This is a genomic window from Acinetobacter sp. SwsAc2 (assembly GCF_013391465.1).
Classification (GTDB): domain Bacteria; phylum Pseudomonadota; class Gammaproteobacteria; order Pseudomonadales; family Moraxellaceae; genus Acinetobacter; species Acinetobacter johnsonii.
Map to the genome: position 1 here is coordinate 1 of NZ_JACBEZ010000023.1, position 57545 is coordinate 57545.

At 41.7% G+C, this 57545-nt stretch carries 49 protein-coding genes, 2 tRNA genes and 3 pseudogenes; 21 read left to right on the forward strand and 33 right to left on the reverse strand.

Annotated elements, in window-relative coordinates; genetic code table 11:
* Positions 1-90: pseudogene (locus HYI04_RS10980) on the forward strand (IS5/IS1182 family transposase); the annotation flags it as partial.
* Positions 91-499: 409 nt separating this feature from the next.
* On the opposite strand, the gene HYI04_RS10985 reads toward HYI04_RS10980, so the two are convergent.
* The 7 genes and pseudogenes from HYI04_RS10985 to HYI04_RS11015 form a co-directional block, all read right to left on the reverse strand.
* Complete coding sequence (locus tag HYI04_RS10985; RefSeq protein WP_178896161.1) at positions 500-2221, reverse strand: biotin carboxylase N-terminal domain-containing protein; 1722 nt, start codon at positions 2219-2221, stop codon at positions 500-502.
* The gene (locus HYI04_RS10990) at positions 2221-3804 is read right to left on the reverse strand and encodes an urea amidolyase family protein (RefSeq protein ID WP_178896158.1); all 1584 of its coding nucleotides are present in this window, start codon (positions 3802-3804) and stop codon (positions 2221-2223) included. Before HYI04_RS10990 ends, HYI04_RS10985 begins: the two co-directional genes overlap by 1 nt.
* A 33-nt stretch (positions 3805-3837) precedes the next feature.
* The gene (locus HYI04_RS10995; RefSeq protein WP_058869250.1) at positions 3838-4644 is read right to left on the reverse strand and encodes a putative hydro-lyase; all 807 of its coding nucleotides are present in this window, start codon (positions 4642-4644) and stop codon (positions 3838-3840) included.
* The gene (locus tag HYI04_RS11000; RefSeq protein ID WP_178896159.1) at positions 4637-5419 is read right to left on the reverse strand and encodes a LamB/YcsF family protein; all 783 of its coding nucleotides are present in this window, start codon (positions 5417-5419) and stop codon (positions 4637-4639) included. The genes HYI04_RS10995 and HYI04_RS11000 overlap by 8 nt, the downstream gene beginning before the upstream one ends.
* A 35-nt stretch (positions 5420-5454) precedes the next feature.
* Positions 5455-6709, reverse strand: a pseudogene (locus HYI04_RS11005) (NRAMP family divalent metal transporter).
* Positions 6710-7054: 345 nt separating this feature from the next.
* Positions 7055-7966: a LysR family transcriptional regulator MumR gene (gene mumR, locus HYI04_RS11010; RefSeq protein ID WP_004694273.1), complete on the reverse strand. Its 912-nt coding sequence runs from the start codon at positions 7964-7966 to the stop codon at positions 7055-7057.
* A gap of 340 nt (positions 7967-8306) precedes the next feature.
* Positions 8307-11270 carry a heavy metal translocating P-type ATPase gene (locus HYI04_RS11015; RefSeq protein ID WP_058952085.1) on the reverse strand — a complete coding sequence of 988 codons (2964 nt, stop codon included), beginning with the start codon at positions 11268-11270 and terminating at the stop codon, positions 8307-8309.
* Positions 11271-11352: 82 nt separating this feature from the next.
* Here HYI04_RS11015 and HYI04_RS11020 point away from each other — a divergent pair, with 82 nt between their 5' ends.
* From HYI04_RS11020 to HYI04_RS11035, 4 genes are all read left to right on the forward strand, one after another.
* On the forward strand, positions 11353-11748 hold the full coding sequence (locus HYI04_RS11020) for a MerR family transcriptional regulator (protein ID WP_010326305.1): 396 nt from the start codon (positions 11353-11355) through the stop codon (positions 11746-11748).
* Positions 11749-11819: 71 nt separating this feature from the next.
* Complete coding sequence (locus HYI04_RS11025; protein ID WP_010326304.1) at positions 11820-12410, forward strand: 5-formyltetrahydrofolate cyclo-ligase; 591 nt, start codon at positions 11820-11822, stop codon at positions 12408-12410.
* A gap of 148 nt (positions 12411-12558) precedes the next feature.
* A complete protein-coding gene (lon, locus tag HYI04_RS11030; RefSeq protein ID WP_010326303.1) occupies positions 12559-14988 on the forward strand; it encodes an endopeptidase La in 2430 nt (809 codons plus the stop codon).
* Between the two features lie 128 nt (positions 14989-15116).
* Positions 15117-15497, forward strand: coding sequence for a VOC family protein (locus HYI04_RS11035; RefSeq protein WP_004980894.1), 381 nt, complete (start codon positions 15117-15119; stop codon positions 15495-15497).
* A gap of 241 nt (positions 15498-15738) precedes the next feature.
* Here HYI04_RS11035 and HYI04_RS11040 read toward each other — a convergent pair whose 3' ends face one another.
* Positions 15739-16680: a M20/M25/M40 family metallo-hydrolase gene (locus tag HYI04_RS11040; protein WP_058952086.1), complete on the reverse strand. Its 942-nt coding sequence runs from the start codon at positions 16678-16680 to the stop codon at positions 15739-15741.
* Between the two features lie 146 nt (positions 16681-16826).
* Between HYI04_RS11040 and rlmH the strand changes: the two genes are divergently transcribed.
* The 3 genes from rlmH (at position 16827) to HYI04_RS11055 (ending at position 19118) form a co-directional block, all read left to right on the forward strand.
* On the forward strand, positions 16827-17309 hold the full coding sequence (rlmH, locus tag HYI04_RS11045) for a 23S rRNA (pseudouridine(1915)-N(3))-methyltransferase RlmH (RefSeq protein ID WP_004980899.1): 483 nt from the start codon (positions 16827-16829) through the stop codon (positions 17307-17309).
* A 108-nt stretch (positions 17310-17417) separates the two neighbouring features.
* Positions 17418-18194 carry a dioxygenase gene (locus tag HYI04_RS11050; protein WP_010326300.1) on the forward strand — a complete coding sequence of 259 codons (777 nt, stop codon included), beginning with the start codon at positions 17418-17420 and terminating at the stop codon, positions 18192-18194.
* A 141-nt stretch (positions 18195-18335) separates the two neighbouring features.
* On the forward strand, positions 18336-19118 hold the full coding sequence (locus tag HYI04_RS11055) for a DUF4377 domain-containing protein (RefSeq protein ID WP_010326299.1): 783 nt from the start codon (positions 18336-18338) through the stop codon (positions 19116-19118).
* A gap of 73 nt (positions 19119-19191) precedes the next feature.
* Here HYI04_RS11055 and gdhA read toward each other — a convergent pair whose 3' ends face one another.
* Positions 19192-20535 carry an NADP-specific glutamate dehydrogenase gene (gene gdhA / locus HYI04_RS11060; protein WP_004980905.1) on the reverse strand — a complete coding sequence of 448 codons (1344 nt, stop codon included), beginning with the start codon at positions 20533-20535 and terminating at the stop codon, positions 19192-19194.
* Positions 20536-20882: 347 nt separating this feature from the next.
* On the opposite strand from gdhA, the gene HYI04_RS11065 reads away from it, so the two are divergent.
* Both HYI04_RS11065 and nth read left to right on the forward strand, forming a co-directional pair.
* Positions 20883-21677 carry an RnfABCDGE type electron transport complex subunit B gene (locus HYI04_RS11065; RefSeq protein ID WP_159151848.1) on the forward strand — a complete coding sequence of 265 codons (795 nt, stop codon included), beginning with the start codon at positions 20883-20885 and terminating at the stop codon, positions 21675-21677.
* A gap of 3 nt (positions 21678-21680) precedes the next feature.
* Entirely contained in the window at positions 21681-22391 is a 711-nt protein-coding gene (nth, locus tag HYI04_RS11070) for an endonuclease III (protein ID WP_010326297.1), read from the forward strand.
* A gap of 12 nt (positions 22392-22403) precedes the next feature.
* Here the strand turns inward: nth and HYI04_RS11075 are convergent, their stop codons facing one another.
* The 4 genes from HYI04_RS11075 to HYI04_RS11090 form a co-directional block, all read right to left on the reverse strand.
* Entirely contained in the window at positions 22404-22589 is a 186-nt protein-coding gene (locus HYI04_RS11075; RefSeq protein ID WP_371746420.1) for a hypothetical protein, read from the reverse strand.
* A gap of 94 nt (positions 22590-22683) precedes the next feature.
* Positions 22684-23343 carry an adenylate kinase gene (adk, locus tag HYI04_RS11080; RefSeq protein ID WP_004980915.1) on the reverse strand — a complete coding sequence of 220 codons (660 nt, stop codon included), beginning with the start codon at positions 23341-23343 and terminating at the stop codon, positions 22684-22686.
* Positions 23344-23420: 77 nt separating this feature from the next.
* Positions 23421-24737 carry a hypothetical protein gene (locus HYI04_RS11085; RefSeq protein WP_004694304.1) on the reverse strand — a complete coding sequence of 439 codons (1317 nt, stop codon included), beginning with the start codon at positions 24735-24737 and terminating at the stop codon, positions 23421-23423.
* 63 nt (positions 24738-24800) lie between these two features.
* Entirely contained in the window at positions 24801-25319 is a 519-nt protein-coding gene (locus tag HYI04_RS11090) for a hypothetical protein (protein WP_004980918.1), read from the reverse strand.
* Positions 25320-25560: 241 nt separating this feature from the next.
* Between HYI04_RS11090 and mrdA the strand changes: the two genes are divergently transcribed.
* The 4 genes from mrdA (at position 25561) to HYI04_RS11110 (ending at position 29617) form a co-directional block, all read left to right on the forward strand.
* Entirely contained in the window at positions 25561-27606 is a 2046-nt protein-coding gene (mrdA, locus tag HYI04_RS11095; RefSeq protein WP_010326295.1) for a penicillin-binding protein 2, read from the forward strand.
* A 2-nt stretch (positions 27607-27608) separates the two neighbouring features.
* Entirely contained in the window at positions 27609-28175 is a 567-nt protein-coding gene (rsmD, locus tag HYI04_RS11100; protein WP_010326294.1) for a 16S rRNA (guanine(966)-N(2))-methyltransferase RsmD, read from the forward strand.
* 206 nt (positions 28176-28381) lie between these two features.
* Positions 28382-29116, forward strand: a complete 735-nt coding sequence (locus tag HYI04_RS11105; RefSeq protein WP_010326293.1) for a sulfite exporter TauE/SafE family protein — start codon at positions 28382-28384, stop codon at positions 29114-29116.
* 165 nt (positions 29117-29281) lie between these two features.
* Entirely contained in the window at positions 29282-29617 is a 336-nt protein-coding gene (locus HYI04_RS11110; RefSeq protein ID WP_010326292.1) for a hypothetical protein, read from the forward strand.
* A gap of 63 nt (positions 29618-29680) precedes the next feature.
* Here HYI04_RS11110 and HYI04_RS11115 read toward each other — a convergent pair whose 3' ends face one another.
* Positions 29681-30277, reverse strand: coding sequence for a 1-acyl-sn-glycerol-3-phosphate acyltransferase (locus HYI04_RS11115; RefSeq protein WP_010326291.1), 597 nt, complete (start codon positions 30275-30277; stop codon positions 29681-29683).
* Positions 30278-30554: 277 nt separating this feature from the next.
* Here HYI04_RS11115 and HYI04_RS11120 point away from each other — a divergent pair, with 277 nt between their 5' ends.
* The gene (locus tag HYI04_RS11120; RefSeq protein ID WP_010326290.1) at positions 30555-31031 is read left to right on the forward strand and encodes a copper resistance protein NlpE; all 477 of its coding nucleotides are present in this window, start codon (positions 30555-30557) and stop codon (positions 31029-31031) included.
* A gap of 110 nt (positions 31032-31141) precedes the next feature.
* On the opposite strand, the gene HYI04_RS11125 is transcribed toward HYI04_RS11120, so the two are convergent.
* The 7 genes and pseudogenes from HYI04_RS11125 to HYI04_RS11155 all read right to left on the reverse strand — a co-directional run bounded on the left by HYI04_RS11125 (position 31142) and on the right by HYI04_RS11155 (position 39722).
* Entirely contained in the window at positions 31142-32692 is a 1551-nt protein-coding gene (locus HYI04_RS11125) for an arylsulfatase (protein ID WP_171253706.1), read from the reverse strand.
* Between the two features lie 121 nt (positions 32693-32813).
* Positions 32814-34079, reverse strand: a complete 1266-nt coding sequence (locus HYI04_RS11130; RefSeq protein ID WP_010326288.1) for an anaerobic sulfatase maturase — start codon at positions 34077-34079, stop codon at positions 32814-32816.
* A 698-nt stretch (positions 34080-34777) separates the two neighbouring features.
* Positions 34778-35627: pseudogene (locus HYI04_RS11135) on the reverse strand (IS5 family transposase); the annotation flags it as partial.
* 211 nt (positions 35628-35838) lie between these two features.
* The gene (gene groL, locus HYI04_RS11140) at positions 35839-37473 is read right to left on the reverse strand and encodes a chaperonin GroEL (protein ID WP_004694331.1); all 1635 of its coding nucleotides are present in this window, start codon (positions 37471-37473) and stop codon (positions 35839-35841) included.
* Positions 37474-37540: 67 nt separating this feature from the next.
* Positions 37541-37831, reverse strand: a complete 291-nt coding sequence (gene groES / locus HYI04_RS11145) for a co-chaperone GroES (protein ID WP_010326285.1) — start codon at positions 37829-37831, stop codon at positions 37541-37543.
* Positions 37832-38043: 212 nt separating this feature from the next.
* Positions 38044-38802 carry a metallophosphoesterase gene (locus HYI04_RS11150; RefSeq protein WP_010326284.1) on the reverse strand — a complete coding sequence of 253 codons (759 nt, stop codon included), beginning with the start codon at positions 38800-38802 and terminating at the stop codon, positions 38044-38046.
* Entirely contained in the window at positions 38799-39722 is a 924-nt protein-coding gene (locus HYI04_RS11155) for a diacylglycerol kinase family protein (protein WP_010326283.1), read from the reverse strand. The genes HYI04_RS11150 and HYI04_RS11155 overlap by 4 nt, the downstream gene beginning before the upstream one ends.
* Positions 39723-40137: 415 nt before the next feature.
* Between HYI04_RS11155 and HYI04_RS11160 the strand changes: the two genes are divergently transcribed.
* On the forward strand, positions 40138-41970 hold the full coding sequence (locus tag HYI04_RS11160; protein WP_010326282.1) for a phosphoenolpyruvate carboxykinase (GTP): 1833 nt from the start codon (positions 40138-40140) through the stop codon (positions 41968-41970).
* Positions 41971-42438: 468 nt separating this feature from the next.
* On the opposite strand, the gene glpD is transcribed toward HYI04_RS11160, so the two are convergent.
* Positions 42439-43956: a glycerol-3-phosphate dehydrogenase gene (gene glpD / locus HYI04_RS11165; RefSeq protein WP_010326281.1), complete on the reverse strand. Its 1518-nt coding sequence runs from the start codon at positions 43954-43956 to the stop codon at positions 42439-42441.
* 537 nt (positions 43957-44493) lie between these two features.
* Here glpD and HYI04_RS11170 point away from each other — a divergent pair.
* Entirely contained in the window at positions 44494-45813 is a 1320-nt protein-coding gene (locus tag HYI04_RS11170) for an MFS transporter (protein ID WP_058952087.1), read from the forward strand.
* Between the two features lie 172 nt (positions 45814-45985).
* A complete protein-coding gene (locus tag HYI04_RS11175) occupies positions 45986-46414 on the forward strand; it encodes a hypothetical protein (RefSeq protein ID WP_058869220.1) in 429 nt (142 codons plus the stop codon).
* 25 nt (positions 46415-46439) lie between these two features.
* On the opposite strand, the gene HYI04_RS11180 is transcribed toward HYI04_RS11175, so the two are convergent.
* Positions 46440-47126: a methyltransferase gene (locus tag HYI04_RS11180; RefSeq protein WP_058952088.1), complete on the reverse strand. Its 687-nt coding sequence runs from the start codon at positions 47124-47126 to the stop codon at positions 46440-46442.
* Positions 47127-47398: 272 nt separating this feature from the next.
* On the reverse strand, positions 47399-48247 hold the full coding sequence (folD, locus tag HYI04_RS11185) for a bifunctional methylenetetrahydrofolate dehydrogenase/methenyltetrahydrofolate cyclohydrolase FolD (RefSeq protein WP_058952089.1): 849 nt from the start codon (positions 48245-48247) through the stop codon (positions 47399-47401).
* Between the two features lie 152 nt (positions 48248-48399).
* On the opposite strand from folD, the gene HYI04_RS11190 reads away from it, so the two are divergent.
* Both HYI04_RS11190 and HYI04_RS11195 read left to right on the forward strand, forming a co-directional pair.
* A tRNA-Cys gene (locus HYI04_RS11190) sits at positions 48400-48473 on the forward strand.
* Between the two features lie 10 nt (positions 48474-48483).
* Positions 48484-48569, forward strand: a tRNA-Leu gene (locus HYI04_RS11195).
* A gap of 138 nt (positions 48570-48707) precedes the next feature.
* Here the strand turns inward: HYI04_RS11195 and HYI04_RS11200 are convergent.
* The 6 genes from HYI04_RS11200 to HYI04_RS11225 all read right to left on the reverse strand — a co-directional run bounded on the left by HYI04_RS11200 (position 48708) and on the right by HYI04_RS11225 (position 52528).
* Positions 48708-49613 (reverse strand): YafY family protein, encoded by a 906-nt coding sequence (locus tag HYI04_RS11200; protein WP_058952090.1) that lies wholly within the window; start codon positions 49611-49613, stop codon positions 48708-48710.
* A 146-nt stretch (positions 49614-49759) separates the two neighbouring features.
* A complete protein-coding gene (locus tag HYI04_RS11205; protein WP_371746419.1) occupies positions 49760-49990 on the reverse strand; it encodes a hypothetical protein in 231 nt (76 codons plus the stop codon).
* A 202-nt stretch (positions 49991-50192) separates the two neighbouring features.
* Positions 50193-51185, reverse strand: coding sequence for an NAD(P)H-quinone oxidoreductase (locus HYI04_RS11210; protein ID WP_058952091.1), 993 nt, complete (start codon positions 51183-51185; stop codon positions 50193-50195).
* A 220-nt stretch (positions 51186-51405) separates the two neighbouring features.
* Positions 51406-51666 (reverse strand): DUF2798 domain-containing protein, encoded by a 261-nt coding sequence (locus HYI04_RS11215; RefSeq protein ID WP_004694355.1) that lies wholly within the window; start codon positions 51664-51666, stop codon positions 51406-51408.
* 22 nt (positions 51667-51688) lie between these two features.
* Positions 51689-51997, reverse strand: coding sequence for a DUF3861 domain-containing protein (locus HYI04_RS11220; protein WP_010326274.1), 309 nt, complete (start codon positions 51995-51997; stop codon positions 51689-51691).
* A 9-nt stretch (positions 51998-52006) separates the two neighbouring features.
* Positions 52007-52528 (reverse strand): PadR family transcriptional regulator, encoded by a 522-nt coding sequence (locus HYI04_RS11225; RefSeq protein ID WP_010326273.1) that lies wholly within the window; start codon positions 52526-52528, stop codon positions 52007-52009.
* A gap of 239 nt (positions 52529-52767) precedes the next feature.
* Here HYI04_RS11225 and HYI04_RS11230 point away from each other — a divergent pair, with 239 nt between their 5' ends.
* Complete coding sequence (locus tag HYI04_RS11230; RefSeq protein WP_010326272.1) at positions 52768-53931, forward strand: sterol desaturase family protein; 1164 nt, start codon at positions 52768-52770, stop codon at positions 53929-53931.
* Between the two features lie 119 nt (positions 53932-54050).
* Here the strand turns inward: HYI04_RS11230 and HYI04_RS11235 are convergent, their stop codons facing one another.
* The 3 genes from HYI04_RS11235 to cysD form a co-directional block, all read right to left on the reverse strand.
* Entirely contained in the window at positions 54051-54323 is a 273-nt protein-coding gene (locus tag HYI04_RS11235; RefSeq protein WP_010326271.1) for a hypothetical protein, read from the reverse strand.
* A 142-nt stretch (positions 54324-54465) separates the two neighbouring features.
* Positions 54466-56082, reverse strand: coding sequence for a sulfate adenylyltransferase subunit CysN (gene cysN, locus HYI04_RS11240; protein WP_058952092.1), 1617 nt, complete (start codon positions 56080-56082; stop codon positions 54466-54468).
* 140 nt (positions 56083-56222) lie between these two features.
* Positions 56223-57137 carry a sulfate adenylyltransferase subunit CysD gene (gene cysD, locus HYI04_RS11245; protein ID WP_004694369.1) on the reverse strand — a complete coding sequence of 305 codons (915 nt, stop codon included), beginning with the start codon at positions 57135-57137 and terminating at the stop codon, positions 56223-56225.
* Positions 57138-57545: the final 408 nt, after the last annotated feature.

The window sequence follows — 57545 nt, forward strand, 5'->3', positions numbered from 1 at the left end:
AGAGGAATAGCTACTCGATATGACAAGCTCAAAAGAAATTATCAAAGTTCTGTTGCTTTAGCCTGTATATTTTTATGGCTACCTTTATAGGGTTAATTATGAACAGTAAATGTCAACAGACCCTAAATTTTACAAATAAATTTAGTAGGCAAATGGTAGGCTGAAAACATTAAAAAGTAGGCATATGGTAGGCACATTATTTATACTTCTGAACAATATGGTATTTTTTCATAGAGTTTTGTATTTAATTGTTTAAATACAAATATTTATTTCACCTTATTATATATTTAAACTCTGTTTAATATTGTCTCATCTCGCCAAAAACAAGATTTCCCTTTAAATAACGCTTTTATTGGACTATTAAATCTTTATCGAACCATTTTTCCACTACATTTGTCCATAAAACAAAGCCAATCAGCCCTCAATTATTAAGAATTTCTAAATGAAAAGCCTGACTTAGCTAAATGCTGCATCAGGCTCATTCACATGATTTAATTTTTTAGCAAATCGATCCAATAATATGCTCTGCGTGACAGGTCGCTCCCTGCTGAGCTGTCAACTGAATTACCCCACTTTGATGTGCAAGTACAGGAACTTCCATTTTCATGGCCTCCATAATCGCAACCACTTGCCCCTCTACTACCTGCTCCCCGTTTTCTACTTTCCAAGCGCTAATTACGCCATTGATTGGTGCAAGTAAGTGTTCAGCACTCACTGCTGTTTCTGTAGCTGGTTGGTCTTGAGACGTCATTGTAGGGTTTTGTGCAAACATGCCTGCAGGTAAGCCTAAACGGTGTAATTTCCCATCAATTTCAATATAGCTGAGTAACATCGGTTGTTGATGATTCGGAATACTGCGTTTCGTTGGCTTTAAGTCCTGTTTAAAATCATTTTCAATCCAACGAGTATGGACATTAAATGTGTCGATAAAATCAGCTTCATTTAATACAGCACGGTGAAAGTCTAAAACCGAAGCAACCCCTTCAATTTTAAATTGCTTCAGCGCACGTTTAGCGCGAACGATCGCAATTTCACGGGTTGGGCCTGTGATAATCAGTTTTGCCATGAGCGAATCAAAATGACTCGACACCAAAGAACCAGTACGAACACCTGTGTCTACGCGTACGCCCTGGCCAAATGGTGCTTCAAATAAACTCAATACACCAAATGCAGGAATGAAGCCACGAGCAGGGTCTTCAGCATTGATACGAAACTCAATGGCATGCCCCTGCGCTATCGGGGTTTCTTTGATTGAAAGTTCATGGCCTTGAGCCACACGAATTTGCTCAACCACCAAATCGACTTTGGCCGTTTCTTCAGTAACAGGATGTTCCACCTGCAAGCGGGTATTAACCTCTAAAAATGAAAGCTTTCCATCACGGCTTAGCAAATATTCAACTGTACCCGCACCGACATAGTTGGCTGCCTGACAAATATTTTTAGCCGAAGTTAAAATTTCTTCATAAATTGCATCGCTGATAAAAGGCGCTGGGGCTTCTTCAACCAACTTCTGATTACGACGCTGTAGCGAACAATCGCGTGTACCTAAAACCACTACATTGCCATGTTGATCGGCAATCACTTGCGCTTCGACATGGCGAGGCTGATCTAAGTATTGCTCAACAAAACACTCACCGCGGCCAAAAGCGGCTTGTGCTTCACGTACAGCCGAATCATACAGCTCTTTTACATCTTCCAGTTTCCAAACAACTTTTAAACCGCGACCACCACCGCCAAAAGCGGCCTTAATCGCAATAGGTAAACCAAACTGCTTTGCAAATTCGAGAGCTTCATCAGCATTATTTAAGGGGTCTTGTGTGCCTTGAACTAAAGGTGCACCCACTGAAGCCGCTATCTTACGTGCTTCAATTTTATCACCCAACTTTTCAATAGCATTCGGTGGCGGCCCGACCCACTTGAAGCCTGCATCAATTACGGCCTGAGCAAATTCTGCACGTTCAGATAAAAAACCATAACCTGGATGCACCATGGTCGCTTTGGATTTTTTAGCAACCTCAAGAATGGCTGGAATATTCAAATAAGTTTCACGTGCAGTTGCACCCGCCAAACCCCATGCTTCATCCGCCAGTTCGACATGCATACTGTCCATATCGTCATCAGCATATAAAGCAACCGATGAAATACCCATATCACGGCAAGCATGAATAATACGAACGGCAATTTCACCACGGTTTGCAATTAATAATTTTTCAGTAGTCATCATTCATTCTCAAAATCTGTAAATTCGGTCATTTTTTTAAATTTGATTTGGCAATCTGCTGGAATCTGTGCCACCAAGTCCCAATGGTGCTTCGCCACAGCCGCAATCACGGGGTAGCCACCAGTTAAAGGATGGTCATTCATAAACAGTACAGGTTGACCGTTTGGCGGAATCTGCAAGGCACCAATACAAGTTCCTTCACTTTCCAACTCATGAGTAATTTTGCGTTGCAACGGCTGTTCACCTGAAAGTCTCAGTCCAACCCGATTACTTTCATTAGTCACAAACCAAGCTTGCTGACATAAGCGCTCAATGCTCTCTGTTTCGAACCAATCCGTTCGCGGTCCCATCACAATGTCGAGCTCTACCACATCGCCGACTTTGGGCAAGTTTAACTTCGCAATTTCAGTATTACTGATATTTGAAACTTCAACCTGTCCTTGATAAACCGTATCCCCCATTTTTAGAGGTTCTGGCCCCAATATGGCCAAACTATCAAATGAGGCACTATTCAGCACAGACTGCACATCGATACCACCACGAATCGCCAGATAATTTCTCAGCCCTGCCGTCGGTGCTTGAATCTGAAATTCATCACCTTCATCAAGAGCAATCGCTTGATAACTGCCAAAGTCAGTCTTTTGTCCATCACTAAATTTCACGTGGATATTTGAAATCGCTCCCGTAACCGCAATGACTGCGGACTGATGCATTTTGGCTTTCAAACCACCATTTAAAACTTCAATCACAGGCGTCGGAGTTGGGTTACCGACAATTCGATTTGCACTGTGCATCGCCGATACATCCATCGCCCCTGCAACACCAACCCCAATCTTGGTCTGGTTAAAACGCCCTTCATCTTGGATCAGCATCTGTAAACTCGGTGCTGTTACCGTAAACAAAGGCATGGATTGTTTAGGTTCAACTGTACCAGTGACTTGCTGTGCTACGCTAACCGTGGTCGGTTGATGTGTAACGTCTTCAAAATGTACTGTCATCCCTGGTAAAAGTAGCGCTGGATTTTTACGCTCTAGATCCCACATTTTTTTAGCAGTCGTACCGATCAACTGCCAGCCCCCCGGACTGTCTTTCGGGTAAATCCCTGAATATTGTCCTGCCAGTCCCAAAGAACCCGACGGTATTTTTTTACGTGGCACAGTTAAACGCGGAATATCTGTAAAAGGTCGATCGGGACTGCTCATATAAGCAAAGCCCGGTGCAAAACCGATAAAAGCCACATTCCAAACACTTTGACGATGCTTCAAAATCACATCAGCAATTGAAAGCCCTTGTAACTCTGCAACCTGAGCAAGATCTTCGCCCGTATAGCAGATAGGAATAATCAGCTCTTGGACATTACGCTCAACGCCTGAACCAATTTTTATAGTCTGAATCGAAGCAACCAGTGTTTTAAAGGTGGTTTCGATTTCATTAAAAAACACTAAAATTGTTTTTGCAGCAGGGACTAAGTCTTTAATTCCATTCAATTGCATCGTGTGCAATTTATTGTACAACGCCAATGTTTCCTCTAGGCTGGCAAGCTCTATGAGAAAACAATCCGCGTTTACCGATAAAAAACGCATATGCCTATCCTTTTAATTGTTCTTTAGTGCCGCTCAACCCATCCATGCACGATCAGGAATGTCAGTAATGAACATATGACCGGGAGCATGGCTTATGGCAAAAGGAATTTTTGAGTTCATCACCGCTGCTTGTGGGGTTACACCACAAGCCCAAAATACTGGAATTTCCCCAGCCTCAATACGTGAAGCATCACCAAAGTCTGGCTGATTCACATCACGAATGCCTAAACCTTCAGGATGTCCAATATGTACAGGCGCACCATGCACACTTGGCATCCGTGCTGTAATTTTGACGGCATCCGCGATTTGATGGGATGGAATTGGGCGCATAGAAACCACCATGTTGCCCGAAATACGCCCCGCAGGCTGACACTGAATATTACTCAAATACATCGGTACATTAGTCTGATCATGGATATGACGAACTTCAATACCTGCTTCTTGCAATGCAGTTTCAAAAGAAAAACTACAGCCAATTAGAAACGTCACCAAGTCAGGATGTGCATGATAAATGTCACTCGCATCCGTTACTTCATCAACCATTTCACCCTCTTTCCAGATGCGATAGCGTGGAAAGTCGGTGCGTATATCTGAGTTCTCTGCCAGCCTTGTGGCATAAACACCTTCCTCTAGCACGTCTAAAACAGGACAGCTTTGCGGATTGCGATGTGCATAGAGTAGAAAATCATAAGCCCAATCTTTAGGTACCGAAATCATATTGACCTGCGTCATGCCCGCAGCCATACCCGCCGTTGGTTTATCAAAGCCTGCGCGAATTTTTAAACGTGCAGCTAAAGCGGCTTCAAGCTGCGCTGAATCGACTCGGATATCCTTATACATTGCGTACTTCCTCATGCTTTAAGACAAAGGGACGAATTTCAATATGATGATTTAGCAGTTCAGCTTTAATCGCAGCCGACATCTCTAAAGCACCCGCGGTGTCACCATGTAAGCAAATCGTGTCCGCTTGAATCGGGGTAAATACACCATCAATCGAATCAACGCCGCCATTTTTCAACATAGACACCACACGGCGTGCCACAAAGGCTGAGTCATGTAAAACAGCCCCGTCCAAACGTCGTGAAACCAATGAGCCATCACTGTTATAAGCACGGTCTGCAAATGCTTCAGATACAACTTTTAAGCCTGCTGCACGTGCTTGCTCAACCAAGTTGGAACCAGCCAGTGCCACCAAAACCAGTTCTGGGTTATACATTTTAATGGCATCAATCACCGCAGCGGCCTGAGCGTGATCATGTGCAATGGTGTTATACAGTGCACCATGTGGTTTCACATATTGCACTTGAGAACCAGCCACTTTGGCTAAACCATCCAATGCAGAAATTTGATAAAGCACATCGGCAATCAGCTCATCACGTGACACATCCATATTGCGGCGACCAAAACCAACGAGGTCTGGATAAGATACATGCGCGCCAATCGCGACGTTTAATTCAACAGCTTTACGCAGTGTCTTTAAAATCCCCAGCGGATCTCCTGCATGAAAACCACATGCAATGTTGGCACTTGTCACCACGGGTAGAATTTGGTCATCATTTCCCATTTTCCATGAACCAAAACTTTCACCTAAGTCACTATTTAAATCTACAAACATGGCTTAATTCCTTTATCACTTCACCGTCGTCTGGCTTAAAGTTTGGTTAAATAATTAAAGACTGTGGTAAAGGACATATAGCCCATCCACCATGTCAACATACATGTGAGTACACCCAAAATAAGTAACCATTTTGGATAGTTATAATTGCCCATCATATCTTTACGGCAAGCAGCTACATAAACAAAAATCGTTAAACCGATTGGCAATACCAAACCATTAAAACCACCAACAAAAATCAACAGTCCAGCAGGGGTTGCGCCCAGTACGACATACAGTAATAAAGCCAAAGCGATAAATGTAATGGTGGTGTAATTGGTTTGTTTTGGACTGAGGTTTTTCTTAAATGTAGTAAAGAATGAAACCGAAGTATAAGCCGCGCCAATGGTACTACTGATCCCTGCTGCCCAGAAAATCAGACCAAATAATTTATAACCGAAAGTCCCTGCGGCATATTGAAAAGCTTGTGCTGCTGGATTGGCATCATGGCTGGCTAAATCAATGCTTGCACCACTCACCACTACGCCCAAGAAAGCTAAAAACAGCACATAACGCATGATGCCCACAACCACAATACCTTTGGTTGCAGCTCTTGCGACTTCATCAATATTTTCAGGGCCAACCGCGCCTTTATCCAGTAAACGATGGGCGCCTGCATAACAGATATAGCCGCCGACCGTTCCACCAACAATCGTGGTGATGATGGCAAAATCAATCTGGTCGGGTGCAAACGTTTGATGAACAGCTTGGCCCACAGGTGGCATCACAATGACAGCAACAATGATAATCAAGATGATTTTGAGCAACCCCAAAACGATCATGCTTTTATCCATCGCCAGCGTGGCTTTTCTTGAAGCAAAAATTAAAATGGCTAAAGCACCACTTAAAATGCCGCCCCATTTAGTGTCTAACCCAAATAAGGCATTGAGACCTAAAGCCGCACCTGCAATATTACCAATACTGAAGAAAAAGCCACCCAAAATGACCAGAAAAGCCAGTAAATAACCACTGCCCGGCAAGGCTTTATTGGCAATATCCGAGGCACGCATTTGCGTCAGCGTTACGACACGCCAAATGTTTTGTTGAACCACATAATCAATCAAAATAGACACGAGAATGGCAAAGCCAAACGCCGCACCCAATTTCACAGTAAAGACCGCGGTTTGAGTGAGAAAACCAGGTCCCATGGCGGAGGTTGCCATCATGAAGATTGAAGCAACAATGGCCCATTGGCGATCTGATAAAAAAGAAGATTTTAATAAAGACATATTTAATGCGTTCCTCGTCCATTTGAGCTTAATAACGCTATTTTCAAGTTGAACCAAGAACATCATTTTGTTTGCAAATTCTGTTCTTAAATCCCTTTAACTGACAAAGATTCCCTGTTGCCCAACCAAAGCCATGGCGGATCAAATCTTCTATTTGAAATAAGAACATAGGCAAGCGCGATGAACAATACGACTTTTTACATCCATTATTAAAACTAAATGGCTGTATTTTATTATTTTTTATTTATTAAAAGTCTAATGATAAATTTTACTTATCACGCACGATAAGCTGCTTTTATAGTTTTTCAAACAAATTACGTTTTGAGATAAAGAAACATCACTTGTCAAAAAACTGCGTACGCCTCAATTATTTTTTAATTTTCTCAAGCAATCTTTTCATTGCGCTTTCAGAAACAGTGACTGCGACATCGGTTAATTTCTCTTTCAAGGCAGCATCATTTCCTTGCATATAAATCGAGGTGAAATGAAAGGTCTTGAGCTGGATCGGGGTATTTAAAATTTCCAAGCGACCATCGGTAATTTCCTTTAGCGCCGTTAAGGTCGGCACAACGGCGATTCCCAAACCTTGCTCCGCAAGACGCAATAAGGTCGCAAGCGAATAACTGGTAATTGAAAGCGGCTCATCCAGTGCCTGCTCTTTCATTTTGGCCTTGAGCTCTTTATAGGGATAGGTAATTTTTGGGTAAGTTAAAATGGTATGAGACATCAATGCCTTAAATGACATTTGCCCCACACCACCTTTAAAAGAAGGCGCTGCCAAGAAACTCAGTTCAAAGTCGCACAGCGCCTGCTCTACACACTCGAAAGCCAAAGTCGGACCCAGCAAAAAGGCCATGTCCAAATCTCCCGTACGCACACCTTCTTGCAAATTTGGGGTTAAATCCACCACAATTTCCACAGAAACTTTGGGAAACTCTTTTTGCACTTTTTCGATATATTCAACCAACCACGTATAAACGATGGTCTCGGAAACGCCTAAACGAATTGTTCCTGTGAGGTGCTGGTTTTCAGTCAGCTCAGCCACCAAATCGGTTTCTAAACGCATAAACTTTTCAGCATATTTAAACAGGGTCATGCCTTTATGGGTGGGTTTAAGCTGTCGAAAGCTGCGATCTAGAACTTTAAAACCTAAATCATTTTCAAGAGAGGTGATTTTTTGTGAAACGGCAGGCTGAGTCGTTTGTAATTTTGTGGCAGCCTTATTGAAACTATTTAAAGTCACAACCCAATAAAATGCTTCTAGATTTTTTAAATTCACCCTGAATCCTGCCTTTACTCCATCCCGCTTATAGTACGGCAGTTCCCACTATTTTTTAAGTTACTGTTTTATATAATTTCAAAATGTCTCACGAGATGATGATCATTCAAGCGCTATGCCTTGCCCAAATACATCTATTTTGCGTCTTATACAACCTTACTCGCTCGAACCGGATCAAGGCTCTTTAAATCAAGTTTAGTCAAAAAAGACGCTTGTAAAAATCAATGTTTATTCGCGCTGCACTTCATCCCATCACGAATCATCATAAAAAAAGCACCTTTGTTAAAAAGATGCTTTTTTTAAACTCAACTGAAAAGGGAGTGTAAAAATCTAAAAGCGCTTATTTACTCTTCTGTAAACGTAAAGCATTTAAGACTACGGACAATGAGCTCAATGACATAGCCACCGCAGCGAACATTGGGGTGAGTAATAACCCTGTTAATGGATAGAAAATTCCTGCTGCCACAGGTACACCTAAACCGTTATACACAAAGGAAAAAGCAAGGTTTTGTTTCATATTCCGCACACCCAGTTTCGCCATATGTAGCGCATCGGCTGCGCCACGAATATCACCTTTAACCAAAGTCACTTGTGCGGTTTGTTTAGCAATATCGGTTCCGTTCCCCATTGCAATTCCGACATTGGCTTGTGCCAAGGCTGGTGCATCGTTAATGCCATCTCCCGCCATCGCCACAATTTTACCTTGGGCCTGATATTTCTTCACGATGTCCAGTTTTTCAGTTGGAGTGCAGTTGCCATATACATGCTGAATCCCCAGTTCTTTTGCGACTAACTGTGCATTCTGCTCATGGTCACCTGTTGCCATCACCACTTCAATGCCATCAGCCATCAATTGCTTAATGACCTCTTGCGCATTTGATTTAATCGCATCGTGAATAGAAATATAAGCCAGCACTTCTTGGCTATTGCTTAAGAAACTGATCACATTGCCTGTCGCACGCTGCTGGTTCAACTGGCTTTGCAAAGTATCATCTAAAGTGATGCCGAGCTGTTCAAGCAGCTTTTGGCTACCAATATAGAGGGTTTGCTCGCCAATCTGACCTTTGACACCAAAGCCAGTCACATCCTCAAAGTCTGCCACTTTCAGCAACTGCTGTGAAGGCACAATTTGCGTCAAAGTCTGTGCAATCGGGTGACTTGAATATTGCTCAATCGAAGCAATCCACTGTTCCGCTTGCGCTTGGTTCACATTTGGGCTGAGCAACTGAATTTCTTTAAGGCTTGGTTTACCTTCCGTCAGAGTCCCTGTTTTATCGACAATCAGGGTATTCACTTTACTTAAAGCTTCAATCGCCTCTGCATCTTTAAATAATACCCCTTTTTGTGCCGCGCACCCTGTAGTGGCCATCACGGACATTGGCGTCGCCAAACCCAGCGCACATGGGCAGGCAATAATCAATACCGCCACCGCACACATCAGAGCCAAGTCAAATTGCGCACCACCAAACACCATCCATGCAACGAAAGTCAAAACACTAATCAGTAACACCACAATCACAAAATACTTGGCAAACACATCGGCCAAACGTTGTAACGGTGCTTTAGAACGCTGTGCTTCTGCCACCGTCTGAATCATTTTCGCCAAAGTGGTATTCGCCCCGACCGCCGTGGTTTGAATACGAATACTGCCTTGTTGATTGACCGTACCACCAATGACTGTGTCATGCATTTGCTTTTTCACAGGTACAGGCTCCCCTGTCATCATGGCTTCATCGACATAGGTTTTGCCTTCCACCACCACACCATCTAGTGGAATCTGTTCACCTGAAGAAATCTGTAGAATATCCCCCTGCTTCACCATGCTAATTTCAACTTCAACCACCTGATCGGCTTGTACCAATTTGGCAGTATTCACTTGTAACTTTAACAAGGCTTTCAGCGAATCTGCGGTTTTGGCACGCGCTTTCAGCTCCATGATTTGCCCCAGCAAGCTTAAGGACACAATCATACAGGCTGCTTCAAAATACACCGCCACGCCATGCCCTGTTTTGGCTGCCATCGGAATCAAACTTGGGAAAATAGTCGCCACCACACTATAAATATAGGCCGCTAACACCCCGACACCAATGAGGCTCCACATATTTAAGTTGCGGGTTTTATACGAGGTCCAGCAACGCTCAATAAACGGTTTACCCGCCCATAGCACTACAGGAGTCGCTAGGACCAACTCAATCCACGGCTGAATATGCGGTGAAATGAAACTATGAATATGTGAACCCATCGCCAGTACAAATACAATCAACGTAAGCGGCAAAGTCATCCAAAAGCGATGGCTAAAATCCACCAATTCAGGGTTCGGTGCATCATCTAAAGTCGGTTGCATCGGCTCGAGTGCCATACCACAAATCGGACACGTCCCCGGTCCCTTTTGTACAATTTCAGGGTCCATCGGACAGGTATAGTCCATATCCGCCGCCCCTTCAGGCACAGGACGCTGATCGGGTGGAATCAGATAAAATTCAGGGTCAGCCTTAAACTTATCTAAGCACGAAGGATTACAAAAATAATAAGTCTGTTGCTGATAATCCGTTTTTAACTCTGTATTCGGATCGACTGACATGCCACAGACAGGGTCCATAAACTCAGCTGATCCAGATGGAGCATGATGTTCATGTTGATGTTTCCCACCACCACAGCAACTACTTTGGGCAACTTCTACCTTCGGCTTGGGTGCACAGCAACTTGCTTTGCTGTCTGGTTCTATTTTCGGCTTAGGCTCACAACAAGATGTTTTTTTCTCTGTCTCTTTCGGAGTTGATCCACAACAGCCAGCAGTAGAAGTAGACACCGATGCTGCATCTTCAGTTTTTACATAAGCCTCTGGGGTTGCAATAAACTTTTGCAAACATTTTTCACTACAAAAATAGTAGTCCTGTCCCTGCCACACGGTATGCGGTTTAGTTAAATCTGTTACGGTCATACCACACACAGGGTCAATAAATGTGGTCTTCTCTGCATCTGACACAGGTTTTGATCCGCAACCACAACCTTTGGAAGTAACTACAGCACTTTCCTCTTTCCCCTGAGATGAAGCATCGCTTATATCTGTTTTGGATTGACTACAACAAACACTGGGCGCCCTTTCTGATGTTAAGTAAGCCTCTGGATTGGCCGAAAATTTCTTTAAACAGCCTGAGCAACAAAACAAATAACGAACTGATTGATACTCATACACATGAGGAGAGTCCTCTGCGACCGTCATCCCACAGACAGGATCGATATTCACCACCATCGGCGCTAATTTCTGTTTGGAACAGCAAGACGTTTTGTGTTGCTCACTCATTCTGACTCACCTTTTATTTTTTGATTGTGTTAGCATAAAGTCTGTACCTAGGTACTGAGTCAAGCCTTTTGGAGATTATTTTATGCTCACTATCGGCAAGCTGGCAAAACACTGTCAAGTGAATGTGGAAACCATTCGTTATTATCAACGGATCGGTCTGATGCGTATTCCTGAAACCACACAAAACTATCGCTACTATAGTCAGCAAGATATTGAAACCTTAAGCTTTATACAAAAAGGTAAAGATGCGGGCTTACAGCTCAGTGAAATTCAAGATCTACTACATTTGCAACTGGATGACCGTGAAAAAGTCCGTGATGTGATTCAGCAACGACTGGAAAAAATTGATCAACGGATTCAAGAGCTGAATGCTTTGAAACAACGCCTTTCAAGCTGGGTGGATGAATGTAAAACCACCACCGACAGTTGCTGCCCAATTTTGCAAGAGCTAAAAAAAGGTTCAACGATTGCACCATAAACAGATACCATCTTTGAAATTTGACGATCATTTTCACACACACCTTTTCGATTCTCAGGACTGCGTTCACCATGTCGATTGAACTTGCCCAACTCAGAAAACAGCTTCGCAAACAACGCAGACAAGTTTCCGCCTATCAACAGCAGCAGTCCGAACTTCAAATTTTACAACGTTTAAGACGTGTGCCCGAATTTAAACATGCCACCCGTGTCGGGATCTATCTACATGCTTTTGGGGAAATTCAAACCCATAAAATCATTGAATATTGTTTTCATCAAAAAAAAGCAGTGTATTTACCGATGATTTGCAATATGAATCAGCGCTTAGTGTGGGTCAAAGTTTCACGTCATCAATTTCAAAATAAACGCTTTTCTCACCATCCGTTGGGTATGCAAGAGCCTATGGCAACACGTGGTCAGCACGTTTCACATTTAGACCTATTACTCATGCCCTTATTGGCGTGTGATCCTTATGGCACACGCATTGGCATGGGTGGTGGTTTTTATGACAAAACCTTGGCTTCTGCGCCCTATCACCGTCCGTTTCGTTTGGGTTTGGCCCATCACTTCCAGTTGGTGCCACAGCGCTTAATTCGAGAAACATGGGATCAACCTTTGGATGGGCTGCTGACCCCTCAACAGCATTTACGCTTCAAGCGCTAAAATTGACATTTTTGACTGTTGAGAATACTTAAAAATCACATGTTTAGTCATTTTTTATACAATTTATTTTGACCTGCCCTTGTATTTTTTAAAATACCCATCACTATAAAAAACATGGCAACACCGTTGTCACTCATTAGGAGTGCCCATGTCTGAAATTATTATGAATCAAGAAACCTTAGAGCCTCAGGTTCCAAGTGTATTACCACTTTTAGCGTTACGTGATGTGGTGGTGTATCCGCACATGCAAATTGCGCTATTTGTAGGTCGTGAAAAATCGATCAATGCAGTTGATGTGGCTCGTAACAGTGACAATCTAGTATTTGTAGTTGCTCAGAAAGATTCTCTTTCAGAAGAAATTGATCACGACAACTTATATCAATACGGTACTGTCGCGAAGATTGTGCAAGTTGTGAATCATGAAAATGATGAAAACTGTATAAAAGTATTAATTGAAGGCTTGCATCGTTCAAAGCTAGAAAAAATCATTGATGAAAATGATTATCTAACCGCAGAACATGCGCTTAGCCCAATGTCAGTCCACATTGACGAAACCACGCAAGAAACACGTGTCCAAGAATTACGTGCCCTATTTGCTCAATATGCTGAAGCAAAGCTGCGTAATGCACGTGAACTGATTGCTGCTGCGAACAAAATTGACGATTTACTGCAGTTGTTATTCTTCGTAGCGACCCGTGTTCCACTGAATATTGATGTGAAGCAAAAATTCCTCGAACACGATGAGTTTGAAGCCCATCTACAAGAACTGATGACGTATTTATTGCAGCAATCTGAAGAACAACAGATTGAGCAAACTTTACATGACTCAGTGAAGCGTCAAATGGAGAAAAATCAACGCGAATACTTCCTCAATGAAAAGATGAAGGTGATTCAGCGTGAGCTTTCTGACATGAATGGCGGCGCGGAAGATGACGTTGCTGAAATTGAAAAACGTCTTGCCGAAGCTGATTTGCCTGAACACGTGCGCAAAAAAGCTGAAAGCGAATTCCGTAAGCTTAAAGCGATGCAACCTGCGTCTAGTGAAGCGGCTGTGGTGCGCAATTATATCGAGGCCATTTTAGATACGCCTTGGAATAAAGCCAGCAAAGTCAGCATTAACTTAAGCAAAGCGCAAGAAATTTTAGATACCGATCATTACGGCTTAGATGACGTAAAAGATCGTATTGTGGAATATTTAGCGGTTCAATCTCGCGTGAAAAAACTCAAAGGCCCAATCCTTTGTTTGGTTGGCCCTCCAGGTGTAGGTAAAACTTCACTGGGTGAATCTGTTGCGAAAGCGACAGGTCGTGAGTTTGTGCGTATGGCACTCGGTGGCGTACGTGACGAAGCGGAAATCCGTGGGCACCGTCGTACTTATATCGGTGCGATGCCGGGTAAAATTGTGCAGTCTTTAACGAAGGTCGGCGTGAAGAACCCATTGTTCTTGCTCGACGAAATCGACAAGATGGCACAAGACTACCGTGGCGACCCTGCTTCTGCGTTGCTTGAAGTACTCGATCCATCACAGAACAGCAAGTTTAACGATCACTATTTAGATCTTGATCTGGACTTGTCTGAAGTGATGTTCATTTGTACTGCGAACAGCATGAATATTCCAGAAGCCTTGCTTGACCGTATGGAAGTGATTCGTCTACCGGGGTATACCGAAGATGAAAAAGTGAATATTGCTGAGCGTTACCTTGTTCCGAAAGCAATGAAGAACAATGGCCTACGTGCGAAAGAATTGACTGTTCATGAAGAAGCGATTCGTGACATCGTACAACGTTATACACGTGAAGCCGGTGTGCGTAGTTTAGAGCGTGAAGTCTCTAAAATTGCCCGTAAAGTGGTAAAAGAAGCGGTCAGCAAGAAGGCGAAAAACCTACAAGTCGACGTGACTTCGGCTAACCTTCCAGACTACTTAGGTCCACATAAGTTTGACTTTGGTATGGCGGAAGACGAAGCCCAAGTGGGTCGTGTCAATGGTTTAGCATGGACTTCGGTCGGTGGTGAGTTGTTGACCATTGAAGTTGCAGCGGTCAAAGGTAAAGGTAAATTCATTACCACGGGTTCACTCGGCGATGTAATGAAAGAGTCCATTACCGCAGCTATGACTGTCGTGCGTACCCGTGCAGATGAATTGGGTATCGAATCGACCCGCTTTGAAGAAACCGATGTTCACGTGCACTTACCAGAAGGTGCAACACCGAAAGATGGTCCATCTGCAGGTTTAGCGTTAACAACTGCATTGGTTTCTGCTTTCACAGGCATCCCAATTCGTCCAGATATTGCCATGACAGGTGAAACCAGTCTTGGTGGTCGTGCAATGCGCATTGGTGGCTTGAAAGAGAAACTACTGGCTGCACACCGTGGTGGAATTAAGCTGGTCTTCATTCCTCAAGACAACGTCCGTGATTTATCTGAAATCCCTGACAATGTCAAAGAAGGTTTAGAGATTAAAGCGGTGAAATCGATTGATGAGATTTTACCACTGGCGTTGACCTCTATGCCTGAGCCTTTGGTCAAAGCACCAATAGTGAAAGCGGTCGATGAAGGCAAAAAAGCTGCACGCCACTAATTCGGCATCGTAAAAAAGAGAGCTTCGGCTCTCTTTTTTATTACAATTTACTGTAGATAACACCACACATCTATATGCTTTTATTTCCTACAATAATTTGATCAAGGGATACATGTAGGACAACTAAAATGAAAAACCCGATTGGCTGGTTTGAAATTTATGTGGATGACTTATCTCGTGCCAAACAATTTTATGAATCTGTTTTTAATATTCAATTAACTGAATTAACCCCACCAGCAGATGATAATTCACTGCAAATGTGGGCTTTCCCCTCAGACATGCAAGCCTATGGTGCTTCAGGTGCACTGGTGAAAATGCCAGGCCTATCCGCAGGAGGAAACAGTACCTTAATCTATTTTTCATGTGACGATTGTGCGAATGAAGCGAGCCGACTTGTTGAGTCTGGTGGAAAAATTCATGAAGCAAAAACGGCCATTGGTGAATATGGTTTTATTGTGCTGGCCTTTGATAGCGAAGGAAATATGATTGGCCTACATTCCATGACGTGAAATGAATCTACCCATTTTCGCTTAGTTGGTTTGAATTTTTGTATAAAACCTTTTCCTCTATCATCCATCAGACTTGAAAAATCGATAAAAAGCCCGATATAAATAATAAGAACAGATACGCGCTGTATGTTTCTTTTTATTGATAATTTGAAATTGCATGGTCATCTGATTCTCCAGACGGATGACCTTTTATCGCAGTTCTCGCTACTTGGGAACTGCGTTTTTTATTGCTCAAAATACATTAAGGTTTCAATAAATGCTGTACCAACCCATCGATCACATTCGCCATTTTGGTCAAATTCAACGTTGCTAAGCGGTCTGCTTTGGTATGGTAGTGACCATTTCGATAAAATGCGGTATCGGTAATCATGACTGCGGGAATATCAAACTCCCAATAATTCAAATGATCTGAAAAATCAAAAGCATTGGCAAAGCTCGGAGCAACCAAACGCTGACATTCTAACTGATCAAGTTGCTGCATCGCTGCACAATAGCCTGCGCCTAAATCACGTGAACTGACATTACTCACTGTCGCAATAAAATTACCATGGCTTGGATAAATCCACTTTAAGCCCACAGGATAGCTTTGGATGGGTTGTTCGCTAAAGAAGCCGATCATTTCTAAAATATACACACCTTTAATCTTATCTTTTTGTGCCTGAACCGATTTCGCATGCACATAACTGCCCATTTGTTCAGTTTTAGAAAACGGTGGTTCTTCTAAACTATAGAACACAAAGTCCACATTGTTAGGCAGTTTAAACTTCTGCTCTGCCAAAATACGCGCCGTTTCAATAACGCCTGCAACACCAGAGGCATTGTCATCTGCACCATCTTGATCGCCAAAGACGTCATAATGCGCCCCAACAATCACGCGGTCTGCCCGTCCGACGTTTAAACTACACACTACATTTCGGTAAATTTGCTGATTGGCCGTAAAGTTTTGATAGTGACACGGAACGCCCAATAAGCGCATTTGTTCTTTGATCCATGCAGAGACACGGTTCAGTTCATCAAGGTTTTTATAGTTACGTGCTTTGCCCTGACCAATCACTTGCTCCAAATAGACTTGTAGGTTTTGTTCATCAGCCATTTTGGCGTTGCTTGCAAATACCTGCCCTGTGAAAGTACCCAGTACAACAATCAACAAAAAAGCCTGTTTTTTTAAAGTTTTGAGCCACATTGTTATTATTCCAAGTATTTCTTATTCCTTTCATCTGTTGAATTAAGCAACATTAGTTCAGTGAATTCAATTGCATTTTGTTTCGTCTCACTGCAAAGCATTGCTTTCACCGTTATAATGAATCGTCTCCTTATACATGCCCCATTATGAAAATCCGTATTCTGACCATTGGTCAAAAAATGCCTGCATGGGTACTGACTGGTTTTGAAGATTATTTCAAACGTATTCAACCTTTTGTGCAAACGCAGATTATTGAACTGCCAATGGCAAAGCGCGGTAAAAATGATTCAGAAGCAGATATTTTAAAATACCGTCAAATTGAAGGTGATAGCATTTTAAATGCAATGAAAGGTAACGAAGTACTGATTGCTTTGGAAGTCGGTGGTCGTGAGTTTAGCACCGAAAAACTGGCAGAAACCATGAAAGGGTGGATGCTTGAGGGCAATGATATTGTACTGGCAATTGGTGGGCCTGACGGTCACTCTGAAGCAGTACGTAAAGCAGCTGCTTGGCATTGGTCTTTATCCAAACTGACTTTACCACACCCGATGGTTCGCGTGATGCTGATTGAACAGCTTTATCGTGCTATGAGTATTAACCATAATCACCCTTATCATCGTGCAGGTTAAGCTCAAGTATTGTTCTTTTTTTGGAACAATACGTTGATATTTCCCCCATTACACAGATGATAAGAATCTGACAAAATCCTTTTCATCTTCCCTTATTAGGCTTTCACAATGAACTTACAAACGCTACCCGGCTTATTCATTTCTCATGGCTCTCCCATGCTTGCGTTGAATCCAGAGCAAGTTGGGCCTGCGTTACATCGTTTGGGTCTAAACTTACCGACACCACAAGCAATTGTGATTATGTCCGCTCACTGGGAAAGTAACTCACTTGAAGTAAGTACTGGAGCCCGTCCTGAGACATGGCATGACTTTCGAGGCTTTCCTGCTGAGCTTTATGACATTCGCTACCCAGCACCCGGTCAACCTGTTCTAGCCGAAGAAATTCTACATTTATTGGCAGAAGCGGGTTTTTCAGCTCATGCAAACAGTACTCGTCCGCGTGATCATGGCGTTTGGATGCCTTTACTCCATATGTATCCAGATGCAGACATCCCTGTGGTGGAAATTTCACTCCCGATGAATCTGTCGGCAGAAGAGATTTATAAAATTGGTCAAACCCTTGCGCCACTACGCGAGCAGCAGGTCTTGCTCATTGGCTCAGGGAGTATTACCCATAACTTAGCCGAGTTGTCTTGGCATGGTCAGTCACAAGCGGTACCTGAGTGGGCATCGACATTTCGTAATCATGTGGTCGCGAAACTTAGCCATCAGGACTTTGACGCCATTTTAGACTGGGAATCGATTCCTTTTGTCCGTCGTAACCACCCAACGTTAGAACACTTTGCCCCAATATTTTTTGCGATGGGTACAGGACATCGTTTTAATATTGTGCATAGTAGCTTTACCATGGGTGCACTGGGCATGGACATTTACCGTTTTGATTAATGTATAAATTTTACTTATATATTAACAAAAAAATATTTATGGATATATTTTGAAACCCAAAAGAACTGAATGTATCCATTCTTTTAAAAACAACATCGGATATCATGTATCTTGTTATTTTAAATCAAGAACTTGTAACCCATGAAATTAAAATATTTAGCGATTGCCCTTTTCCCACTCGCACTGGCTGCTTGCCAATCATCTGATATTCAAAAAGTAGGAGATTTGGCTGTGTCTGTACTACAACAACAAAATGCAGATCAAACACTCGCAAACTACCATTGGAGCGCGAACACCGCAGGTACGCCTAAACCTTTGGTTTTAAACTTTGACAAACAAGCTGGTCGCTTAGGCATTGCAACCAGTTGTAACGGTATGGGGACTAGCTGGAAAGTTGAGAGTAATCAAATCGTGACGGGTAACCTGATGGCGACTCAAATGGCATGTGAACCAAAAGCCATGGCTCAGGAAGGCATGGCAGCAGATTTATTTGACAACCGTAAAGCACCGTTTGTTTTAAACCTAAATGATCCTGATGCGCCAACACTGACCGTGGTATCGGCAAAAGGTGAAAAAATTGTATTCACAGGTAAGCAAACTGCTGAATCGAAATATCAAAGCCAAGGTGAAACTGTTTTCTTAGAAATTTCACCAGAAACCAAAACATGTTCTGCAGGTGTTGCCCGTATGGAATGCCTACAAGTTCGTGAAATTAAATATGCTGAAAATGGCCTAAAAACGCAGGTCGATAAAGACTGGACGTTATTCTATAACCATATCGATGGTTTCACCCACAATCCGAAAGAGCGTCAAATCGTACGTGTTAAACGTTTTGAAATTGCCAACCCTGCGGCTGACCAATCAAAATATGCTTATGTTCAAGACATGATTATTGAACGTGAAGCGGTCAAAGGTTCATTGTAATCGTTCAATGACCTAGAAAAAAACCGAGGCTATCGCCTCGGTTTTTTATTGGGATTTTCTAAGTGTACAAAACTTAGAATACGCCTTGAGCTAGCATTGCATCTGCAACTTTTACAAAGCCTGCAATGTTCGCACCATTGACATAGTTCACAGTACCATCTGCTTGTGTACCGTATTTCACACAGTTACGGTGAATTTCTTTCATGATCGCATGTAAGCGCTCATCGACTTCTTCAAAAGTCCAACCCAAACGCAAAGCATTTTGTGACATTTCTAAGCCAGAAGTCGCAACACCACCCGCGTTCGATGCTTTACCTGGTGCGTATAAAATTTTCGCTTCAACGAATTTTTCGACTGCATCTAAGGTAGAAGGCATGTTTGCCCCTTCAGCGACACAAATCACACCATTTGCAAGAAGTACTTCAGCATCTGCCTGATCTAACTCATTTTGAGTTGCACATGGCAGTGCAATATCACATGGAATAGACCATGGACGCTGACCTTCTAAGTATTCAAAGCCATGCTTAGATGCAAACTCAGAAATACGACCGCGCTTCACATTTTTCAATTCCATCACTTCAGCAAGTAAAGCATCGGTAAAACCTGCTTTTACATATACCGTACCCGCAGAGTCAGACAATGAAACGACTTTTGCACCCAGATACATTGCTTTTTCAGCAGCGTACTGTGCTACGTTACCAGAACCAGAAATCGTGACTGTTTTGCCTTGGAAGCAGTCGCCACGTGTTTTCAGCATTTCTTCAGCAAAATACACTGTGCCGTAGCCCGTTGCTTCAGGACGCGCCAAAGAACCACCAAAGGTCAAACCTTTACCCGTAAACACAGATGAAGTGTCATTACTTAACTTCTTCATCATGCCAGCCATATAACCCACTTCACGGCCACCCACACCAATATCACCCGCAGGGATATCCGTATTTGAACCTAGGTGACGGTATAGCTCAATCATTAGCGCTTGGCAGAAACGCATAATTTCGCCTTCAGACTTACCCTTAGGATCAAAGTCTGAACCACCTTTACCACCGCCCATTGGCAGTGTAGTGAGGGCATTTTTAAAGGTCTGTTCAAAACCCAAGAACTTAAGAATAGACAAGTTCACCGATGGATGAAAACGCATACCACCTTTAAATGGACCAATAGCCGAGTTGTATTGAACACGGAAAGCACGATTTACATGCGTTTGACCTTGATCATCCACCCATGAAACGCGGAATTGAATCGCACGCTCTGGCTCAACCAAACGCTCCAGCAAACCGTGGTCTGCATAACGAGGATTTTTTTCAATGAACGGCCAAAGGCTGGTCATGACTTCCTCTACCGCTTGTAGAAATTCGGGTTGATGTTCATCACGTGTTTTCACGTAATCTAAAAACTCATTAAGGCTGTTATATTTCAACGCTTAATCCTCAGCAGAAAATGGATCAAAATTGGTCAAATTTTATAAACAATGTTAAATTTTGGCGCAAACAATTAAATATCTTTTACCAACAATTCACAACACATTTCTATAAAAAAACATATTTATCATTTATATAACAATTATTTATATAAAACATACCTCAAAACTGGTTATAAAAAAACACCAATGAAAACACAGGTTTAAAATCTTTTTTTGCTCAAAAATGATGCAGTTAATGAACCGTTTTAGAACACAGGATTATTCAAAAAAAACATGGTAAAATTCAGTGATCTACCTATTTCTCCTAATATCTCTGCAAATTCAGTTGCAGGATTGGTTTACGCATGAATTCGCACATTTCCCTGATCCAAAATATCGATGCCCTCCTTCCCCAAACCCAATGTGGACTCTGCGGACATCGTGATGGATGTCTGCCTTATGCCCAAGCCATCAGCGAAGGTGAAGCAGCCAATAAATGTGTACCCGGCGGGCAGCCTGTAGCCGATGCATTGGCTCAGTTGCTAAACAGGCCAGCATTAATTGCAGAAGAAAGTATTTGGCCTATTCAAGCCGATGGCCGCCCACAGAGAATGAAAGCAGTTATTCGTGAAGATGAATGCATTGGTTGTACCAAATGTATTAGTGCCTGTCCTGTAGATGCCATTATTGGCTCAGGTAAACTTATGCACAGTATTTTGACTGACCTGTGTACAGGCTGTGAATTGTGTATCCCACCTTGTCCTGTCGACTGTATTGACCTTATTCCAGATGTAGACGGCATACCGACGGAAATCTTGCGTAAAGCTGAGCAAGATGATTTAAGACAACGCTATTACGCACATATTCAACGTGAAGAAAAACAGCGTCTACACCGTAAAGGCCCAGTGGTTCGTGCAGAAATTGATACGGCTTTATTTGCCCAGTTTTCAGCACAGAACGATACTATACCCGATATTCAGATCATTGAAAAAGAACCAGAAATGGCAGCAAAACTCGATGCAAAATCCACCATTGAGCTGGCGAAATTACGCGTACAAATTAAAAAATTAGAAAAGCAGCTCAGCGTTCGTGAAGATACGAAAAAACGTTTGTTGTTAGATGACTTAACCCAACACCTTCATCAGTTACAGGAAGCTTAAAACATGCTCACAACAAGCGGAAAACCTGTAAAAAACATGACCAAAAAGCAAATCCAAATCTTTTTTGAACGTTTACGTGCGCAACGTCCAAATCCCAAAACTGAATTAAATTATTCGAGTCCTTTTGAGCTGTTGGTGGCTGTGACCTTGTCTGCTCAGGCGACAGATGTGAGTGTCAACAAAGCTACAGACAAACTCTTTCCTGTTGCCAATACACCTGAAACTATTTACGCCTTAGGGGTCGATGGTTTAAAAACCTATATTAAAACCATAGGTTTATATAATGCGAAGGCCGAAAATGTAATTAAAGCCTGTAAAATGCTGATTGAAAAACATAACAGCATCGTGCCAAACAACCGTGCCGATTTAGAAGCTTTACCCGGTGTAGGGCGAAAAACAGCCAATGTAGTGTTGAATACTGCTTTTGGGCAACCGACCATGGCGGTCGATACGCATATTTTTCGTTTAGGCAATCGTACGGGATTAGCGGTCGGCAAAAATGTGCTTGAAGTCGAGCACCGTTTAGTGAAAGTCATTCCGAAAGAATTTATTGTGGACTCACACCATTGGCTCATTTTACATGGTCGATACTGCTGTATCGCACGCAAACCGAAATGTCATGAATGCATCGTTTCAGATGTGTGTAACTGGCCAGATCGTTTTGAATTTGGTGCAGCACGTATTGCCACAACGACGATTGAAGCTGAACACTAAAGTTCAGTTTTTTTATTGTTGATTTGATTTATCTTTTAAGTCTTGCTGCAACTTCGGATGCAACTGACGTTCTGGTTGCTTCTTCGACAGTTTTTCTTGTTTACTGACATCGCGTAGCATTTTTACGCTAATGCAAAACAAACCCACCAATACCGCCACGGCAACAATAATTAAAACAATGATTCCAACTTGTGCCACACGCGACTCCATTTTTAGAGGATCAAGAAAAAGAGCCCTAATATGACTTAGAGCTCTTTCAATGTCAAAACATTGCCATGTTTAAAACATGCAATTATTTGTCTTGATCAAGAATCGCGAACAAATCTGCTTGTACTTCGTCAATTGGACGTAAGCCATTCAGCTTGTCATAGGTTGGTGCATTTTCACCAGACGCTGCGCGACCTTGGTAGAAACCAACCAACTGTTCAGTTTCAGTGTGGTATGAACCTAAACGCTTACGAATCGTTGCTTCTTGGTCATCTGGACGCTGTACCAGCTCTTCACCAGTTTCGTCGTCCTTACCTTCCACTTTAGGTGGGTTGTAAACGATGTGATAAACACGGCCCGATGCAGGGTGCTGACGGCGACCAGAAAGACGTTGTACGATTTCTTCGTCAGGTACATCAATTTCAATCACGTGATCAATGTTGATGCCTTCATTTTCAAGCGCTTCGGCTTGAGGAATGGTACGAGGGAAACCATCAAAGATACAGCCATTTACACAGTCAGGTTGTGCAATACGTTCTTTCACTAAACCAATGATCAGTTCATCAGATACAAGACCACCATTGTCCATCACGCTTTTAGCTTGTAGACCGAGTTCAGTTCCTTCACGAATTGCAGCACGGAGCATATCACCGGTTGAAATTTGTGGGACATTGTAGCGCTTACAGATCAACTGAGCTTGTGTACCTTTACCTGCTCCAGGTGGTCCGAGTAAGATAATGCGCATAAAAAAACATCCTCATTTAAACAATATATTTGACGCTTTATACATGCCGACAAATTCGACATATTTTTAGCATCTAATTATAAGAAAGCTACAAACAAATGTATTGTACCCGCAATGAAGCCCGTTACCCCACCCAATAAAATCAAAATCCATTCGTCTTCCTGAAATGCAGGACGTAATAAGTTTTGAAATTCTTTCGGCGTTAGCTCCCGAATACGGTCTCTAAACATTTGATAGATTTTCTGTGCACGGCTCGCATTGAACGCTGGGTCGCATACAGGCACCATCGTAATTTCAATTGAACGATCAATCAAGTCCGTCTTGAGTTTTGCGTATTCACGTGGCCCCAAAGACAGCTGCAAAGATGTTCTCACCAATGGTGTTTCCATAATTTCATTAATATGACGTTTGACAATACGACGGGTCTTGTCTTTTTTATTGCCATACATCATTTCAGTCATGATGGATTTTAACGTAATCAGGTCTTCTGTGACTACACTTGCAAACACATCAGACACTTCTTCTTGACGCTTCATGAAAGCGCCTTGCACATTATAAGTCCCAATGCGCGGAATCACAGGCTTAATCCATGGAAACTTACGATCTTTTGTTAATTCAGTCAGTTGCAGATATCGAACATAGTGTGGCTCAATTGGATTAAACACCATCCAAATCGCAATCCAGTTGGTTAAGAAGCCCCATACTGCCGCCCAAAATGGTACGGTCCAATGCCATGGCACCACAAACCAAACAATCATTTGGAAGATACCAAAGAACATCCCAATGAGGGCACTAATATGCCAAATAAAGTTGATTTCTTTCTGACCCACTTTCAAGAACATACGCACCATTAGTCTGCGGTCACCTTCCATTTGGCTGACCACCATATCGCGCATATCCACAAGTGACTCGACGTTCATGGTCAGTTCGGTCACTAATTCTCTGAGCACAGCCGGAAGCTGTTTGTGTGCCTGCGCATAAATTCGACGCTTAATCGAATAAGGTAAGTTTTCCCAAAGTACAGCATTACGGTCAATCATGACTTCATCAATCAGGTGCTCAAGTTCAAAACCAACTTGCTCACCAATGATTCGCGCCATATCCTCAGGATCCATTGCATCTAAAAATTCACGCAAAGAACCAAGCTTAGATAAGGTGTTATCCGTAATGATGCCTGAAATACGCCCCGCTTTTCTGGGCACAATGCCCTGCCAACCCACAGGCAAAGGCCCAATATGAAAGCCCCAAAATGTAATCGGGTAAAAGACCATTTTCAGGGCCATCCAAACGTGCGCCCAAGTCACAAAAGCAGTCACAGGAATAATGCTGAGTACAGCCCAAAAATCGGGTCGATTCAAAAAGGTTTGCCACAACTGATTGACGTACTCAAGCATGCATAACTTCCATATTTAATTTTATTAACTGAATTATATAGCGTTTTAAAAAAGATATTGTGTCTACAAACCGAAACTTAGAGTATAGGAAAATTGTAGTCTCGGTTCAGTTTCTGCAACCACATAGCCCGATTTGGCTTCGAGTTTTTCCCCTGCACCAATCCCTACACTGAAAGTGCTGATTCGTTCAGGACTCAGTAACACATAAGCAAGATCTACACCACCACCAAGGCGAGATTCGTACTCGCCATCCACTTTCTTACTGTCAATATGCCCCGCATAAACACCGAGATAATAGCCATTTTTATCTTTACCAGTAAAATGAACTGGAAATCTAAAACCCAACTGACCACCTACAGGGTAATCATCATTGATAAATACCCCAGCTTTTGCGTATGCAATGCCATAAGGATTCACCCATTCCAGATTGGTGTGCAGTAATTTCTGCGTTACACCAGCCCCTACATTCCACGTTTGAGCACTGCCAGCAGGAATTTTTGCATCTGGCAAAAAGGAATTATCTTGAGCGTAGGCTACGTTTGCACAGGCAACAAGTGCCAACACTGGATAAATTCTTGTCATTATTGTCACCATTATCCGTAATGTTATTTTAGTAATTGGTCCCTTTTTACAGGATTTTGACTGTAGCAGAATTTATAAAACACTTATATACAGCAATTTATATTTTTGATGTCTATAAAGTCAAAATTTAGGCAAAAATGAAAAGCAGAAGCCGCGATTACAAATATCAAAACAGTGTGACATGCGTTAGAATAGCGCGCAGGTATTTTCCTCTTTATCCATGTGTTTAAGTCGATTTGGTATGAAACAGCACTTTCCTTTAAAAAATGTCCAACAAGAAAAGCGCATTTTTCGCAATCGTACCTTTATCTCCATGGGTATTGTGGTTTTCTTCTTGCTGATTTTAGTCACTCGCTATGCCTATTTGCAGCTGGTTCAATTTGACGAGTTTTCAACTGCATCCGATCAAAACCGCATTCGCCTACAACCTTTAGCCCCTGCCCGTGGTTATATTTATGACCGCAATGGTGTGCTGTTGGCGGACAACTATCCAGTCTTTACCGCGACGATGAGTCGAGCGGATGTGACGGATATTGATGCCACGATTGAACGTTTAACGCCAATCTTAGAACTCACCCCTGATGATATTGAGCGCTTTAACAGTCGTATTAAAGCCTCACGTAAAACTGAACGCGTTTCCATTAAACTTAATCTCAATGAAAACGATATTGCTCGCTTTAGCGAAGTTAAATATCAATTCCCTGGGGTTAATATCGAAACCCAGATGACGCGCTACTATCCACATGGTGAGCTATTTGCCCATGTGATTGGTTATGTCGGTCGAATTAACGATAAAGAATTAAAAAGCATCAATAAAGATTTGTATGCGGGCACTAACCTGATTGGTAAAATTGGGGTAGAAAACTCTTATGAAGATTTGCTGCATGGTGTACCAGGAAATGAGTCGGTCGAAGCCGATGCGCATGGTAACGTGCTACGTCATTTAGGTCGCAAAGAACCCGTTCGTGGTAATGACTTATATCTTTCACTCGATTATGGCTTGCAGACGGTTGCCTCAGAGCAGCTTGCAGGTCGTCGTGGTGCAATTGTGGCGATGGATCCACGTACAGGTGAAATTCTTGCCTTGGTCTCAAGTCCAAGTTTTAACCCTAACCTGTTTGTCACCGGCATTAGTCATACCGACTATAGTGGTTTACGCGATAACCTCGATCAACCCTTATATAACCGTGCTGTGCAAGGCGCTTACCCACCTGGCTCGACCATTAAACCGATGTTTGGTTTAGGTGGTATTCATTATGGCTTAATTGATTGGGGCACGGCCATTTCCGATCATGGCTATTTCACACTTCCGGGCGATTCGCATAAATTCCGCGACTGGAAAAAGTCAGGACACGGCGTAGTCAACTTGCATAAATCGCAAGTGGTCTCTTGCGATACCTTCTTCTACATTCTGTCGTTCCGTATGGGCATTGAAAAAATGAACACATGGATGCGCCAGTTTGGCTTTGGTGAAAAAACTGGTGTGGATTTACCAAGTGAAAGTACAGGCCTTTACCCAAACCCCGAATGGAAAATGCGTACCCGAGATGCCAAGTGGCTCAAAGGGGAAACCATTTCAGTAAGTATTGGACAAGGTGCTTTTACAGCAACACCGCTGCAATTGGCCATGGCAACAGCCATTACCGCCAACCATGGTTCACATGTGATTCCGCATGTTTTACAAACCAGTAAAGGCGCAAAACCACATAAAGACTTAAATGCACCTGATGGCAGAATCCAGTTCAATGGCACCGATCAAGACTGGATACAAATGCGTGATGCCATGGTCGATGTCATTGAAACAGGGACTGGACGTGGCATTCGCACGCCAATGTATAAAATTGCAGGTAAAACCGGTACTGCACAGGTCAAAAGTATTGCTCAAGGTAAACGCTATAATGAAGCCCTATTGACTGAACGTCAGTTAGATCACGGTTTATTCGTAGGCTTTGCACCTGCGGAAAACCCTGAAATTGCGATTGCAGTGGTTTGGGAAAATGGTCGTCATGGTGGTTCTGCGGCACAGCTGGCTCGTCCGATCTTAGACTACTGGCTGCTCACACGTCATAAAAATCCAATTCGTCCACAAAACCATCAAATTAGTGGCGGCTTGATGACAGCGGGGATTAAACCGGGTGAATTACCAAGTGGTAGCACTCCACCAGCGACCACAACTGGGACAAGTACAGCTACGCCAACCAGTACTTCCAATACAGCACCCGCTTCAACAACGGCAAATACAAGCCGTTCAGCTACACCACCTTCTGCACCTGTGGAGTCAGACTAATTATGAAAAACCAACTCCGCATCATTGGAGGGGACTGGAAACGTCGTCAACTGCCTTTTGCCAATATTGAAGGTTTACGCCCTACGCCTGATCGCGTACGTGAGACTTTGTTTAATTGGCTCATGTGGGATGTGCAAAACACCAATGTTTTGGATATTTGTGCAGGTTCGGGTGCGTTGGCATTTGAAGCCTTATCACGTGGTGCATCAAAGATAGTGATGATTGAACCTGACCGCAGTCAAGCACAGTTTTTAACGCAAAACTTGGAACTCCTTAAAGTCCCTAAGTCTCGTGCCCAGTTAAAAGTAGCGACTGCACAGCAAACATTAGCCACCTTAAAAGAGCAATTTGACTTGGTCTTTTTAGACCCACCGTATAGCCTAGAGCTATGGGAAGAACTGGCCCTCTTGGCGGATCCGATAATTCAAAATAATGGCTATATTTATGTAGAAGCCGATCGGGATTTGAATCTATTAAAACTTCCAGCATCGTGGGTGCAAGTGAAGAGCACCAAAGCTGGGACTGTACGTGCAGGTTTATATCAAAAGAAAGTGGTGGTTTCCCCATAATCTAGACACTTTTACGCCCTTTTGATTTAGGCCATCACGAAAGAAATTGCTCTTAGTGCATATTAGTGTGGTTCTGAGCTACGCTATGTATAAAGATCAATATACATATTCAAAATCAAGCTAAGGTTTCAATCATTTTTCATGTCTAAAACTATGTAGACAGATCGAAAAACCATACACTCGCTAAAATTTTAAATATATCGCATATGACTTGGTTGATCTTTATCTTAGGTGCAATGGTGGCGGGTTTTGTACAGGGACTCACGGGCTTTGCATTTGCCTTAATTGCCATGTCATTTTGGGTCTGGATCTTGGCACCTCAGCTCGCAGCGCCCTTGGTGGTGTTCGCCTCAGTCTGGAGTCACCTAATTTCCTTAAAGTCGGAATCTGCCTTTCAACTTGATAAAAGCCTTGTTACGCCTTATATCCTTGCAGGTCTGATTGGCGTTCCATTGGGTACCTATCTGTTAGACATCATTCAAGCACATACCTTTAAACTGGTTCTAGGAATTTTTTTGATTCTTTGGTGTCCATTGATGTTAATTAATCCCCAGATTCGCTTCATTCAAAACTCTGGAAAATACGCCGATAGCAGTATTGGTTTTCTTGGAGGTGTATTGGGTGGGTTAGGAGGCTTTTGTGGCTCACTGCCTTCAGCTTGGGTCATGTTAAAAAACCTTCCTAAAGAGCAACAGCGCTCAATTTTAAGGCATTTTAATTTCGCCATTCAGCTATTCACCTTACTCACCTATCTGCTCCGCGGAAATTTAAACTTGCAACATTTACCCTATATGGGCATCTTACTTTTGAGTGTGAGTCTACCTGCCATGCTCGGCGCGCAATTGTTTTATAAAATTTCTGAGCGGCAGTTCAAACATACGGTACTGGGTTTATTGTTTAGTTCAGGCTGTTTTCTATGTATCAGCTATCGCTTTCTGTAGTGCTATAAAAACCTGACTCTGCACTTTGGCATTGGCTTGGGTCAGCAATTGTGTGTTTTGTGTCAAAATAGGCTCATCTTTAAACAACTTAGCTCTACTGGGCTTTCTCCAACTCCAAAAATCTTTATACAATTGGCACACCTTCAAACCCACCGCTCACCATATATGAAACTGCCTCTTGCACTACTGAGTATTTGCTTTATCAGTGCTTGCTCCATAAGCTCATCCAAAGAAATAAAACAAGCCGAAAAACTTCTCCAATCTTTTGACTGTCAAAATATAGAGCGCGATCAGGCAGACCACAGCAGTATGACCAGTTATCATGAACAAGTGCTTGCCAGCAGCAAACAAAAAGCCCAATCCTATGTAGAAAGCTATCAACATGGCGATCAAATTTTTGACCTGCCCCTGCCCGAAGTGATTGAAACACAGCTACAAAGTTATACGGCCGCATGCCAATCACTAGGTGGGGTTTTACCCAATCCCCAGCAAAGTCCTTAAAATACGATTAGCAATAAAAAAGACAGCTCGAAAGCTGTCTTTTTTATTTCATATGATTCGAATTTAAGACACAGTTGAGTCGTTGTGATAGCGAGTATCGACACTGAAATCTTGAGGAAATTTAGCAGAAATTTGCGCATAAAATGCCATAATTTCAGCCATATCTTTTTCATAATCACCAGTAGGATAAATAATTTTACCCACTCCAGTTTTTTTCTTCGCATAGTCCATATAGGCCAACGCAATTGGAACACCTGCACTAACTGCAACATGGTAAAAACCTGTTTTCCACTGTTCCTGCTTGGCACGTGTCCCTTCAGGGGTGACCAACATCACCAACTTAGGGTGTTCTTTAAAAAGATCACTCATGAGTTGCACCATACTTGGACGTGGTTCACCTTCATGCTTCGGACGACGGTCAATACCTATCCCGCCCATTGCACGAACAAATGGCCCAAATGGCAGTTTCATATAGCTGTCTTTAATAGTGATACGGACATGCACACCTAAGGCCTTTAATGCCAAACGAGCGTACAGCGCATCCCAATTGCTGGTATGTGGCGCTGCAATCATTACACATTGATCGATATTCAAATCCCAATGATTATCAATCTGCCACCCCATTAAGGCTAAACTTTGTTCTGCAAGCTTTTCGAACACAAAAAATACCACATTACTGAAAATCCGCGCCGATTCTAGCAATGCTGCTGATCAAATACACGGCGAGACGCTCAATAAAACAACAATTAATCTATAAACGTATATTTTATTTAATTCCAAATATTTCAAGAAAAAACAGGGTCTTTGAGATTAAAGGTAAAAATACGTGAATAGTATTCTTTATTGAAGATACAGAAGCACTCACAGATCTTCACAGATTCATTTCCTGCACTACTGTAGTGTAAAACTAAACATTGAATAATATCAGGTGCTGTATATGCAAAAGACTGTTTTAGCACTATGCCTATCTTTCACCATGTTAACTGCATGCTCAAAGCCAAATGAAAACAATCCTCCACCAGATCACAATGTCACGGCATCTCTGGACGACAGTGCTAGCACAACCGTGATGGATGCACCAGACACAGCAAATGCCTTAGATTGGGTAGGCACATATCAAGGGGTTCTACCCTGTCATGATTGTTCTGGGATCGACACTGAACTTGAACTGACCTTAGATCATCATTTTGTGCTGAAACAAAAATTTTTAGGCAAATCGAATAATAATTATGTCAATGAAGTGAAAGGTTCATTTCAATTTTTGAATGACTCTGATCAACTGATACAGCTCGACTCATCTGGTGATAGCCGTATTTATTATATTGGTGCGCAATTCATTGAAATGCGTGGCGATAAAGGCCAACTACTGGATCAACCTGAGTCCAACTTTAAACTCACCAAATCCTTAGAATAGACACTCGCAACATTCTGAATGATTTAAATTGCTTCTTTATATATCACAGCATAAATTTCACCAAAACATCAAAATGGTGGCTGAATTACTTCGGCCACCTTTATCAGAGTTTACTGCTTTTGGGTCTGCATATTCTTAATTAGCTCGCTAAAATCAAGTGTTGCAGCTTTTTGTACAGGTGGATAATCCATCAAAGATTTAATGTGTGAACCCAGTAATGCCTGTAAAGGTTCAGAAATCCATTGCTTGGTTTGAATAATCTCCGAACGGTCTCTAATACTATCAAAAGTCTCAAATGGGTCTTGACGAAGGTTGTACATCACTGGAAATTTTTGCTTTTGATATTGGTCGTAATAATTTTCACTGGTTTCAAAATGAACTTTCCATTGATTAATACGAACTGCACGTAAAATCGATTCATGATAGTACAGAAAATTATCTCGCATACTCTCTTTTGATTTGCCCGTCCAATAGTCGATATTGTTTACACCATCAATAATTTGCTTACGATTGGTTTTCATCACCTCGACCACATTTTTATTCCCTGCGACATTCGCCAAAGTTGTAAACAAATCCATATGCGACTGAATGCCGTGTTTCACTTGTCCCGCAGGAATATGTCCCGGCCATCGCACCATCATTGGAACACGGACTCCCCCTTCATAGGTCGTCATTTTTTCACCACGGAATGGTGTGGTTCCACCATGATTTTTTGCACTGTGCTCAGGGCCATTATCAGTGGTATAAACAATGATGGTGTTATCCAACACCCCCATCTTCTTCATATCATCCAAGAGTTGACCGACTTGCATATCGTGTTCAACCATACCGCTGCCGTATAGATCATCTTCTGAGGTGGCTTTAGCAGCTAAGTAACGATGCTCAGGACGTAAATGGGTAAACATGTGCATACGACTTGGGTTTAACCATACAAAAAACGGCTTGTCTGCTTTTTTACTGCGCTTCATAAAGTCTAAGCTGGCTGCAATGAATTCATCATCCACCGTTTCCATGCGTTTACGCGAAAGTTCACCCGTATCTTTACATTTTTGCTTACCCATTTTACCAAAACGCGGATCATTCGTTTCATCATCTGTAGTGTTTGCATAACAGTGTAGAACGCCACGAGTACCAAATTTTTGACGGAATTCTGGATCTTTTGGATAATCAAATTGCTCAAAAGTCTCCTCAGTATTGAGGTGATACAAATTACCGAAGAACTCATCAAAACCATGTACCGTTGGTAAATGTTCGTTACGGTCACCCAAGTGGTTTTTACCAAACTGACCACTCATATAACCCAAAGGTTTTAGTACTTCTGCCAGCGTTGGTGTTTCTGGTTTAATCCCTAAAGGCGAATCTGGTCGCCCTACCGTGGTCAAACCTGAACGAATTGGATACTGACCCGTAATAAACGATGCACGACCTGCGGCAGAACTTGGCTGTGCATAATGATCAGTGAACATAATGCCTTCTTTGGCAATACGGTCAATATTCGGCGTGTTATACCCCATAACCCCATGGCTATACGCGCTGACGTTTGTCATGCCCACATCATCCGACATAATCACCAAGATATTCGGTGCTTTTGCCATCAGGGCGGTTGAAAGCAAAGCCCCTCCTGCCAGAGCGATGGAACGTGCAATAATTTTTTTACGCATATGTTTTCCTTAACAGTTTTTGGAACAGATAAAAACTCACTTTCAAACAATTGTATCCACACAATCATTTGATACTTCATCATTTATGGGCGACGTCCTGCCCTACGTTATTACGGTTCTTTTAATGTGGTTGTAAGCGTTTCGCAATCTCACTTTTGGAAGTGGTTGCGGTATGAAAAAATTTCTTTAAGCCTGAGCACAGGTAATGTAAGCCAACTTCTCCTTCAGGGGTTTTCAAGAAACGGTCTTTCGGACAATCGCCCCAGCACAGTTGTAAATATGGACATTTGCGGCAGTATTCTGGGAGTGAGTTTGACTTGGCATAGGCAAATTTCTTTTGTCGCTCTGCAAAAACCAAATCCCCCTGATGGGTCTCTTGAATATTGCCGAGCTTATATTCTGGATAGACAAAGTGATCACAGGAAAATAAATCACCATTGTGCTCCACTGCGAGTGACTTCCCGCAAATCTGTCCAGATACACATTTTTGTGCGCCATATCCAAACATCATCGAAATCACATTCTTAAATTGATCGATAAACACTTGTCCAAAGTCTTGAGCAAACCACTCCTTCCATACAGTAGATAAGAAGCTCCCCCAATCATCCGCAGCAATCGACCAGTCGGTTACTACGGAATCAATAGTTCCGGGTTGTGCTGCGGTACTGCCTAGTTTCGGTAAATCGGCTGGATTCCAGTGTCCTGGCGCTGTTTGTTGGAACTGCGCACTTTCCATGCCTGGAATAAACTGAATCATGTAAGGTTTAACCTGATCACGCAGGAAGCGGTACACATCGAGCGGTCGTTTGCTGTTATCGCGATTGACCACACATAATGCGTTAAAGCGTATTTGGTATTGATGCAGTAGTTGCGCAGCATGCATCACTTTGGCATGGGTAGGTTTACCACCTTTGTTATAACGGTGGATGTCGTGCAAATCGGCTGGACCATCAATGGATAAGCCAACAAGATAATCATGTTTTTTTAGAAAGGCACACCAGTGTTCATCGAGTAAAATACCGTTGGTTTGTAAGTCATTTTCAATGCGTTGATTGGGTTTCTTATATTTATGTTGTAGTGCAGTCACGCGTTTAAAGAAATCCACCCTCATTAAGGTCGGCTCACCGCCCTGCCAACTAAATACAATTTCATCCCCAGTTTGTGCTTCAATATATTGCTTAATATGAAGCTCTAGCATTGACTCCGTCATGCGCGGAGTTTTCGGTTGATGCAACATATCTTGCTTATGCAAATAGAAGCAATAACTACAGTCCAAGTTACACTGTGCGCCAGAGGGCTTGACCATCACGTGATAGCGATATGTTTGTCCCTGCACTTGCAGGCTTTTTAAAGGCGGCGATTCAGCTTGTATAGGTATCATTCGCATTTTTTAGAGTCCTCATTTTTTCAGCGTTCAGGCACTAATTCGCAACTGTACATAACCATGTGCACAAGTCATTTTGCGAAAAGAGATTAGCGAGTTTCATTCCATTCACTACATGAAGTCTGCTAAAGAGCAGAGCCGTTTTGTATTTTGAATGGATTAACCCGAGTGACTGTTGCCGCTAAACACGCAACAGGAAGGCTGCTATAAGATAACCTTTCAGATATTTTGATAATTTCAATGTTTTATAATTCATTCTCTTCTTATCCCTAAGCTTAATTGTCATCAGCAAAGCTACCGTGTAAGAGTAAAAATCAACAGCCAATTCCAATTTAGGCATGCTGAAAAATACTGACCCATCTCACACAGTTGCATTGCTTGGTAGAGCACGTTATCAAACTTTGAAAATAGAAAAACCACTCAAAAGAATGGTAATTGTATTTTTTATGGTCTCTACTTATTAAAGCTTTCTTCGGATTCAGATCATGTTCTAAAACTTATTATTCTTTAGCGTGTATTTGAAAAAATGCCTTTTCCTATACAGCGAATACAGACCTATCGTCGTCTGGAATTTTTGCTGAAAAAGGATTTTGTTGCACAAATATTTAAAAAAATACCCCTAAGCGACTCAAATTTAAGTGACAACTTGGATATGAATTCGGTCTTAAAATGGCTATACGGGCATGTACCTCGTTGACCTAGCTTTGAAAGTTCCTAGCACTGAGTTTATCGCCTAGTAATTTGATGCAATGCATCTTGGTTTCTACCAAACTACGACGATGATAGCCTGACCATTTTTTCCAAATCATTTTTCCTAGGCGTTTAACTATTTTCAATAATTCATTTCTTTCTAAAGATTCTACTTTTTTGTCTTTCCAAGGCTTTGCATTTTTTCTAGGTGGAATCACTGCATACGCTTGCCGATCTGCAATGACCTGACGGCATTGTTTTTGTGTCATAAGCCCCGTCTGTATAGACTGAATCAATCTGCTCATCCAATGGGATTTGATCAAGTAAATCACCGAGTACCTGTGAATCACTGATATTGTTCGTTGTGAGCTGAACTGCACGTATTTGCAGCGTTTCAGCATCTATACCAATGTGAAGCTTACGCCATTGGCGATGATATTCGGGCTGATGTTTCTTCCTTTTCCATTCACCTTCACCTAAAAACTTTAAGCCAGTAGAGTCCACGGGCAAGTGAAGTCCATTACTACTTTTTTGATAGCGAATTGCAATATCAATATGCTTCTGTCTTCTACACAGCGTGGAATAATCTGGTGCTGTCCAATCTAATCCACTAAGTTTAATGAGGCTCTGAACAAATTCTGTGGCTAGGCGTAAAGAGAGTAGAAATAGCGATTTGATTATTAAACAACACTGAATCGCGGCATCGGCATAAGTTTGATTTCGACCTTGCTTACCTTGTGGTTGAGCATACCATTGAGTCGTTGGGTCAAACCAAATGAAGATGTTTCCTCTATTTATTAGTGCTCAGTTATACAAAGGCCAATTAGTTGTGCGATAAATTTTAGGTGCAGGCTTCTTCATTTAGAAATTATATTGATGAAGAAGCCCTTAAGAGTAGGTTTGTGCAACAAAGTCTATTCAGATTAAAAATGGCTAAAAATATCAATTATTTTAATTTAACAGCCTAACTAAACCACTTTAAGCATTATGCACCAAACCAATCCAACATTTACAAATAATAAAAAGGCCGCATTTAAGCGGCCTTTTTACATCTAAAATAATATGGTGCAGCTTACATCATTCCGCCCATACCACCCATGCCGCCCATATCAGGCATTGCTGGCTTGTCTTCTGGAACGTCAGTAATCATACATTCAGTTGTCAACATTAAACCTGCTACAGATGCAGCATGCTCAAGTGCAGAACGCGTTACTTTCGCAGGGTCAAGAATACCCATTTCTAGCATATCGCCATACTCAGAAGTAGCAGCGTTATAACCGAAGTTACCTTCTCCATTTTTTACCGCGTTGATCACAACTGAAGGCTCATCACCCGCATTCGCAACGATTTGACGAAGTGGTGCTTCAATTGCACGACGTAAAATGTTGATACCTACGTTTTGATCGTCATTCGCACCGTTTACGCCGTCAAGTGCAGCTGCAGCACGTACCAGTGCAACACCACCACCAGCAACCACACCTTCTTCAACAGCAGCACGTGTTGCATGAAGCGCATCGTCCACGCGGTCTTTCTTCTCTTTCATTTCAACTTCTGTCGCTGCACCAATTTTGATCACAGCTACACCGCCTGCCAATTTAGCAACACGTTCTTGAAGTTTTTCTTTGTCGTATTCAGAAGACGATTCTTCAATTTGCGCACGAATTTGAGTGACACGTTCAGCAATTTGAGCTGCGTCACCAGCACCGTCAACAATCACAGTATTTTCTTTAGATACAGTGATTTTGTGCGCAGTACCTAAGTCTTGAAGAGAAGCTTGTTCTAAAGTCATGCCGACTTCTTCAGAAATCACAGTCGCGCCCGTCAAGATTGCGATATCTTGAAGCATTGCTTTACGACGGTCACCAAAACCTGGTGCTTTAACCGCACATACTTTGATAATTCCGCGCATGTTGTTCACAACAAGTGTCGCTAACGCTTCACCTTCAACATCTTCAGCGATGATTAAAAGTGGCTTGCCTGTTTTAGCAACAGCTTCAAGTACAGTAATCAATTCACGGATGTTGCTGATTTTTTTGTCAACAAGCAAAATGAATGGGTTTTCTAATTCAGCAGTTAACGTATCTTGTTTGTTTGCAAAGTATGGGCTGATATAACCACGGTCAAATTGCATACCTTCAACAACGTCCAAAGCATCTTCAAAGCCTGAACCTTCCTCAACGGTAATTACGCCTTCTTTACCCACGCGTTCCATTGCTTGTGCAATGAGTTTACCTACAGTTTCGTCAGAGTTTGCAGAGATTGAACCCACTTGTTCAATCGCTTTGGTATCAGACGCTGGTTTAGCCGTTGCTTTAATTTCAGCAACCAATGCTTTAACTGCAAGGTCAATACCACGTTTCAAGTCCATTGGGTTCATGCCCGCAGTTACAGACTTGATGCCTTCATTTAAAATTGCTTGAGCTAGTACAGTTGCTGTTGTTGTACCGTCACCAGCAATGTCATTGGTTTTAGAAGAAACTTCACGAACCAATTGAGCGCCCATGTTCTCAAATTTGTCTTTTAGAGAGATTTCTTTCGCAACCGTTACACCATCTTTAGTGATGTGCGGCGCACCGAAAGAACGGTCGATCACAACGTTACGGCCTTTAGGACCTAAAGTTACTTTTACAGCATCTGCAAGCACGTTTACGCCTGCAATCATTTTAGAACGAGCTGAATCACCAAATTTTACGTCTTTAGCTGACATACTAAACTCCAAATATTCTTAAATTTTAATCAATTGTATTGCTTAAACAGCAAATGAACGTTCTGAATTAACCTTCAAGAACCGCTAAAATATCAGACTCTTTCATCACAAGAAGTTCTTCGCCTTCAACTTTAACTTTAGTGCCTGCATATGCACCAAACAGTACATTGTCGCCCACTTTTACGTCTAAAGCACGAACGCCATTGTCTGTAATTTTGCCATTGCCTACTGCAATGATTTCACCTTGAGCTGGCTGTTCAGCAGCAGAAGTACTCAAAATTAAACCACCTGCAGTTTTAGTTTCCTTTTCTACGCGGCGAATCACAACGTTGTCATGTAAAGGACGAATTTTGCTCATTTCTTGCTCCATAGACATTTTTAAAATGCCGTTGTTTACGATGTGAAGATGACTTCTTATTCCTAGGTCATCAACAAAATTTTGATATGACACTTTTGTGGGGATGGAATAAAACGCTTCAAGGGCAAACACAAAATATTTTTATATTTTTGCGCTCTTTTTAAGCAAACCTCATCAAAGTTTAGACACTCAATTCAATCTGACGTATTTCGCTACATCAACTCGAAGCGATTGGTTGCAGCGTTAAAGCTCAAATGTTGTACATCAGCATTCGGCAAAATAATATTCAAGCTATTGGGCAAGCCCGCATGTAAACGATAAGACGTTGCCGTTCCCGCATGAATATCCAGCACAGGATGAGATACCCCAAGTTGATAAATCTGGTTCAAATCATAAACGGCAGCGTGGTGTAAATGCCCATGTAAGAGTCCATTTAAACCATGTTGGCTCCATTGCTCCAACGCAATACGACCAAGCATTGGACAGTCTTTCACACCATGACTATGGTCTGGCGGAGTATAAAAAGGCTGATGTGCGGCGATCAGTTTAATTTTGTGTGCAGGTGCTTGCTGCAACTTCAGGTCAATCTCTTGAATTTGGTTCAGTGAAATATGCCCTCGCGTGTGGTAACGCCGACGAATACTATTCACCCCAATGACATAAAAGTGTTCAGTTTCCAACGTGTTTTCCATCCCCCCAAAAAACAGTTGATAACGTGCAAAGGGGCTGAAAAAACGATTCCACACATGGTACAGCGGAATATCATGATTCCCTGGCACCACCAAATACGGCAGCTTTAAACTGTCTAAAAACTGCCGACAAGCATAAAACTGAATAAACCGTGCACGTTGGGTCAAGTCCCCACTGACCACCACTGCTTCAAAAGGGTGTTCCTCACATAACTGACGAATGGCCTGCAAACAGACTTCGCGTTCGGTCCCAAAATGTAAATCCGACAAATGTAAAATCATGCGGGAACCATGACATTCAGCGCATGCTTACGTACTGTAATTTTCAGCGGTGGTGTCATCGTGACAATTTCTCCATCTACCGCAACCGTGAGCTTATTGCGCTTTGAATGAACAATCACTTCATCTGCTGCAAAGCTATAGACATCGGAAGCCTGATCCAAATTGCCTTTAATCAGCTGCCATAAGGTCTTGAACAAAGTCCGCTTATCACTTTTTGCTACTACCACGCCCGCCACTTTGCCTGCTTCCGCCGCCTTGGCAATACGTAGTTTCATTTCAGCCAGTTGAAGTTGGTTATTGCCAAAGAAAATCAATGGCGTTTTCACTGGATAGCGCTGTCCATCAACTTCCACTTCAAGTTTTAACTCTTTTCGGTCGCGGATGAGAACATCCAATGCCGAAGTATACGCATGCAATGGAAAACGTCCAAAATGCTTATTAAACTGTTCTCTTTTTTGAATAAATAAAGGATAAAGCCCTAAACTGGCATTGTTCAGATATATATGTTGATTCAACTGTGCCACATGTACAGAACGTGGCTGCCCTTCACTAATGGCTTTGGCTGCATCTAATAAATCCAACGGAATATTCAGCACTCGCGCAACATAGTTAAAGGTACCTAGCGGCAAGATCCCCATGGGAATATCCGTTCCCATCAATTTAGATGCAACAGCATTTAAAGTGCCATCGCCACCTGCAGCAACCACGACCCCTACATTCTCCGCTTGACGATGACGTAGTAAAATATCTTGCATCATCTGATCAAAGTTGATGCACTCACTTAACTCAAATGACTGTATTTCAAAACCCGCAGTACTCAGATCTGCTACCAACTGTTCATACACTTCATCTTTATTTGCGGCATGAAAACCTGATTTTTTATTATAAATAAGTGATAAAGGTTTGAGTTGCTCTGACATTTTGCACCTAAACTTGAAGTAATTGCTCTATTTTTGTCCAAATATTCAACACTTAACAGTTTTGTTATGTAAAATTCAAATGACTACCATTTATTTAATCAATAATAAATCTCAATCACAAAATAAATGCAAGCATATGATTTTAATACTAATATCTTAAATGAATAATCCTCATAAATATAATAAATACACAAAATAAAAGCAAGAAATCTAACCAAACTATTGTTTTTTAATAATTAAAATGAAGCAACTCCATCGAGCTGTTCATAATTTAGATACGCCTTTGGTCTTATTTTTTTTATCAAATTATGCTTTAATACAGCCACTTTTTTTTCATCTTTTCATCTCTGCAGTAAATTTTATTGCTGAGATTGTACTTTGTACAAACGTGTACATATTTGAGATAGGCCTCACCATGACCCAAGTGAACGCACCAGAATTCGTTCGTCACCCTAAGCTTATTGCGTGGGTGGAAGAAATTGCAAAATTAACAAAACCAGCGAAAATTGAATGGTGTGACGGCAGCGAAGAAGAATATCAACGTTATATCAACTTGATGATCGCTAACGGCACAATGCAAGCGCTTAACCAAGAAACGCATCCTGGTTCTTATCTTGCTAATTCTGATCCTTCTGACGTTGCTCGTGTTGAAGGTCGTACTTACATCTGCTCTGAAAAACAAGAAGATGCTGGTGCAACAAACAACTGGGAAGAGCCTGCTGAAATGCGTGCCCGCCTAAATGGTTTGTTTGACGGTTCAATGGCAGGTCGTACTTTATATGTAGTACCGTTCTCTATGGGCCCATTGGGTTCTCATATTGCGCACATTGGTATCGAATTAACTGACTCTCCATATGTAGCAGTTAGCATGTCTAAAATGGCTCGCATGGGTAAAGCTGTTTATGACGTTCTTGGTACAGACGGTGAATTTATTCCTTGCGTACATACTGTTGGTGCGCCGCTTGCTAATGGCGAAAAAGATGTTGCATGGCCTTGCAACCCTGAAAAATACATCGTGCATTATCCAGAAACACGTGAAATCTGGTCTTACGGTTCTGGTTACGGCGGTAACGCATTACTAGGTAAAAAATGCTTAGCTTTACGTATTGCGTCTTCTATGGGTCGTCAACAAGGTTGGTTAGCAGAACACATGCTGATCCTTGGTGTGACTAATCCTCAAGGCGAAAAACACTACATCGCAGCGGCATTCCCTTCTGCTTGTGGTAAAACAAACTTCGCAATGTTGATTCCACCAGCAGGCTACGAAGGTTGGAAAATTGAAACTGTAGGTGACGATATTGCTTGGATCAAACCAGGTGAAGACGGTCGCTTATACGCAATCAACCCAGAAGCAGGTTTCTTCGGTGTAGCGCCTGGTACCAATACCAAGACCAACCCGAACTGTATGGCTACACTTCACAAAGACGTGATCTATACCAACGTTGCGGTAACTGACAATGGTGAAGTATGGTGGGAAGGTCTAACTAAAGAAGCACCTGCTAACCTGACCAACTGGAAAGGTCAACCTCACACTGGCGCAGAAAAAGCGGCTCATCCAAATGCGCGCTTCACTGTTTCAGCTGGTCAATGTCCTTCTATTGATGCTGACTGGGAAAATCCAGCCGGTGTTCCAATTTCAGCGTTCATCTTTGGTGGTCGCCGTGCGGACACAGTGCCTCTAATTTCAGAAGCATTTGACTGGGTAGATGGTGTTTACAAAGCTGCAACTATGGGCTCTGAAACAACTGCTGCGGCCGTAGGCCAACAAGGTATTGTTCGTCGTGACCCATTCGCAATGCTTCCATTTGCTGGTTACAACATGGCGGATTACTTCTCTCACTGGTTAGAGCTTGGTGAAGAAGTTGCAGCGAAAGCTAAAGCTGCGGGCAACAAACTTCCGGGCATCTACAATGTGAACTGGTTCCGTCGTGATGCTGAAGGCAACTTCGTATGGCCTGGTTTCGGTCAAAACATGCGTGTTCTTGAATGGATCATTGACCGTTGTGAAGGCCGTGCTGATGCAGTTGAAACACCAATTGGTTTAGTTCCAACGTATGAACAGTTGAACTGGACAGGTTCTGACTTCACTAAAGCCCAGTTTGACCTTGTGACTTCTCAAGACAAAGATCAATGGATCAAAGAGCTTGAAAGCCACACTGAACTATTCGACAAACTTGGTGAACGCCTACCAGCTGCACTTAAAGCTCGTCAAAACGAACTTTTAGATGCTGTTAAGCAATCTGCTTAATCTTTAAATTAAGCCAAAAAAAAGACCGCATAAGCGGTCTTTTTTTAATCTATTTATAATTTTAAAACTATATAAGTCAACAAAATTTATCCAGCCAATCGCGACTAAAATAAGTAGCAACAACTCAGCCAGCACTTCATGTTTACTCGATCAAAGCCCCCTCCGATTCAACTCAATTTTGAAATCAAAAGCTCAGCAAAGTCGCCAAGAGCACTTATGGCAGCGTAGTTGAACTCTATCCGCGTCTTGCTGAACGTGCACAATCAAGTCGGTGTTACGTCGTCATTGACTACAATGCCAGCCAACGCTTTGGCGTATTGTCCGTCCAGTCGTTTGGGGAACGGCTGTAAAATGGAAGACACCTGTAGACTGTAAACAGCTCGGCGGTATCAAAGTTTAAATCTAAAAAAGCCGCAATAGCGGCTTTTTTAATAGAACGGAATGAAATGTAACCTGACACAATCAATACTATGCAGCATCCTCTTGCAGACGACGCAGGTGTAAATCCTGCAAGTAGAGGTCTAAAGCTTGGGTTTCTAGTGCATCAAATTTTAAATACAGCTTAGTCCGGCGTTTTAAAATATCTTCACTGCTGATGGCCCACTCACGTTTCACCACATAATCCACTTCTTGCTGATACAAACCATGGCCAAAAGACTGCCCTAAAGTTTGTACATCTTTGTTCTCACTGAGCATATGCCACACTCGACTACCATAACTGTTTGCCCAACGATGCGCTGTTTGAAAATCCAGTCCTTTGATTTCATGCATCAACTCTGCACATAAAACCTCAACTGAACTAAAACCTTCCGCACCTGGGAGTTTTGCCTCAGCCGTCCATTCCGCCTTCATGTGTGGAAAATAACGTTTTAGCTGTAGCAAAGCCGCTTCCGCCAACTTTCGATAAGTCGTTAACTTTCCACCATAAACAGATAATAATGGTGCTTCATCCGCAACAGGTTTAGATATCGCCAGTACATAATCACGTGTCACTTTAGAGGCTTGTGTACTTGCATCATCATACAATGCCCTTACACCTGCAAAGCTTGAGATTACATCTTCTTGCTGTAATTGAAGCTTGAAATGGTCATTAATCACATCAATCAAATAAGCAGTTTCCTGCTCGGTGATATGGACATGATTTGCATCCCCCTCAAACTCTACGTCCGTGGTACCAATCAGGCTGTATTCATCTAAATAAGGAATTACAAACACAATGCGTTGATCATCATTTTGTAGAATAAACGCATGCGGTTCCGGGTATAAACGCTTCACAATAATATGACTGCCCTGAACCAATCGAATGCCTGCCTTTGGGGTTTTGGACAGTTGCTGTTGAATAAAATCCGTGACCCATGCACCCGTTGCATTAACCAAAGTTCGAGCTTTAATTTGGTAATGTTGTTTTTGATGCTCTAAGGTTAGACACCACACACCCTCCTGCTGAACCGCAGAAACACATCGTGTTTGTGTCCGAATTTGAGCTCCCAGCTCATGCGCTTGAATTGCATTAACTACCACCAAACGAGCATCATCCACAGTACAGTCCGAATATTCAAAACCACGCTTAATGGTGTCTTTTAACGGGCTATCGACATTAAAATGAACAAGCTCCGAGCCCTCTAATGTTTCTCGTTTTGCCAAATAGTCATAGATAAACAAGCCTGAACGAATCAACCACGCAGGACGCAAATAAGGTAAATGCGGCATAATAAAACGCATAGGATGGATCAAATGTGGGGCTTTTTTTAACAGTACTTCACGCTCTAATAGCGCTTCACGCACCAAACGAAATTCTTTTTGTTCGAGATAACGCAATCCACCATGAATGAGCTTGCTACTGGCTGAAGACGTATGACTAGCTAAGTCATCTTTTTCGCAGACGAAAACACTTAAACCGCGCCCTACAGCGTCATTTGCAATGCCCACCCCATTGATGCCCGCGCCCACAACGGCAATATCATAAATGGCATCTGTGTCTTGCATATTCACCTCTCTCATTGAGTTATTGTGTTATTTTTGTTCTTCACGCTAAACTTAACATCAAAATCCAACCTTGTCATACTCCAAAGCCATTCAGATCAGAGGAAATTCGTTATTCTAAATAAATTAATAACTGCATCTATTTTTACAATTTAATTTTTAATTTTGACTATTCAGTGAAAAATCGACTAATTTCCAAGCTAAAAAACACTTTCTTTTCTAAAAATCAACATTCACCATAAAATAAAAAAGCCCTATAACCCCTTGTATTTTAATTGACTATTCACACATTAAAAAATCACAAGAGTTTGTTTTGAATAAGTAAAATGATAATTTCCCATTAAAATAAAGATATTCATTAGAAAAACTTAACAGCATATAAATCATACCAACATTTAGACTAAAGTCGAATGAAGTCCAAGGATAAGGGGCGTATAACGAAACAGAATTTTTTGTTTAATCTTAAAATATATTGTTTTAACTTTTTCTACTTAAAAAGTTAAAAGATGTATTTTCCGAACTTCTCTTTGGGAAATTTTTGTGACTGATCTATCTCCCCAAACTGCTCCAGTAAGCATCGATAAAAAGACCCGCTTAAAATCGATTCTCGGTGGTTCAGCTGGCAACTTAGTTGAATGGTATGACTGGTATGTCTATGCCGCATTTACCTTATATTTCGCGCCACAGTTTTTCCCTGAAGGGGATGACACGGTAAAACTGTTACAAGCTGCTGCCGTCTTTGCACTGGGCTTCCTGATGCGTCCTATTGGCGCGTGGATCATGGGCATTTATGCAGATCGTAAAGGACGTAAATCAGGTCTTACCCTCTCTGTATCTTTAATGTGTGTAGGATCTTTGATTATTGCCTGTGCACCCACCTATGCCAGTGTGGGTATGCTCGCACCTGCCTTATTGCTCTTTGCCCGTTTATTGCAAGGTTTAAGTGTTGGTGGAGAGTACGGTTCAAGCGCAACCTATTTAACGGAAATGGCTGGGAAAAACCATCGTGGTTTCTTCTCTAGTTTTCAGTATGTGACTCTCATTTCAGGTCAGCTCTTGGCGCTGTGTGTGTTGATCATTTTACAACGCACCATGAGCGAAGCACAGTTATCTGAATGGGGATGGCGTATTCCCTTCTTCATTGGTGCTGTACTTGCCATTGTGGTGTTCTGGATTCGTCGTGGTTTGGTTGAAACCCAATCCTCAAAAGATGCACAGGAACAAGCTAAAAATGGTGGCCCAAAATCTAGCGCACTTGCTTTATTTACCAAATATCCAAAGCAAGCGTTCACCGTAATTATGCTGACTGCAGGTGGAACACTGGCATTCAATACCTTTACCACGTATTTACAAAAATACTTAGTCAACACCTCAGGTTTTGAGAAAACCACAGCAACAGAGATCACCACAGCTGCAATCTTTGTCTTCATGCTATTGCAACCTGTGGTGGGTGCACTGTCTGATAAAATTGGTCGTAAACCAATTATGATCACTTTTGGTGTATTGGGTGTACTGTTCACGATTCCAATTTTCAACGGTCTTGGTTCAACCAACAGTCCAACAACCGCATTCATGCTATGTATGAGCGGTATGGTAATTGTAACGGGTTATACCGCAATTAATGCCGTAGTCAAAGCAGAGCTCTTTCCAGCACATATTCGTGCACTAGGGGTTGCCCTGCCTTATGCGATTGCCAATACTATCTTTGGTGGTACAGCAGAACTTGTGGCGTTGAGCTTTAAAAATGCAGGACATGAAAACTACTTCTTTTACTACATCACCTTCATGATTGGCTTATCTCTACTGACTTACATCTTTATGAAAGACACCAAAAAGCACAGCATGATTACCGATCATTGATGCTTAAATTGACTGTGTAAGTTAATAAGCTAAACATAAAAAATGCCTTCTCGAATAAAGGCATTTTTTATGTTTGATCAATTTTTTTGCCGAAACTTGATCGATTGAAATATCGTGAATTACACCTGTGTATGGCATACTAAGAACAAGAATAATGTTAGGAACTTTTTATATGAAAAATACGTATAAACTTTTAGGCTTAAGCTGTATCGTTTTAGCAGTATCTGCATGTCAAAGCACACCTCGCCAGTACAATGGCAATGTTGGCTATCAAATTGAACATCAATCAGCGTCGAGTGCTACCCTTGCTTATACGCTTGCTGCTCGTAAAAATCAGCAACTCGATGAAAATAAATTACAACGTGCTTGCCAAAAAGTTTTAGGTTCACAAAAGAATTATAAATTGGCGATTTTAAGTATTAATGAAATTCCTAATACTGCAGCAGATGTTCCCGAATATGGACGCCAAATTGGTCAAACTCGTGCCACTTTTGGCTTAAGCAATACACCTGACTTACACCAAGGTGAAAACTTTGCAACACGCGAGTCACTTGAAGCACGACCAAGCACACTACATGTTGTACGCTATACGTGCTCTTAAGACCTTCTGATATATAAAAAAGGGCTTAGTGCCCTTTTTGAACATTCAACGTTCGATAAAAACTCACATTGCGAAACTCTAGTGACTCATCTAGATCTGGCCAAGTTGTGGCACTACGCTCATCAAGCTTTATGTATTGCGGATGACTAAAATTTTTAACACGACTATCTGCCACCCAAACCTCAGGTGCAAACTTTAAAAACTCATCTAAAAAGAAACGATTACATTGGTCATATAAAACATCGGCAGCCAATAGAATATCGACCTGTTCAGATTGATATAAGTCATCCAAATACTCTAGCTCTACGTTATTGAGTTCCGCATTGGCACGGCAAGCATCTAAACTAACTGCATCAATATCGCAACAAATCACACGTTTTGCGCCCGCCATTTTGGCTGCAATCGCCACCACACCTGAACCTGCACCAAAATCCAACACCACCTTATCTTTGACATGATGAGGCTCTGCCAGTAACCACTGCGCCATGGCTAGACCTGAAGCCCAACAAAAGATCCAATATGGCGTTTCATTCCAAATACGACGAATGATTTCATCATCCAGTTTATCGGTTGGAAATACTGGAGGAATGAGCCACAGTGAAATGGATGTCTCAGGAAGTTGCTGAGCTAAAAGCTCACAATTTGGAATCACCTCATGCAAGGCTTTTAGTAAATGTTTAGGTGCTTGAGGAAATTGGAAAGTACAGCTCATGGACATTTTATATTTGTAGAATTTTTTAATAAACGCACGACGGAGTCTTACACATTAAGACGCATGATATGCATAACCTTCGGTTCGACCTACTTTTGTTTCGACAAAAGTAGGCAAAACCATTGCCATTTGCTGAACTCGACTGAAATCATCATTTATTTAATGCTTCGCAGAAACATTTTTATCGAATTTGGTCCGGCCTCGAACAGCAGCAAATGACGATGTCACGACTCCAACACCAACATAAAACTGATTTTAGAGTCTTATAAAAATTAACCTAAAGCTTTTTCAGCAGCTTCAACTGTTTGACGAATTAGTGTCGTAATCGTCATTGGGCCAACACCACCTGGAACAGGTGTGTACGCAGAAGCCACTTCTTCAATACCGACCAATTGAATGTCGCCTACACCACCACCATCACGTGGATGGAAACCAGCATCAACAACCACTGCACCTTGTTTGATCCAATCTTTTTGAATCAATTCCGCCTTACCAACCGCGCCCACGATAATATCGGCTTGTTTCACAAAGTCAGCTAAGTTCTGAGTACGTGAGTGGCAGATCGTTACGGTCGCATTGGCTTGAAGTAACATCGCAGCCATTGGCTTACCCAAAATTGCAGAACGTCCTACAACAACAGCATGCTTTCCAGCAATTTCGATATTGTTTTCTTGCAAAATAGTCATAATACCTGCAGGTGTCGCAGAACCATATGCTGCTTCACCCATGGCCATACGACCAAAACCAAGACACGTTACGCCATCCACATCTTTTGCAAGAGAAATTGCATCAAAACATGCACGCTCATCAATTTGTTCAGGCACTGGATGTTGAAGCAAAATACCGTGAACATCAGGATTTGCATTCAGTTTTTCAATTTCTGCCAACAATTGTTCAGTGGTGGTCTCTTTTGGAAGTTCAACTTTAAGTGAGTCCATACCAACACGACGGCAGGCATTTCCTTTCATACGTACATAAGTTGCAGATGCACCATCGTCACCCACCAAAATAGTCGCAAGAATTGGGGTACGACCTGATTTTGCTTTGAGCGCTTCAACGCGAGTTAACAAGTCAGCTTCAATTTTTTTTGCCAATGCACGACCATCTAAAACTAATGCCACGGCACATCTCCAAGTGTTGATATGAATCAATTTTGCACATAATACATGATAATTTTAAATATTTTTCGCTATATGCTGTTTTTATGCGCATACGAATGAAAGCGCTATTGTTTTTTTTTCAGAGCTTGCTAATATACGCATCAACAAGACGCGGCGGGGTGGCAGAGTGGTCATGCAGCGGACTGCAACTCCGTGGACGCCGGTTCGATTCCGACCTCCGCCTCCATCTTGTTAAAGCCCGAGTGGTGAAATCGGTAGACACAGGGGATTTAAAATCCCCCGCCCACAAAGCGTGCCAGTTCGAGTCTGGCCTCGGGCACCATTCTTATACTTCTAAGTATGGTGCATATAAAGAACCCAGCGTTAAGCTGGTTTTTTTATGCCTACAGAAAAAGCATAATGCAATGCACAAAAAAAGAGAGCACATTGACTCTCTTAAAAATAATATCTCATTCGTTTATCACGATAAGGGTGGTAATAAGTAATGTTGCAGATCTTGTTCTAATTTTTCTTGAAAATGAGCTGGCTCAATAATTTTAATGTATGGAATCCAATAACGTACCAAAGGTAAAAGTTGCATTTCATGGCAAATTTGACAATCAATTAATAAACCACCCGATGCATCTTCTAGTACAATTTGTTGCTCTGGCAATAACAGACGTTGCTTAAAATATAAAGCAACTTCAGGTCGCACCGATATTTTGACCGTTTGCTTATGCTTTGCAAACCAAATCCCCTCACTAAGCTCTAATTGGGTCAAAACTTCTAAATGGTGCTCGAAAAGCTCCGACTCATGTACAACCACTTGATCTATTTTACTTAAACGATAAGCACGTAATTCATCAACTACAGCTGCAGCCAAATACCAACTTCCCTGATGATGAATTAAACGATACGGGTCAACATGGCGCAAACGATCATTATAAATAAAACTGATTTTTTGACGCTTATGAATCGCGCCCGCAAAAACCTGAAAATGTTCAGCAAATTGCTGTGCATTTTCATAATAATAACCTTTGGCAGAGAACACTTGATTCGCACGCTCATCAAGCAGGCCACGTAGAAAAGACATATCTAGAGATGGATAGAGCTCACTGATCCCAGAAAGCTGCGCAAAGTTCTGAATGTCTTGTAGCTTAAAGCGCCCAAGATAAACAGGATCTAAAAAGTACTTCTTGGTATATTCATCTTGAAGTAAAGGTAAATACGTATTGAGACGATCAAAATCTCGCTCTATTGTCCGAGTACTCACCTGAAATTCATGTGCTAGTTCTGCAACCCCCAATTGATACCCAGTATTTAATTTAGTCAAAATATTTGCTAAACGCTCCGCAAGGCGTTCATGTGTTGAAGCTTTACGCTTCATATTGCCCTCGCTGCACAATCAATGTTGTGTCTTTATTTATAGTTAAATGCCTAAGCATTATATTCAATATAAATCACTGAATAATATTAAGTAAAAGACAAACAGTCAACTTTCAAGCTATGTCATGTTTTTATCAAAAAAAGCGCTCAATGTTTGTTAGATTTCCTCTTCTTTACAGCGGTTTTCTGATGCGCTAATCGCTCTATATAGCGTTCAAAATGAATTAAGGCTTTATACAACTTATGTAACTCATCAGGTAAAACACTATTATAGATAACCGCCTTATGCAAGCGCTTGAGCGCACGGAAACCATGTGCATGTGTATATGATGTCGATAAAATTTTCATGACAACCCTCTTTTCTGTTTTATTTTTCATTTAAAACCACGTAAATTTGTCAGGTTTAAATTTAGTTGCAAATTTACACCACAGTTTTGACAGGTTGTGTCGAACAGTTATCTTTTTTTAATCTTTGTTAAATTATTTTCTATTTTCAGTACATTATTTTTATTTTTTGGAAAAATTTTAGGCAAAAAAAAGCTGACACTAGGTCAGCTCTATTTTTTATACTATAGAAATATTACAAAATTTTTACCACAATTTTACCCACGTGCTCACCCGTATCCATGCACGCATGTGCTGCTTGAATCTGATCGAAATCAAAAGTTTGATAAATCATTGGCAAGCACTCACCTTTGGCCCATAGCGGTGCTACATGATTTTGTAAACCTTGTGCAATCTCAGCCTTCTCAGCCGTATTTCGTGCACGCATGGTCGAACCTGTGATGGTTAAGCGCTTCATCATAATTTGCCCCAACTTAACCTCTTTGGCTTTTGCCCCACCCAAAAAGGCAATATAAACCAAACGTCCATCGCGGCGAAGCAAGTTCAAATTCTTTTCCAAATACGGTGCACCCACCATATCTAAAATCAAATCAACACCAGCATTTTCCGTTCTCTCATTGATCTCGTGTTCAAAGTCTTGGGTTTTATAATTGATGGCATCTGTTAAATTTGCAATGGCTTGTACTTTTTCATCGCTGCCAACGGTTGCAAAGGTTTTAATGCCCAATGCTTTACATAGCATGAGTGCCGTGGTGCCAATACCACTGGTTCCGCCATGCACCAACACCACTTCCCCTGCTTTGGCTTTACCCATTTGGAACACATTTGCCCAAACCGTGAAAAAAGTTTCAGGAATAGCCGCCGCTTCCACAAAGCTTACATTTTCTGGAATATGTAAAGTTTGACTTTGTGGAACCACGCAATACTCTGCATAACCACCACCATTGGTCAAACCACAAACTTTATCGCCTAATTTAAACTGTGTAACTTCAGCTCCAATTGCAACGACCTCACCTGCAACCTCAAGTCCTGGCACTTGCGTTACCCCAGCCGGCATTGGATATAAACCCTGACGCTGTAAAATATCTGGACGGTTAATACCAAACGCATGAACCTTAACCAAGACCTCGTCTGCTTTTGCTTCAGGGATAGTCACTGTTTCATATGCCAGCTTATCCACACCACCCGGCTCTGTAATAATGACCTGTTGCATCGTTGTTTGTGACATGATTTATTCCTAACTCTTGCGATATTTTTCAAGTTTCATAGACCTATTTGATCATAGAAATAAATTGAAATGAAGAACACCGTACTTATGTATAGTGTGAAGACTATTTTGCTGCGTGATAGCGCTGATCATTGATAAAAAAAGCAAGCTGGGACCGCTCTCGACATCCCTCTCAAACATTACTTAGAACGATTCGGGCCAAATGAAAAGCACAGGTATGTCAGTTGCGTGGCTGATCAGGCAAAGATACAAACTGCATTAGAAATTTACGAACCAAAGGTAAAAATACCATAATCAGAGGAAATGCAATCAACCAAGATAAGCTCCAGCTTTTGAGCCAAAGATGGAAGAAATTATGCACTAGGCCTTTATTTAGCAGTAAGTTAAAACCAGAAATAGAACCACTCATCAGGCCGGAAAGCAATAAAGGCATTAACCAATTTAAATGTTTGATATGAATTTTGGGGAGCGTGTTGAACATAATCGACCTGAGTAAATAAAAATTAGCTTTGGCTTTGCGTTTTAACGGTTTGTTTTAAAGCTTTCATAAACTGCCCTAAATGTGGCATAAAGTCTTTAAAGAGTGGAAGGTTTTTATGCTCCAGTATCACCTCACTAAAAAGCTTTAAACCAACAGCAAATGATTTCGCTGCTTCATCATCCAGCATTTGACTGTTTTGAATCACCTGTAACACTTTAAAAATATCGTCGTGGTTATAGCTGTTAAAACTCAAAGTATCGGTATAGGTCGACGGGTTGCCTTGAGCATCTGCAATGTGTTTGAGGGTGACTTCATAAGCATGTTGTTTCATTCTGTTTTCCTAGAGACGTGCAATATTCACCGCTGCTTGATCAATTTGTTCTGCAATAACACGAATTTGTTCAGCGCTCAGCTCACTGTGTTGTATCTTGAGCTTTAAGGAAGCTTTGAGGTTTTCCATCGCACGTTTAATGTCAAGATATTGTTCATTATTTTGAATTTGTTTACGCGTATCAAAACGAGATAAGATCTTTTCCACACTTGCTTGCTCAACCTCAAGATGCTTCAAACCCAAGGCCGTTATACGGTATTGCTTGCGCTCAGCATCATCTAACGCGACCTGAACAAACTGCTGCTCTTCCAAATAATTCAAGGTTGGATAGATCGTTCCTGCACTTGGGCAATAGCCCCCTCCCACAATTTCACCCACTTCTTTAATAAGGTCATAGCCATATTTAGGCGCGAATGAAATGAGATGTAAGGCTAAAAGTTTCATCTGACCCGCTTCAAATAGGCGCTGTTTACGTAACACTGGTGCTGTCTCTAAATCAGCAAAGGGTTCAACTTTTTGTGCTTTAGACATAAAAAGATACATCTTTAAATTATTAAGATATATCTTAAATAATTTTTTAATGATTGCAACCTCAAGCCCTGAAATAGAACATCAAAATTTAAGATCGAATGGATAAACGTGAAGGATTACTTGATATTTTTAGATAAGATTGCTGAACAGTTGCAATACCGCTAAAATTTAACCTATGTTTTCACATTCCCCCTCAAGTGAACTCTGACAAAACTCCTAAAATTCAGAATTAAATTAAAATGACAGATCAACTCAGAAAAAAATTTGAAAACCTACAACTCAATGCTGGGCAAGGCAAGATCAGTGCATTTCTTTCTGTTTCCTTAGGCTTTTTGGGTATTTTTGCTGCTTTATGCTTTTTATTTCCCACTGTGCTCACCACACCAGAGCTACGCCCGCTATATAGCAAACACTATGATGTTTTCTACTATACCTTACTGTTTGGCATTGTAATCAGTGCTGGCTTTGGTACCTATAGTGCGATCATTAAACAGAATAAATATGGTTTTTATGGTTTGTGTATCACCATTTTAGCAGCTATTTTAGGCTGTGGACTGATCAAAGCACCGACATTGCCAGCCCTACCCTTTTATGCAGGTTTTGATTATTTCGTTATTACCTTAATCATCCTTGCTTTGGTTTTTATCCCACTTGAAGGATTCTTTGCAAAGAACACTGAACAGAAAATTCTGCGCGTTGGCTGGGTCACAGACATGAAATATTTCATGTTTAGCCATATTGGCATTCAGCTTTTTTCGTTTTTAACGGTCATGCCTATTCAGTATTGGATCACGCACATTCCCGACAACCCGATTGTGCCTTATGTGCAGGCACAGCCAATTTGGTTACAGTTTATTGAGCTATTGATCGTGGTGGACTTCACCACCTATTGGTTACACCGTGCGATGCATGAAGTGAATTTTTTATGGCGCTTTCATGCCATTCACCATTCAACGGAACAAATGGACTGGCTAGCCTCTTCACGCTTACACATCGTTGAAGTGTTAATGACCCGTTTTATCGCAACCTTACCAATTTTCTTGTTAGGTTTTCATACGTCTGCGGTCTTTGCTTATTTAGTCTTTATTTCTTTCCATGCCATTTTTATTCACTCCAACGTGCGTTTTCGCTTTCCCTATCTGCGCTGGCTGATCGCAACACCTGAGTTTCACCACTGGCATCATTCTTCCGAAAAGCCTGCGATTGATAAAAATTATGCAGCCTTTATTCCACTTTATGACGTGATTTTTAAATCGATTTATATGCCTAATCATTTGGCCAGTGTATATGGCACAGTCGGCTATAAAATTCCAAACAGTTTTGTGAAGCAGTTTACGTGGCCATTTAAACGTTATGTGAATAAACTGAAAAAGCGCTTAAATAAAGATAATGAGACTTCCTAACAAAACCAATCGATTAACAATCTCAATAATTAAAGCTTGTCTAATCCCTCACCAAAATCGAAAACCTGTATCTCCGCAGGTTTTCTTTCATTTTCCAAGCCTTGTAAATCGAACTTAAATTACGCTCGCCCTTTAAATTCTTTTACCATACGATCACTCACGTCCTCTGGATAACACAGTGGCGCAGCACCACCGACTCGATTGTAAGCACTACGTTTACCACACCGACTTCCATTTCTTGCAGTATTGTAAGTACAAGGACAATTTCCCGAATACGCTTGTATCGATTGTTGAATAATTTCCTTCTTAATCGCTTCATCACTTTGCGTGGGCTGTTTAGCATCAGCAGCAAAAGTTAAAGTTAAACCAATAAATAATAATATTTTTTTCATAATACCCCTCTACAAAAGAGGCATTCTATAGCACTGAATTTTTATTGAAATATCATATTATTTATTTGAATAATATTTATCCATCTAAAATAGAAATAAAAAACCCACCTTACGGTGGGTTCCTTCAAATCAGCTCAATCTCTTATAGACGAACCAATTCAACAATTTTATCAGCTAGCTCTTCAACCGCATCTTGAGTGAATGCGACATCTGTGCCGTCGACAAGGTCAGTCACCACAACCACACCTGTTTCACGTACTAGTGCAACCTGATCAGCAGTTAGACCCGCTTTCGCAATCGCAACTACACCTTGTTGAATCAACAAGTTTTCAAGTGCTTGTGCATTTTCTAGAGCTTTCGCAGAGACAGTTACCGCAGCAGGTTTTTGACCTAAACGTGCAGCACGGTCTTCCGCTGTGACAGGGTTGCTATGCGCAGACCATTCCACAGACTCTTCCACCATACCCGCACCAATCGTCACGTTGTTTAAACGGTCGATGAAGATAAACGAACCTGTATAACGACTGTCTTGGTAGCGATCAAATACGACAGGCGCATCAAACTCAACGGTGACATTAGCAATGGCATTCAGCTCAAGGCTATCGACTTGTACCTTTTCCAATGTATTGACATTGGTACGGTAGTTAATTGCAGTGACTTTTGCAGGAACAGTTTGCGTACCCACTTTTAAGTTATACAACTTACCAATCACCAGCGGTTGATCTGCCATCCAAACCACAGTGGCATTGACCGAACGTGAAATTTCTGGCGCAGCTTGATCCGCACGTACAAGCACGTTACCACGCGAAATATCAATTTCGTCATTCAGCGTCAACGTTACTGCTTGACCTGCAACGGCACGCTCTAAGTTCCCATCATAAGTAACGATTTCTTTAACCGTCGACGACTTGCCTGATGGTAAAGCCACGATTTTATCACCTACCGATACATCACCTAGCGCAACTGTACCGCAGAAACCACGGAAGTTGAGGTTTGGACGGTTCACATATTGCACAGGGAAACGAAAATCGTTGGTCACTGAACTGCGGTTAATTTCCACAGACTCAAGCGTACCCATTAACGTTTCGCCTGTATACCATGGCGTATTTGGTGATTTATTGACAACGTTATCACCATTCAATGCTGAAATAGGCGTAAAGATAATGTTGTTTGGCTTACGGTCACCCAATTGCGCCACAAAACCTGCATACTCCGTCTGAATTTCATTGAAGCGCGCTTCAGAAAATTCAACCAAGTCCATTTTGTTAATCGCAACAATAATGTTCTTAATGCCCAGTAAGCTTGCAATATACGTATGGCGACGCGTCTGAGTTTGTACACCATAGCGCGCATCAATCAAGATAATCGCAAGATCACAGGTTGACGCACCCGTTGCCATATTACGCGTATATTGCTCATGTCCCGGTGTGTCAGCAATGATGAACTTACGTTTTTCAGTTGAGAAATAACGATAAGCAACATCAATGGTAATACCCTGCTCACGTTCAGCTTGTAGACCATCTACAAGGAGTGCTAAGTCAGGTGCATCGCCTGTCGTACCGACTTTTTTAGAGTCACGAGTCACCGCTTGCAATTGATCTTCATAAATCAATTTTGAATCGTAAAGCAAACGACCAATTAAAGTTGACTTACCATCATCGACGTTCCCGCAAGTCAGAAAACGCAATAAGTCTTTATTTTCATGTTGTTTTAGATAGCCCAAGATATCTTGGCTAATCAGTTCTGATTGATGAGACATTGCTCAAAACTCCACATATTCTTTAGAAATCGGTTTTAATCTCTTTAATCCCTCTAAATCTCCCTTTGATAAAGGAGGACTTTCCTCCATTTATTTCGGGAGTTCCCCCCTCTTTTTTAAAGAGGGGCTAGAGGGAGATTTTAGAAATAACCTTCTTGCTTTTTCTTCTCCATCGAGCCCGCTTCATCATGGTCAATCATACGACCTTGACGTTCAGAGCTGGTTGCAAGCAACATTTCTTGGATAATTTCAGGTAAGGTATTTGCCGTTGACTCTACTGCACCCGTAAGTGGGTAACAACCAAGTGTACGGAAGCGTACCGATTTCATTTGTGGAACTTCGCCTTCTTTTAAAGGCATACGTTCATCATCAACCATAATCAGGGTGCCACTACGCTCAACCACAGGACGTTCTGCAGCTAAGTAAAGTGGAACCAATGGAATGCTTTCCAAGTAGATATATTGCCAAATATCAAGCTCAGTCCAGTTTGATAGTGGGAACACACGAATACTTTCACCTTTGTTCACTTTACCGTTGTAAAGATTCCAAAGTTCAGGACGTTGGTTTTTTGGGTCCCAACGGTGTTTCGAGTCACGGAATGAATAGACACGTTCTTTCGCACGTGATTTTTCTTCATCACGACGTGCACCACCAAATGCCGCATCAAAACCGTATTTATCAAGTGCTTGTTTTAAGCCTTGAGTTTTCATGATGTCGGTATATTTTGAGCTACCATGGTCAAATGGGTTAATGCCCGCATCTTTCCCTTCTTTGTTTTGATGTACGATCAAATCAAAACCATGGGTTTTTGCCATGTTGTCGCGGAAAGCAATCATGTCTTTAAATTTCCAACCCGTATCGACATGTAGAAGCGGAAATGGAAGCTTGGCAGGATAGAACGCTTTGAGCGCCAGATGCAGCATCACTGCTGAATCCTTACCAATAGAATAAAGCATTACTGGGTTTTCAAACTCAGCAGCTACTTCGCGGATAATATGAATACTCTCAGCTTCAAGCTGTTTAAGATGAGTAAGTCTTTCCTCATTTAATGACATTGACAGCACCAACTCACAAAAATCGTGTACTTATTACACTTTTAAAAATATATATTCATTATAAAGATTTAGTTATACACACTATTGCTTGTTTTATTATATTTATATGCAAAAACCTCATATAAAACAAAATTGATAAGCCCTATAAGTTTTATTCAATAATTAGATATCACTAAATAAACTCAAATATTACATCAACTTCATTCAAAGTATTCAGCCTATTTACCAATTCACTCTTCGATTTTCCTCTAATTTTCTGCTAGGTAATACATCTACAAATAGGCTTTGTTGCACAAACCTATCTCTAAAGGCTTATTCCACAATATAATTCTCAAATGAATAAGCCCACACCTAAAATCTATCGTACAACCAATTGGTCTTCTTATAACAGTGCATTAATAAATCGAG

What these genes read in the sequence shown, in the direction of transcription:
- HYI04_RS10985 (WP_178896161.1), bottom strand. Translation starts at nt 2,221, where the DNA reads ATGACTACTGAAAAATTATTAATTGCAAACCGTGGTGAAATTGCCGTT.
- HYI04_RS10990 (WP_178896158.1), bottom strand. Translation starts at nt 3,804, where the DNA reads ATGCGTTTTTTATCGGTAAACGCGGATTGTTTTCTCATAGAGCTTGCC.
- HYI04_RS10995 (WP_058869250.1), bottom strand. Translation starts at nt 4,644, where the DNA reads ATGTATAAGGATATCCGAGTCGATTCAGCGCAGCTTGAAGCCGCTTTA.
- HYI04_RS11000 (WP_178896159.1), bottom strand. Translation starts at nt 5,419, where the DNA reads ATGTTTGTAGATTTAAATAGTGACTTAGGTGAAAGTTTTGGTTCATGG.
- HYI04_RS11015 (WP_058952085.1), bottom strand. Translation starts at nt 11,270, where the DNA reads ATGAGTGAGCAACACAAAACGTCTTGCTGTTCCAAACAGAAATTAGCG.
- HYI04_RS11020 (WP_010326305.1), top strand. Translation starts at nt 11,353, where the DNA reads ATGCTCACTATCGGCAAGCTGGCAAAACACTGTCAAGTGAATGTGGAA.
- HYI04_RS11025 (WP_010326304.1), top strand. Translation starts at nt 11,820, where the DNA reads ATGTCGATTGAACTTGCCCAACTCAGAAAACAGCTTCGCAAACAACGC.
- lon (WP_010326303.1), top strand. Translation starts at nt 12,559, where the DNA reads ATGTCTGAAATTATTATGAATCAAGAAACCTTAGAGCCTCAGGTTCCA.
- HYI04_RS11035 (WP_004980894.1), top strand. Translation starts at nt 15,117, where the DNA reads ATGAAAAACCCGATTGGCTGGTTTGAAATTTATGTGGATGACTTATCT.
- HYI04_RS11040 (WP_058952086.1), bottom strand. Translation starts at nt 16,680, where the DNA reads ATGTGGCTCAAAACTTTAAAAAAACAGGCTTTTTTGTTGATTGTTGTA.
- rlmH (WP_004980899.1), top strand. Translation starts at nt 16,827, where the DNA reads ATGAAAATCCGTATTCTGACCATTGGTCAAAAAATGCCTGCATGGGTA.
- HYI04_RS11050 (WP_010326300.1), top strand. Translation starts at nt 17,418, where the DNA reads ATGAACTTACAAACGCTACCCGGCTTATTCATTTCTCATGGCTCTCCC.
- HYI04_RS11055 (WP_010326299.1), top strand. Translation starts at nt 18,336, where the DNA reads ATGAAATTAAAATATTTAGCGATTGCCCTTTTCCCACTCGCACTGGCT.
- HYI04_RS11065 (WP_159151848.1), top strand. Translation starts at nt 20,883, where the DNA reads ATGAATTCGCACATTTCCCTGATCCAAAATATCGATGCCCTCCTTCCC.
- nth (WP_010326297.1), top strand. Translation starts at nt 21,681, where the DNA reads ATGCTCACAACAAGCGGAAAACCTGTAAAAAACATGACCAAAAAGCAA.
- adk (WP_004980915.1), bottom strand. Translation starts at nt 23,343, where the DNA reads ATGCGCATTATCTTACTCGGACCACCTGGAGCAGGTAAAGGTACACAA.
- HYI04_RS11085 (WP_004694304.1), bottom strand. Translation starts at nt 24,737, where the DNA reads ATGCTTGAGTACGTCAATCAGTTGTGGCAAACCTTTTTGAATCGACCC.
- HYI04_RS11090 (WP_004980918.1), bottom strand. Translation starts at nt 25,319, where the DNA reads ATGACAAGAATTTATCCAGTGTTGGCACTTGTTGCCTGTGCAAACGTA.
- mrdA (WP_010326295.1), top strand. Translation starts at nt 25,561, where the DNA reads ATGAAACAGCACTTTCCTTTAAAAAATGTCCAACAAGAAAAGCGCATT.
- rsmD (WP_010326294.1), top strand. Translation starts at nt 27,609, where the DNA reads ATGAAAAACCAACTCCGCATCATTGGAGGGGACTGGAAACGTCGTCAA.
- HYI04_RS11105 (WP_010326293.1), top strand. Translation starts at nt 28,382, where the DNA reads ATGACTTGGTTGATCTTTATCTTAGGTGCAATGGTGGCGGGTTTTGTA.
- HYI04_RS11110 (WP_010326292.1), top strand. Translation starts at nt 29,282, where the DNA reads ATGAAACTGCCTCTTGCACTACTGAGTATTTGCTTTATCAGTGCTTGC.
- HYI04_RS11120 (WP_010326290.1), top strand. Translation starts at nt 30,555, where the DNA reads ATGCAAAAGACTGTTTTAGCACTATGCCTATCTTTCACCATGTTAACT.
- HYI04_RS11125 (WP_171253706.1), bottom strand. Translation starts at nt 32,692, where the DNA reads ATGCGTAAAAAAATTATTGCACGTTCCATCGCTCTGGCAGGAGGGGCT.
- HYI04_RS11130 (WP_010326288.1), bottom strand. Translation starts at nt 34,079, where the DNA reads ATGCGAATGATACCTATACAAGCTGAATCGCCGCCTTTAAAAAGCCTG.
- groL (WP_004694331.1), bottom strand. Translation starts at nt 37,473, where the DNA reads ATGTCAGCTAAAGACGTAAAATTTGGTGATTCAGCTCGTTCTAAAATG.
- groES (WP_010326285.1), bottom strand. Translation starts at nt 37,831, where the DNA reads ATGAGCAAAATTCGTCCTTTACATGACAACGTTGTGATTCGCCGCGTA.
- HYI04_RS11150 (WP_010326284.1), bottom strand. Translation starts at nt 38,802, where the DNA reads ATGATTTTACATTTGTCGGATTTACATTTTGGGACCGAACGCGAAGTC.
- HYI04_RS11155 (WP_010326283.1), bottom strand. Translation starts at nt 39,722, where the DNA reads ATGTCAGAGCAACTCAAACCTTTATCACTTATTTATAATAAAAAATCA.
- HYI04_RS11160 (WP_010326282.1), top strand. Translation starts at nt 40,138, where the DNA reads ATGACCCAAGTGAACGCACCAGAATTCGTTCGTCACCCTAAGCTTATT.
- glpD (WP_010326281.1), bottom strand. Translation starts at nt 43,956, where the DNA reads ATGCAAGACACAGATGCCATTTATGATATTGCCGTTGTGGGCGCGGGC.
- HYI04_RS11175 (WP_058869220.1), top strand. Translation starts at nt 45,986, where the DNA reads ATGAAAAATACGTATAAACTTTTAGGCTTAAGCTGTATCGTTTTAGCA.
- HYI04_RS11180 (WP_058952088.1), bottom strand. Translation starts at nt 47,126, where the DNA reads ATGAGCTGTACTTTCCAATTTCCTCAAGCACCTAAACATTTACTAAAA.
- HYI04_RS11200 (WP_058952090.1), bottom strand. Translation starts at nt 49,613, where the DNA reads ATGAAGCGTAAAGCTTCAACACATGAACGCCTTGCGGAGCGTTTAGCA.
- HYI04_RS11205 (WP_371746419.1), bottom strand. Translation starts at nt 49,990, where the DNA reads ATGAAAAATAAAACAGAAAAGAGGGTTGTCATGAAAATTTTATCGACA.
- HYI04_RS11210 (WP_058952091.1), bottom strand. Translation starts at nt 51,185, where the DNA reads ATGTCACAAACAACGATGCAACAGGTCATTATTACAGAGCCGGGTGGT.
- HYI04_RS11215 (WP_004694355.1), bottom strand. Translation starts at nt 51,666, where the DNA reads ATGTTCAACACGCTCCCCAAAATTCATATCAAACATTTAAATTGGTTA.
- HYI04_RS11220 (WP_010326274.1), bottom strand. Translation starts at nt 51,997, where the DNA reads ATGAAACAACATGCTTATGAAGTCACCCTCAAACACATTGCAGATGCT.
- HYI04_RS11225 (WP_010326273.1), bottom strand. Translation starts at nt 52,528, where the DNA reads ATGTCTAAAGCACAAAAAGTTGAACCCTTTGCTGATTTAGAGACAGCA.
- HYI04_RS11230 (WP_010326272.1), top strand. Translation starts at nt 52,768, where the DNA reads ATGACAGATCAACTCAGAAAAAAATTTGAAAACCTACAACTCAATGCT.
- HYI04_RS11235 (WP_010326271.1), bottom strand. Translation starts at nt 54,323, where the DNA reads ATGAAAAAAATATTATTATTTATTGGTTTAACTTTAACTTTTGCTGCT.
- cysN (WP_058952092.1), bottom strand. Translation starts at nt 56,082, where the DNA reads ATGTCTCATCAATCAGAACTGATTAGCCAAGATATCTTGGGCTATCTA.
- cysD (WP_004694369.1), bottom strand. Translation starts at nt 57,137, where the DNA reads ATGTCATTAAATGAGGAAAGACTTACTCATCTTAAACAGCTTGAAGCT.